This is a genomic window from Blastococcus sp. SYSU DS0617 (assembly GCF_054051075.1).
Genome location: NZ_JBJHAO010000018.1, coordinates 1 through 57,671 on the forward strand (window position 1 = coordinate 1; position 57,671 = coordinate 57,671).

General features: G+C 72.8%; 47 protein-coding genes (1 of these 47 running past the window's edge). 25 read left to right on the forward strand and 22 right to left on the reverse strand.

Annotated elements, in window-relative coordinates; translation table 11 throughout:
• From ACI793_RS16830 to ACI793_RS16865, 8 genes are all read right to left on the reverse strand, one after another.
• Positions 1 to 625, reverse strand: a 625-nt coding sequence (locus tag ACI793_RS16830) for a DNA polymerase domain-containing protein (RefSeq protein ID WP_456607522.1), incomplete at its 3' end; no start/stop codon positions are given.
• A 52-nt stretch (positions 626 to 677) separates the two neighbouring features.
• Positions 678 to 2,246, reverse strand: a complete 1,569-nt coding sequence (locus tag ACI793_RS16835; protein ID WP_456607523.1) for an alpha/beta hydrolase — start codon at positions 2,244 to 2,246, stop codon at positions 678 to 680.
• 70 nt (positions 2,247 to 2,316) lie between these two features.
• Complete coding sequence (locus ACI793_RS16840) at positions 2,317 to 3,390, reverse strand: ATP-dependent DNA ligase (protein ID WP_456607524.1); 1,074 nt, start codon at positions 3,388 to 3,390, stop codon at positions 2,317 to 2,319.
• Positions 3,391 to 3,456: 66 nt separating this feature from the next.
• On the reverse strand, positions 3,457 to 5,166 hold the full coding sequence (locus tag ACI793_RS16845; protein WP_456607525.1) for an AIPR family protein: 1,710 nt from the start codon (positions 5,164 to 5,166) through the stop codon (positions 3,457 to 3,459).
• A gap of 115 nt (positions 5,167 to 5,281) precedes the next feature.
• Positions 5,282 to 5,884 carry an NUDIX hydrolase gene (locus ACI793_RS16850; RefSeq protein ID WP_456607526.1) on the reverse strand — a complete coding sequence of 201 codons (603 nt, stop codon included), beginning with the start codon at positions 5,882 to 5,884 and terminating at the stop codon, positions 5,282 to 5,284.
• An 18-nt stretch (positions 5,885 to 5,902) separates the two neighbouring features.
• On the reverse strand, positions 5,903 to 6,658 hold the full coding sequence (locus ACI793_RS16855; protein ID WP_456607527.1) for a dihydrofolate reductase family protein: 756 nt from the start codon (positions 6,656 to 6,658) through the stop codon (positions 5,903 to 5,905).
• 2 nt (positions 6,659 to 6,660) lie between these two features.
• Positions 6,661 to 8,412: a malto-oligosyltrehalose trehalohydrolase gene (gene treZ / locus ACI793_RS16860; RefSeq protein WP_456607528.1), complete on the reverse strand. Its 1,752-nt coding sequence runs from the start codon at positions 8,410 to 8,412 to the stop codon at positions 6,661 to 6,663.
• Between the two features lie 101 nt (positions 8,413 to 8,513).
• Positions 8,514 to 9,473 carry an NAD(P)-dependent alcohol dehydrogenase gene (locus tag ACI793_RS16865; protein ID WP_456607529.1) on the reverse strand — a complete coding sequence of 320 codons (960 nt, stop codon included), beginning with the start codon at positions 9,471 to 9,473 and terminating at the stop codon, positions 8,514 to 8,516.
• 115 nt (positions 9,474 to 9,588) lie between these two features.
• On the opposite strand from ACI793_RS16865, the gene ACI793_RS16870 reads away from it, so the two are divergent.
• A complete protein-coding gene (locus ACI793_RS16870) occupies positions 9,589 to 10,185 on the forward strand; it encodes a DUF402 domain-containing protein (protein WP_456607530.1) in 597 nt (198 codons plus the stop codon).
• A gap of 80 nt (positions 10,186 to 10,265) precedes the next feature.
• Here the strand turns inward: ACI793_RS16870 and ACI793_RS16875 are convergent, their stop codons facing one another.
• The 3 genes from ACI793_RS16875 to glgX all read right to left on the reverse strand — a co-directional run bounded on the left by ACI793_RS16875 (position 10,266) and on the right by glgX (position 15,700).
• Complete coding sequence (locus tag ACI793_RS16875) at positions 10,266 to 11,138, reverse strand: MOSC domain-containing protein (RefSeq protein WP_456607531.1); 873 nt, start codon at positions 11,136 to 11,138, stop codon at positions 10,266 to 10,268.
• 105 nt (positions 11,139 to 11,243) lie between these two features.
• A complete protein-coding gene (gene treY, locus ACI793_RS16880) occupies positions 11,244 to 13,592 on the reverse strand; it encodes a malto-oligosyltrehalose synthase (protein ID WP_456607532.1) in 2,349 nt (782 codons plus the stop codon).
• Positions 13,589 to 15,700 (reverse strand): glycogen debranching protein GlgX, encoded by a 2,112-nt coding sequence (gene glgX / locus ACI793_RS16885; RefSeq protein ID WP_456607533.1) that lies wholly within the window; start codon positions 15,698 to 15,700, stop codon positions 13,589 to 13,591. Before glgX ends, treY begins: the two co-directional genes overlap by 4 nt.
• A 408-nt stretch (positions 15,701 to 16,108) precedes the next feature.
• Here glgX and uvrB point away from each other — a divergent pair, with 408 nt between their 5' ends.
• From uvrB to ACI793_RS16920, 7 genes are all read left to right on the forward strand, one after another.
• Complete coding sequence (gene uvrB / locus ACI793_RS16890; RefSeq protein ID WP_456607534.1) at positions 16,109 to 18,226, forward strand: excinuclease ABC subunit UvrB; 2,118 nt, start codon at positions 16,109 to 16,111, stop codon at positions 18,224 to 18,226.
• A gap of 16 nt (positions 18,227 to 18,242) precedes the next feature.
• Positions 18,243 to 19,736 carry an alpha/beta hydrolase domain-containing protein gene (locus ACI793_RS16895; RefSeq protein ID WP_456607535.1) on the forward strand — a complete coding sequence of 498 codons (1,494 nt, stop codon included), beginning with the start codon at positions 18,243 to 18,245 and terminating at the stop codon, positions 19,734 to 19,736.
• Positions 19,737 to 19,978: 242 nt separating this feature from the next.
• Complete coding sequence (locus tag ACI793_RS16900; RefSeq protein WP_456607536.1) at positions 19,979 to 21,118, forward strand: TerC family protein; 1,140 nt, start codon at positions 19,979 to 19,981, stop codon at positions 21,116 to 21,118.
• A gap of 103 nt (positions 21,119 to 21,221) precedes the next feature.
• Complete coding sequence (locus ACI793_RS16905) at positions 21,222 to 22,316, forward strand: TerC family protein (protein ID WP_456607537.1); 1,095 nt, start codon at positions 21,222 to 21,224, stop codon at positions 22,314 to 22,316.
• A 45-nt stretch (positions 22,317 to 22,361) separates the two neighbouring features.
• Positions 22,362 to 23,684, forward strand: coding sequence for an MFS transporter (locus ACI793_RS16910; protein WP_456607538.1), 1,323 nt, complete (start codon positions 22,362 to 22,364; stop codon positions 23,682 to 23,684).
• Between the two features lie 66 nt (positions 23,685 to 23,750).
• Positions 23,751 to 25,736, forward strand: a complete 1,986-nt coding sequence (locus tag ACI793_RS16915) for a S9 family peptidase (RefSeq protein WP_456607539.1) — start codon at positions 23,751 to 23,753, stop codon at positions 25,734 to 25,736.
• A 46-nt stretch (positions 25,737 to 25,782) separates the two neighbouring features.
• The gene (locus tag ACI793_RS16920; RefSeq protein WP_456607540.1) at positions 25,783 to 26,388 is read left to right on the forward strand and encodes a hypothetical protein; all 606 of its coding nucleotides are present in this window, start codon (positions 25,783 to 25,785) and stop codon (positions 26,386 to 26,388) included.
• Here ACI793_RS16920 and ACI793_RS16925 read toward each other — a convergent pair.
• A complete protein-coding gene (locus ACI793_RS16925) occupies positions 26,371 to 26,982 on the reverse strand; it encodes a sugar O-acetyltransferase (protein WP_456607541.1) in 612 nt (203 codons plus the stop codon). The two genes, ACI793_RS16920 and ACI793_RS16925, sit on opposite strands and share 18 nt — an antisense overlap.
• A 56-nt stretch (positions 26,983 to 27,038) precedes the next feature.
• Here ACI793_RS16925 and ACI793_RS16930 point away from each other — a divergent pair, with 56 nt between their 5' ends.
• Complete coding sequence (locus ACI793_RS16930) at positions 27,039 to 27,326, forward strand: hypothetical protein (RefSeq protein ID WP_456607542.1); 288 nt, start codon at positions 27,039 to 27,041, stop codon at positions 27,324 to 27,326.
• Positions 27,327 to 27,342: 16 nt separating this feature from the next.
• Here ACI793_RS16930 and ACI793_RS16935 read toward each other — a convergent pair whose 3' ends face one another.
• Entirely contained in the window at positions 27,343 to 27,516 is a 174-nt protein-coding gene (locus ACI793_RS16935; RefSeq protein WP_456607543.1) for a hypothetical protein, read from the reverse strand.
• 127 nt (positions 27,517 to 27,643) lie between these two features.
• On the opposite strand from ACI793_RS16935, the gene ACI793_RS16940 reads away from it, so the two are divergent.
• Complete coding sequence (locus tag ACI793_RS16940; RefSeq protein WP_456607544.1) at positions 27,644 to 27,931, forward strand: hypothetical protein; 288 nt, start codon at positions 27,644 to 27,646, stop codon at positions 27,929 to 27,931.
• Positions 27,932 to 27,997: 66 nt separating this feature from the next.
• On the opposite strand, the gene ACI793_RS16945 is transcribed toward ACI793_RS16940, so the two are convergent.
• The gene (locus ACI793_RS16945) at positions 27,998 to 28,648 is read right to left on the reverse strand and encodes an MBL fold metallo-hydrolase (protein WP_456607545.1); all 651 of its coding nucleotides are present in this window, start codon (positions 28,646 to 28,648) and stop codon (positions 27,998 to 28,000) included.
• Between the two features lie 49 nt (positions 28,649 to 28,697).
• Between ACI793_RS16945 and ACI793_RS16950 the strand changes: the two genes are divergently transcribed.
• Together ACI793_RS16950 and uvrA are read left to right on the forward strand one after the other, a co-directional pair.
• On the forward strand, positions 28,698 to 30,188 hold the full coding sequence (locus ACI793_RS16950; RefSeq protein WP_456607546.1) for an amidase: 1,491 nt from the start codon (positions 28,698 to 28,700) through the stop codon (positions 30,186 to 30,188).
• Between the two features lie 157 nt (positions 30,189 to 30,345).
• Entirely contained in the window at positions 30,346 to 33,237 is a 2,892-nt protein-coding gene (uvrA, locus tag ACI793_RS16955) for an excinuclease ABC subunit UvrA (RefSeq protein ID WP_456607547.1), read from the forward strand.
• Positions 33,238 to 33,272: 35 nt separating this feature from the next.
• Here the strand turns inward: uvrA and ACI793_RS16960 are convergent, their stop codons facing one another.
• Both ACI793_RS16960 and ACI793_RS16965 read right to left on the reverse strand, forming a co-directional pair.
• Positions 33,273 to 34,619: a reverse transcriptase family protein gene (locus ACI793_RS16960; protein ID WP_456607548.1), complete on the reverse strand. Its 1,347-nt coding sequence runs from the start codon at positions 34,617 to 34,619 to the stop codon at positions 33,273 to 33,275.
• A 232-nt stretch (positions 34,620 to 34,851) separates the two neighbouring features.
• Positions 34,852 to 35,391 (reverse strand): hypothetical protein, encoded by a 540-nt coding sequence (locus ACI793_RS16965; RefSeq protein ID WP_456607549.1) that lies wholly within the window; start codon positions 35,389 to 35,391, stop codon positions 34,852 to 34,854.
• A gap of 249 nt (positions 35,392 to 35,640) precedes the next feature.
• Between ACI793_RS16965 and ACI793_RS16970 the strand changes: the two genes are divergently transcribed.
• The 13 genes from ACI793_RS16970 to ACI793_RS17030 all read left to right on the forward strand — a co-directional run bounded on the left by ACI793_RS16970 (position 35,641) and on the right by ACI793_RS17030 (position 50,033).
• On the forward strand, positions 35,641 to 36,375 hold the full coding sequence (locus tag ACI793_RS16970; protein WP_456607550.1) for an SDR family NAD(P)-dependent oxidoreductase: 735 nt from the start codon (positions 35,641 to 35,643) through the stop codon (positions 36,373 to 36,375).
• 181 nt (positions 36,376 to 36,556) lie between these two features.
• Positions 36,557 to 36,865 (forward strand): hypothetical protein, encoded by a 309-nt coding sequence (locus tag ACI793_RS16975; RefSeq protein ID WP_456607551.1) that lies wholly within the window; start codon positions 36,557 to 36,559, stop codon positions 36,863 to 36,865.
• Positions 36,866 to 37,007: 142 nt separating this feature from the next.
• The gene (uvrC, locus tag ACI793_RS16980) at positions 37,008 to 39,050 is read left to right on the forward strand and encodes an excinuclease ABC subunit UvrC (RefSeq protein WP_456607552.1); all 2,043 of its coding nucleotides are present in this window, start codon (positions 37,008 to 37,010) and stop codon (positions 39,048 to 39,050) included.
• A gap of 150 nt (positions 39,051 to 39,200) precedes the next feature.
• Positions 39,201 to 40,157, forward strand: coding sequence for an RNase adapter RapZ (gene rapZ / locus ACI793_RS16985; RefSeq protein ID WP_456607553.1), 957 nt, complete (start codon positions 39,201 to 39,203; stop codon positions 40,155 to 40,157).
• Complete coding sequence (locus ACI793_RS16990) at positions 40,157 to 41,128, forward strand: gluconeogenesis factor YvcK family protein (RefSeq protein ID WP_456607554.1); 972 nt, start codon at positions 40,157 to 40,159, stop codon at positions 41,126 to 41,128. Before rapZ ends, ACI793_RS16990 begins: the two co-directional genes overlap by 1 nt.
• A gap of 122 nt (positions 41,129 to 41,250) precedes the next feature.
• Complete coding sequence (whiA, locus tag ACI793_RS16995) at positions 41,251 to 42,240, forward strand: DNA-binding protein WhiA (RefSeq protein WP_456607555.1); 990 nt, start codon at positions 41,251 to 41,253, stop codon at positions 42,238 to 42,240.
• 217 nt (positions 42,241 to 42,457) lie between these two features.
• Entirely contained in the window at positions 42,458 to 44,113 is a 1,656-nt protein-coding gene (locus ACI793_RS17000) for a histidine kinase N-terminal 7TM domain-containing diguanylate cyclase (RefSeq protein WP_456607556.1), read from the forward strand.
• Positions 44,114 to 44,232: 119 nt separating this feature from the next.
• Positions 44,233 to 45,237, forward strand: a complete 1,005-nt coding sequence (gene gap, locus ACI793_RS17005; protein ID WP_456607557.1) for a type I glyceraldehyde-3-phosphate dehydrogenase — start codon at positions 44,233 to 44,235, stop codon at positions 45,235 to 45,237.
• Between the two features lie 5 nt (positions 45,238 to 45,242).
• On the forward strand, positions 45,243 to 46,436 hold the full coding sequence (locus tag ACI793_RS17010) for a phosphoglycerate kinase (protein WP_456607558.1): 1,194 nt from the start codon (positions 45,243 to 45,245) through the stop codon (positions 46,434 to 46,436).
• Positions 46,437 to 46,450: 14 nt separating this feature from the next.
• Positions 46,451 to 47,281, forward strand: coding sequence for a triose-phosphate isomerase (gene tpiA / locus ACI793_RS17015; RefSeq protein WP_456607559.1), 831 nt, complete (start codon positions 46,451 to 46,453; stop codon positions 47,279 to 47,281).
• Positions 47,282 to 47,329: 48 nt separating this feature from the next.
• Entirely contained in the window at positions 47,330 to 49,120 is a 1,791-nt protein-coding gene (locus ACI793_RS17020) for an ABC transporter substrate-binding protein (RefSeq protein ID WP_456607560.1), read from the forward strand.
• A 215-nt stretch (positions 49,121 to 49,335) separates the two neighbouring features.
• Positions 49,336 to 49,572, forward strand: a complete 237-nt coding sequence (gene secG, locus ACI793_RS17025) for a preprotein translocase subunit SecG (RefSeq protein ID WP_456607561.1) — start codon at positions 49,336 to 49,338, stop codon at positions 49,570 to 49,572.
• 119 nt (positions 49,573 to 49,691) lie between these two features.
• Positions 49,692 to 50,033: an RNA polymerase-binding protein RbpA gene (locus ACI793_RS17030; RefSeq protein WP_456607562.1), complete on the forward strand. Its 342-nt coding sequence runs from the start codon at positions 49,692 to 49,694 to the stop codon at positions 50,031 to 50,033.
• A gap of 29 nt (positions 50,034 to 50,062) precedes the next feature.
• On the opposite strand, the gene pgl is transcribed toward ACI793_RS17030, so the two are convergent.
• The 6 genes from pgl to tkt all read right to left on the reverse strand — a co-directional run.
• A complete protein-coding gene (gene pgl, locus ACI793_RS17035; RefSeq protein ID WP_456607563.1) occupies positions 50,063 to 50,872 on the reverse strand; it encodes a 6-phosphogluconolactonase in 810 nt (269 codons plus the stop codon).
• Complete coding sequence (locus ACI793_RS17040) at positions 50,869 to 51,903, reverse strand: glucose-6-phosphate dehydrogenase assembly protein OpcA (protein ID WP_456607564.1); 1,035 nt, start codon at positions 51,901 to 51,903, stop codon at positions 50,869 to 50,871. The genes pgl and ACI793_RS17040 overlap by 4 nt, the downstream gene beginning before the upstream one ends.
• Positions 51,904 to 51,949: 46 nt before the next feature.
• Entirely contained in the window at positions 51,950 to 53,467 is a 1,518-nt protein-coding gene (gene zwf, locus ACI793_RS17045) for a glucose-6-phosphate dehydrogenase (RefSeq protein WP_456607565.1), read from the reverse strand.
• A gap of 91 nt (positions 53,468 to 53,558) precedes the next feature.
• Complete coding sequence (locus ACI793_RS17050; RefSeq protein WP_456607566.1) at positions 53,559 to 55,169, reverse strand: glucose-6-phosphate isomerase; 1,611 nt, start codon at positions 55,167 to 55,169, stop codon at positions 53,559 to 53,561.
• A gap of 73 nt (positions 55,170 to 55,242) precedes the next feature.
• On the reverse strand, positions 55,243 to 56,349 hold the full coding sequence (tal, locus tag ACI793_RS17055; RefSeq protein WP_456607567.1) for a transaldolase: 1,107 nt from the start codon (positions 56,347 to 56,349) through the stop codon (positions 55,243 to 55,245).
• Positions 56,350 to 56,405: 56 nt separating this feature from the next.
• Positions 56,406 to 57,671: the 3' portion of a transketolase gene (gene tkt / locus ACI793_RS17060; RefSeq protein WP_456607568.1), read on the reverse strand. It continues 969 nt past the right edge of the window; only the last 1,266 of its 2,235 coding nucleotides appear in the window; its start codon lies off the right edge, out of view; the stop codon is at positions 56,406 to 56,408.

Consider the following 57,671-nt stretch of genomic DNA (forward strand, 5'->3'; position numbering starts at 1 on the left):
CCGCCCGGCGCACGTCGGTGAAGGTCCACCGGGGCTGGATGGGCACGTAGATGTGCACGCCGCGGCCCCCGGAGGTCTTCGGCCAGCCCTCCATGCCGAACTCGTGCAGCAGCTCGCGCACGTGCGGGGCCACCCACACGGCGTCGGAGAAGTCGGTGCCCGGCTGCGGGTCGAGGTCGATGCGGATCTGGTTCGGCGACTCGACGTCTGCCTTGTCCACCGGCCAGGGGTGGAAGGTGAGCGTGCCGAGGTTGGCGCACCACGCGACGACGGCCACCGAGTCCGGCGCGATCTCGTCGGCGGTCCGCCCACTGGGGAAGGTGATGTGCGCCGTCGGCACCCACTCGGGGGCGTTCTTCGGCACCCGCTTCTGGTAGAACGCGTCGCCGTGGGTGTCCGCCCGCGTGGCCATCTTCGCGTCGGGGGAGTAGCCGCCCGGCCAGCGCTCCAGCGTCGTCGGCCGGTCCTTCAGTGCGAAGAGGATGCCCTCGCCGACGGCGATGAAGTACTCGACGACGTCGATCTTGCGGATGCCCTTCTCGGCGAAGTACGGCTTCTCCGGGTTGGAGACGCGCACCTCGTGCCCCGCGACGTCGAGGACCACCGCGTTCTTGCTGCTCGCCATCCGCGCGCCATCCCCCCTGGTCCGGAGCCTCTCCCCGGCCGGGCGCCGAGTGTCACGCAGGGCAGGTGAGGCCGTCCAGCGGAACCACCAGATCGATGAGGTAGGCGTTGACCGCGTCGTTGACGCACTGGTTCTTGGGATAGGCGGTGTGCCCCTGGCCCTGCCAGGTCAGCAGCACGCCGGCCGTCAGGTCCTCGGCGAGGTCCACGGCGCCGGCCAGCGGCGTCACCGGGTCACCCAGGGTGCCGACGACGACGATCGGCGCGCTGCCGTCGGCGTCGCGCTCGGGGAGCGGGGTGCGCTCGGCCTCCCACGGGGTGCAGGTGTAGAGCCCGGCGGCCGCGCCGGCCCCGAACAACGGGTACGTCGCGTCCCACTCGGCGGCCAGGGCCCGCACCTCGTCGGTGGCGACCTCCTCCTCGGTGTCCGCGCAGTTGATGGCGATGTTGGCGTCGAGGAGGTTGGAGTACGTGCCGTCCTCGAGCCGGCCCGAGAAGCTGTCGGCCAGCGAGAAGAGGCCGGCGGAGTCGCCGTTGCGGGCGGCGGCCAGGGACTGGGACAGCTGCGGCCACGTCCGGGTGTCGTAGAGGGCCGCCTGCACGGCGGTCAGGACGACGCCCGGCGTCGCCTGCCGCGTCTCGCCCTCCTCGCTGCTCGGGATGGGGCTCTGCGACGCCTGGAGCATCAGCTCCTCCACGAACACGCGCGGGTCCGGGCCGAGGGGGCAGCCGGCGATCAGCGAGGTGCAGTTCTGCGCGAACGCGTCGAAGCCGGTCTCGAAGCCGACCGCCCTCGCCTCGGCGTCGGCGATCAGGTCGCCGTCGGGGTCGACGGCGGCATCGAGCACCATGGCGCGGACCCGCTCGGGGAAGAGCTCGGCGTAGGTGGAGCCCAGGGTCGTGCCGTAGGAGTACCCGAGGTAGTTCAGCTGCTCCTCGCCGAGGGCCTCGCGCAGCAGGTCCATGTCGCGGGCGGTGTCGACGGTGTTGAACGCGCCCAGGGCGGCCGGGGACTCGTAGCGCTCGGCGCAGACCTCGGCCACTTCGCGGGCGAGCGAGAAGACGTCGTCCAGCTGCTCGTCGCTCGTGGGCTGGGGCTCGGCCGCGACCAGCCGGTCCTTGGTCTCGTCGGGGATGCACTCGACGGGGGAGGAGAGGGCGACGCCGCGGGGATCGAAGCCCACCAGATCGAACCGGCGCAGCACGTCCTCGGGGAGGGTGAGCGCCAGCCCGATCGCGGCGTCCACGCCGGAGCCACCGGGGCCGCCGGGGTTGACCAGCAGCGAACCGATGCGGTCGGTCTGGCCGGGGTGCACGGCCCGGACGAGCGTCAGCGGCAGGCGCTCACCGCCCGGCTCCTCGTAGCTGATCGGCACCTCGACCTGCCCGCACTCGAAGGACAGCCCGCGCTCGCTGCCGGGCCGGCCGGCGACCAGCGGCTGCAGCGGCTCGTTGCAGTCGGTCCACTCGATGGGTTCCGCGGTCGGCTCGGCCGGCGCGGTGCTCGTCGTCGGCGCGGCCTCCTCGTCGGAGGCCCCGTCGGAGGTGCACCCGGCCGCCAGGAGGGTCAGCGCGGCGAGCAGGCTGGGGACGACGGCACGCCGGCCGCGGTGCAGACGCATGATCACGAGCCTAGGAGGCCTCCGGCGCCCGTGCAGAGGATCATGGGCGGTAGAGGCGGGGATCACCCGGTCAGGGCGTCTCCAGCACTTCCGCTAGGTCGTAGCGCACCGGCACCTCGAGCTGGTCGTACGTGCAGCTGAGCGGCTCGCGGTCCGGCCGCCACCGCAGGAACTGCCCGGTGTGACGAAGTCGTCGGCCCTCGAGCTGGTCGTACTTGATCTCCACGACGAGCTCCGGGCGCAGCGGCACCCAGGAGAGGTCCTTCTTCGCGTTCCACCGGCTGACCGCTCCCGGCATGCGGTGCTCGCCGTCGGACTGCACCTGTGCGTTGGCCCAGTCCTGCCACGGGTGCCCGTCCAGCGCTTCGGCCCGGTAGGGCGCGAGCTCCTCGACCAGCTCCGCCCGGCGCTTCATCGGGAAGGACGCCGCGACGCCGATGTGCTGGAGAGCGCCGTCGTCGTAGAGCCCGAGCAGCAGCGAGCCGACGATCGGGCCGCTCTTGTGCCAGCGGAACCCGGCCACCACGCAGTCGGCGGTGCGCACGTGCTTGACCTTGGTCATCAGCCGCTGGTCCGGGCCGTAGGGCAGCTCGGCCTGCTTGGCGACGACGCCGTCGAGACCGGCGCCCTCGAAGGTGTCGAACCAGCGCTGCGCGGTGTCGGCGTCCTCGGTGATCGCGGTGAGGTAGACCGGTGGTCGGGTGCCGGCCAGCGCCTCCTGCAGCCGCTGCCGGCGCTCGGCGAAGGGCCGGTCGACCAGCGACTCGTCGCCCAGCGCGAGCAGGTCGAAGGCGACGAAGGATGCCGGCGTCTGCTCGGCCAGCAGCCGGACGCGGGACTCGGCCGGGTGGATCCGCTGGAGCAGCGCCTCGAAGTGCAGGCGGTCGCCGGCGGGGACGACGATCTCGCCGTCCACGACGCAGCGCTCGGGCAGGTGCGCCTTGACCGCCTCCACCACCTCGGGGAAGTAGCGGGTGAGCGGGCGCTCGTTGCGGCTGCCCAGCTCCACCTCGTCGCCGTCCCGGAAGACGATGCAGCGGAAGCCGTCCCACTTGGGCTCGTAGAACAGCCCCTCACCGGTGGGGAGCTTCGTCGCGGCCTTGGCGAGCATCGGCTTGACCGGCGGGTTCAGCGGCAGGTCCATGCCGGTCAGTCAAGCAGCACGGGCACGTTTCAGTTCGGCCGAGCGGCCCCCAGCGACGCCTGCCTTTCAGCGACGATCCCTCGTTGTCGCGAACAACCTGCGGCGCGCGCGGTCCAACAAGGCCTGCGTCACACGTTCGCTCTTCGCCAACTGATCCAGAAGCAGGACCCCGCGCTGGCGTGACTCAAGATCGTACTGACCTCGAACCTCGGTAAGGAGCTCGGTGAGGAGATCCCGGCTTATGGTTTGGTCCTCGAGCGACGCTAGGTCCTTCGTTGACGGCTGGGCCTTCCTAGTGGCCGCAATTCCAACAAGCATCGCTAGCTGGAAGCGGAAGTCATCGGCGCTTTCTACGCGAACGCTTCGCAGAAAGTCCTCGCATTGCCGTAGCAATTGAATCGCTGCCGCGTACATCTGCACCGGATACTCGGCGTGGAAGGCCAGGTCGTAAATCTCCGGTTCGAAAACACGGCTTGGCGTTGCCCTAGCGACGTGAGGCGCCTGCACCAGAATACTCACCAAGGCCTGGCCCATCCCGTCGATAGAGACAATTCGCTCCATCGGCTTACCCTGGTTGTAGTAGTGACGGCGCCGCCGCTCATAGTAGTAGTTGTGTCTGGTTAGGTAGTCCTCAATCTGACGCTGAACTTTATCCGTCGCACGCAGGGCGCTGGGGCCAAATGATGTCTGGCTATTTGTCGCGCGTATGATTCTTTCACGCACGGCGGCGTCATTTGCCTGAATGATCTTGACTAGGACTGATCGTCGGTCGTCTCCATCAAGGGCGAGCCGACTTCGCTTGTATATCTCGGTTGAAGTCTGTAGTCCATTGACAATCTGCGGCGCTTCCAACTGCAGCAGCTTATTTGCCAATTGTACTTGTGTGGCGACTATCGTTACACCGTTATTGAGCCACCAGAAATCGACATCAGGGTCTGTCGTCGCGAGCGTTTGTTCGATACTCTTGTTCACGATTGTCTCGCCCTCGTAATCGCGAACGTTGGCTTCGAACAGCGAGGTGTCGAGTTCGCCCTCCTTGGTTGTTATGAACTTTTGGTATGCGTCCAATTGAACGACACCTATATAACCGCCAGCAGTATCGGTAGAGATCGGGTTCTCGGCGAGTTGCAAGCTGCGCGTGGTCACGCGGGACTCGCGCGCTAAGTCGTACAGCCCAGGCGCATCGAGGAACACTGCGTGCACTGGGCACTGTCCGAATAGGCCAGCGCAGACCTTCTCCAACTCCGTAGCTTTGCCAACGGTGTTTGGATGTACCTGCGAGGCCTTCAGGCTCGAAAAGATCACATAGATCTGAAGTTCTGGCAGCTCCAGTTCGCGGTAGCACTTCAGAAAGCGTCGCGTTGTCTCGACAACGCGCGCGTTCGCAAAATCTAGTAGTGAGTTCTCGTCACGGTCGAATTGCAGGAGACGTGGCAAGTTGACGATAATCTTATCGATCGCGTCTTCGCCGAAACCCTTGGAATCCTTCACCTGCATCAGCACAAGCTCTAGGCGCGTTCGACGTCCGAGTGCTGGTAGGGGTGTGTCGTCACTGATGCAGATTCCGTTGGCGAAGATGTAGACAGCGTCTAGTCCGCAGTCCTTCTCGCCATCGACTATTCCCGCGATGAGTTCCTCAGGGCTGACCCCAGTGCTCTTGAGATACTGCTCCGCCGCCCAGTAGGTATTGTGATCATTGTCGGACAACTGGTTACGAGTCTGATCTCTGCTCTTGTCCAGAAGGCCCTGAAGAAGTACTACCGCGTTAGCGTTCACTGTGCCCCGTCGCCCCAAAGTGTGCCGTGAGTCACAGTTCTACACGCATCGGCGCCATACTTCAATCTGCGAGCGCAGCTGAAATGGGATCCCCATGAGGCTCAGTGACCACTAGTCAGCGCCAGGCGAAGACGGGCTGCTCGTAGTGCGCCACCCGCTGCACCTCGCCGCGGCAGGCGATCCGGACGAACTGGTGGACGACCGCGGCGGTGGGGGCGTGCACGAACCCGCCCAGGAGCGGCAGCCGGATGACCGGTCCGTCCGACTCGGGGATGGACTCGAACACCGGGTCGACGTCGAGGTCGGTCAGCGGCACCTCGAAGACCGCGGCCACCTCCGGCTCGGACCCCGCGAAGCCGTCCACCGGGCCGGCCCAGCAGACCACCGGCGTCATCACGTAGCCCGACCGCGTCACGTAGTCGTCGAGCAGGCCCAGCACGGACTCGCGAGCGAGGTCCAGGCCGATCTCCTCGTGCAGCTCGCGCAGGGCGCCCTCGACCGGGCCCTCACCCGGGTCGAGGCGACCGCCGGGCAGCGCCCACTGGCCGGCGTGCGCGCGCAGGCCCGCGGCGCGACGCGTGATCACGAGGGTCGGGACGCCGTCCTTCTCGGTCACGCAGAGCGCGACGGCCGCCTGCTTGAGGTCGGGCCGGTCCGCCGGCACCCGCGGGAAGCCGACGAGCCGCCCGACGACGGTGTCCCGGTCCAGCGCTGCCATGCCTGCTCCTCGCCGCCCCTACTGCGGGCCTCGGTCGTGGGCGTTCGTCACGCCGTAGCGGGTGAACAGCACGCCGTCCTCCTCCAGCACCTGACGCAGCTCCAGCCCGGCCGGCGCCGGCAGGGCGTCGGGCAGCAGCCGGTGCGCCGCACCGACCAGGGCGGGCGCGATCGTGAGGTCCAGCTCGTCGACGACCCCGGCGGTCAGCGCCGCGCGCAGCAGTTGCGGCCCACCCTCGCACGTCACCTGCTCCAGGCCCCGGTCGGCCAGCGCCGCCACGGCCGCCGGCAGGTCGACGTCGTCGTCGCCGCAGAGGAGGACCGTCGCGCCGGCGGAGGCCAGGGCGGCGCGCCGGTCGGCGTCCGCGGCACCGCAGGTGACGACCAGCGTGGAGGTGTCCGCGGCCAGCGCGGACGCCGGGTCCAGCGAGGCCCGGCGGGTGACGACGGCGATCGGCAGTTCCGCCGGCCGGCCGAGGGACGCGCGCAGCCGGCCGACGGGGGAGTCGGACTGCACCGGCCGGTACCCCTCGACGGTCGCGGTGCCGGCGCCGACCAGGACGACGTCGGCCAGCGCCCGCAGCGTCCGGAACACCCGCTTGTCCCCGGGCGAGCCGAGGCCGGCGCTGCGCCCGTCGACGCTCACCGCGCCGTCCAGCGAGGCGACGAAGTCCATCCGCAGCGATCGCCCGGCCGGGAGCCGGTAAGCCTCGACCAGCGCCGCGTCGTCGAGGTCTCCGTCGTCCCGTCCGGGGGAGGGCAGCAGGCGGCGCATCGTCAGCGGGTGCTGAGCACGGCCGCGCTCTCCGGTGGCAGGGTCACGGTGCTCCCGTCGACCGCGGGCAGTTCGGCGGTGGCGAAGAGGACCTCGTCGGCGGTCCGGTCCAGGTCGATCTCCCGCGGCTCGTCGGCGAGGTTGACCATCACCCGCAGCGACCCCCGGTGCACGACCAGCCAGCGGTCGGCGTCGTCCCAGTCGACCTCGACCGCGGTGAGATCGGGATCGAGCAGGTCGGGGTGCGCGCGGCGCAGCGCCAGCAGCGACCGGTGGACGGCGAGCAGCCGCTCGTGCGGTTCCCGCGAGAGCTCCGACCAGTCGAGCTTGGACCGGGTGAAGGTCTCCGGGTCCTGCGGGTCGGGCACGACGTCGGCGTCCCATCCGTGCTCGGCGAACTCACCGATCCGGCCCTCGGCCGTGGCCCGGCCCAGCTCCGGCTCGGGGTGGCTGGTGAAGAACTGCCACGGGGTGGTCGCGCCCCACTCCTCGCCCATGAAGAGCATCGGGGTGAAGGGGCTGGTGAGCACGAGGGTGGCGCCGATGGCCAGCTGGGCGGGGGAGAGGGTGGCCGAGATCCGGTCCCCGACGGCGCGGTTGCCGATCTGGTCGTGGTCCTGCAGGTAGGCCAGGAACTTCCAGCCGGGGAGCGTCGCGGTGTCGACCGGGCGGCCGTGGTGCCGGCGCCGGAAGCTGGACCAGGCGCCGTCGTGGAAGAAGGCGCCGGTGAGCACCTTCGCCAGTCCCGCGATCCCCGCCTCGGCGAAGTCGGCGTAGTAGCCCTGGCCCTCACCGGTCAGGGTCGAGTGCAGCGAGTGGTGGAAGTCGTCGCTCCACTGCGCGGTGAGCCCGATCCCGCCGGCGACCCGCGGGGTGACCATGCGCGGGTCGTTGAGGTCGCTCTCGGCGATCAGGGTGAGCGGGCGGCCGACGGCGACGGACAGCTTGTCCACCTCCTGCGCCATCTCCTCGAGCACGTGGGTGGCCCGCTCGTCGACCAGCGCGTGCACGGCGTCCAGACGCAGCCCGTCGACGTGCATGTCGCGCAGCCACATCAGCGCGTTGTCGATGACGTAGCGGCGCACCTCGTCGGAGTCCGGACCGTCCAGGTTGATCGAGTTGCCCCAGGTGTTGGCGCCCTCGGCGAAGACGGGGAAGAACTCGGGCAGGTAGTTCCCCGACGGGCCGAGGTGGTTGTAGACGACGTCCTGGATCACGCCCAGGCCCTGCTGGTGGCAGGCGTCGACGAAGCGCTGGTAGGCCGCCGGGCCGCCGTACTCCTCCTGCACCGCGTACCAGAGCACGCCGTCGTAGCCCCAGTTGTGCGTGCCGTTGAAGCCGTTCACCGGCAGCAGCTCGACGAAGTCCACGCCCAGGCGGACCAGGTGCCCGAGCCGGCCGATCGCGGCGTCGAGCGTCCCCTCCGGCGTGAAGGTGCCGACGTGCATCTCGTAGACGACGCCGCCGGCCAGCGGGCGCCCGGTCCAGGCGTCGTCGCCCCACTCGTGGGCGCCCGGCTCGAACCGCCGGGAGAGCCCGTGCACGCCCGCGGGCTGCCGCCGCGAGCGCGGATCGGGGCGGGGCGTGTCGTTGCCGTCGAGCAGGTAGCCGTAGTCGGACTCCGGCGATGCGCCGACCTCGGCGCGCCACCATCCGCCGTCGTCCCGGGTCATGTCGTGCACGGTGCCGTCGACCTGGACGCGCACCCGCTCCGGCAGCGGTGCCCAGACGGCGAACTCGACGGGTGCGGACATGCGGGGGCCTCCGGGGCGGTACGAGGGTGGGAGCGGCGTCGGGATCATGCCCGGCAGGCGGCGGGTCAACCCCGTCTCCCGATCAGGTCGGGGAGGGCGGGTCAGGGCACGACGTCCACGACGACGTTGCCGACCTTCTGCCCGGAGTCCACGTACCGGTACGCCTCGACGATCCGGTCCAGCGGGAAGTGCCGGTCGATCAGCGGACGGAACCGGCCGTCGGCCAGCAGCAGGGCGAGACGCCGGATCATCGCCTGGTCGTGCAGCGGGAAGGGGAACCGGACCCGGCGTCCGGGGGACAGCGGGGACAGCACCGACAGCGGGATGTTCTGGCCCTTCGGTCCGAGTTCGGAGGAGGTGTAGACGCCGCGTCGCGTCAGCCGGGAGCGGTACCGGCCGAACGAGCTCTTCCCGACCGCGTCGAAGACGGCGTCGTAGCGCGTGCCGTCGTCCGGGACGGCGTCCGCCGCCGCCTCGACCACGCGGTCCGCGCCCAGGCCGGCCACCCGGTCCGTCGCGGCGTTCGTCGCGGCGGTGACCGTGACGCCGCCGGCCTTCAGGAGCTGGACGGCGGCCGAGCCGATGCCGCCGCTCGCGCCCAGGACCAGCACGTGCCCCGCTCGCGTTCTGGCCACGCGGGCCATCGCCAGGGCGTAGTGGCCGCCCTCCGTCGCTGCGGCGGCTTCCGCGAAGCCGATCCCCTCGGGGACGACCGCCACCGATCCGCGCTCGGGCACCGCGAGGTGCTCGGCGTGCGCGCCGAAGCGCCCCTCGACGTAGCCGAACACGCGGTCCCCGACGGCGAAGGACGTGACCTCGGCTCCGGTCCGCTCCACCACTCCGGCGAACTCCGTTCCCAGGACCGCGGCGCGGGGAGCGGGGATGCCCGACGCGAAGCGGGTCACGAACGGGCTGCCGCTGCGGTACGCGCAGTCGGTGCGGTTCACCGTCGTCGCGTGCACCCGGACGAGCAGCTCGGCCGGGCCCGGTTCCGGCGTCGGCACCTCCTCGACGTGGACGACGTCGGGAGGTCCGTACCGGGTGCGCACCGCTGCCTTCATCCGCGGAAACCTACTGCTGCCCACGCGGCCGAGGGGACGATCGGTACGCGACCAGATCGCCGATCTGGGTGCAGCGACGCGGTCGGCAGACCCGAGCCGCGGATAGCCTCGCCGGATGGCGGATGCGGCGGCGCCGCGGCACTTCCGGGCCGGGAGCACCGTCCTGCGCCGGGAGGTGCTGCACGGGCTGCCGTGGATGGAGCACCCCGTCACCGTCGTGCGCGACGGGGAGGACTGCCTGGCGGTCCTGCTGGAGCCGGGGTCGCCCTTCACGTTCTTCCGCCACCCGTTCGGGGCGCACCCGTGGCACGCGCACCGGGTGTGGACGGGCAGCTCGGTGCTGCAGCTCCAGCGGGAGGGCGACGCGCACGCGGCGTGGAAGTTCTTCGACCTGCACGGCGTCGTCACGCACTGGTACGTCAACTTCCAGGAGCCGGTCGTCCGGCACGTCGCGCCCGGTGGGGGCGGCGCCTTCGAGACGGCCGATCTCGGCATCGACATCGTGTGCCCATCGGATGGCCACTCCTGGGAGTGGAAGGACGTCGACGACCCCGATCGCATGGTGGCCACCGGCCGGATCTCTGCAGCCGAGCGCGACAGCATCCGGGCGGAGGCCGCCGCCGTCGGCCGGCGGCTGGACGCGGGCGCGCGGTGGTGGGCGACCTGGGACGATTGGCATCCGGGGGACGCGCCTCCACCGCCGGGCGCATAGGGGAGCCCGTCTGCGACCAGATCGCCGATGTCGCTGCGTAGGGAGCCTCTGCGCGACCGGATCGCCGATCTCGCCGGGGGTCAGGCGAAGGTGACGGGGTCCCCGGTGCGCACCACGCCCTCGCCGGTGACGTCGGCGTAGACCCCCGCGCAGGCCCATGTTCCGAGCCCGGGGATCTCGCGGCGGTGGTGCCGGGCCACGGTGCGCAGGGTGCCGCGGTCCTCCGGCAGGTCGCCCTGGGCGAGGGTCGTCATGACGCAGCGCATCGTCAGCATCCGGACGCCCGCGCGGGCGGAGTCACCCAGGCAGACGCTGCGACCGACCCAGTCGTCCTCGGCGAAGCCCGGTTCGGTGCCACCGACGAGGACGTTGGGGCGGTACCGCAGGGCGTCGAAGTCGCTGCCGCCGCCCAGCTCGGTCAGCTGGTCCAGCGTCGCGCGGGTCAGCAGGTGCAGCGCGGCGAGGTCGAAGAAGGTGCCGGGCGGGGCCATCTGCCCGAGGTCGATGGCGCTGACCGGCTCCTCGCCCTCGAAGGAGTGCGTCGTCCCCTCGATGAACTCCGCCGGCGCCAGTCCCTCGATGGCCGGCCACTGCTCCTCGAAGCGGCTGCCCGCCGGTACCTCGCTGGTCAGCCGCACGGGGCGGCCGACGAGGTCGGACAGCGCCGCGTCGGTGCCCGCCGCGTCGCTGCTGAGCTCCGTCCCGTCGGGCATGGTGATCAGCACGGGGGGCGCGGCCGCCCCGGGAACGGGCTCGCCGGCGAAGCGGGCCGACAGGCCGAGCAGCGCGCCCCATTTCCGGGGGTGCTTGGCGCTGGCGACCGTGCCGTCGGCCCGGTCGACGAGCGCGTAGGCCCGGTCGCCCAGCAGGCCCCGGCCGGTCAGCGAGGCACGCTCCACCTGCTCGCCGAGCATGGACTTCACCGGGAATCGGTAGAGCGCGTCGATGTGCATGGCCGCATCTCACCATGTCCCGGCTCCCCGCTGAACAGGCCGGATCGGCGATCTCGCGCGCTGTCTCCGTGGGGAGCGCGCGAGATCGCCGATCTCGCCGGCGGGTCAGGCGCGGACGAGCAGGGCCACCGGCAGGCGGGCGAGCAGCGTGTCGGCGGCGATGCCGGCGACGTCGGACACGAAGCGCTCACCGGTGAGCAGGTCGCGCCACGCCCCGTTGGGCAGCTGCAGCGCCGTGTCGCCCCAGCCGGTCCGGGCCAGCCGGTCCGGCAGCCGGGTCGCGACCACGACGACGCCCTGCTGCTCGGCGCTGCCGCGGTCGTAGGCGATCACGGAGTCGGCGGCCGACCCGGTCACCTCGACCGGGGCGTAGCCGCTGAACAGCTCCGGGCTGTCCCGCCGCGCCCGGAGCACGCGCGAGGTCACCAGCAGCTTGGCCGCACCGGTCCCGTCGAGGGCCGGCACCGTGCCGCGGTCGAGGTCGGCCAGCAGCCGGCGCCGCAGCGCGTAGTCGACCGGTCGTCGGTTGTCCGGGTCCACCAGGGAGAAGTCGTACAGCTCCGTGCCCTGGTAGACGTCCGGGACGCCGGGCATCGTCAGCTGCAGCAGCTTCTGCGTCAGCGAGTTCGACCAGCCCAGCGGCGCGATGCGGGCGACGAACGCCTCGATCTCCGCCGTCGTCGTGGGGTCGTCGAAGGCGGCGTCGACCAGCGCGTGCAGCTGCTCCTCGAACTCCTGCGACGGGTCGGTCCAGGTGGTCGAGGTGCCGGCCTCGCGGGCGGCCTTCTCCACGTACGCGTGCGCTCGCTCCCGGGACAGCGGCCACGCACCGATCAGGTTCTGCCACACCAGGTGGGCCAGCGACCGGTCGGCCAGCGGGTGGCGGGCCAGCCAGCCGCGGACGAGCTGCGACCACTCCGAGGGGAGCTCGGCGAGCACGGCCAGGCGGGCCCGCACGTCCTCGCTGCGCTTGGTGTCGTGCGTGGACAGGGTGGTCATCGCCTGCGGCTTGACCGCCAGCCGGTGCGCCTGGGCGGCGTGGAACTCGGCGACCGTGCCGCCGAACTGCGCGGGGTCGCCGCCGACCTCGTTGAGCGCCACGAAGCGGGACCAGCGGTAGTAGGCGCTGTCCTCGACCCCCTTGGCCATCACCGGGCCGCTCGTCTGCTCGAAGCGGGTCGCCGCCTCCGAGCCGGCCGAGGAGAGCACCGAGTGCAGGGCGTCGACCGCCCGGACGAGGTCGGGGCGGCGGGTCCGGACGGCGGTCACCGCGTGGTCCAGGTGCCCCCGGCCGTCGGGGAGGTAGCTGCGGTAGACGCCGAACGTCGCGAGCAGTTCGGCCAAGGCCTCGGTCTGCTGCTGGGCGTCGATGCCGGGCAGCTCGCCGATGACGCGGACCAACCGGGCCACCTCCGAGCCGAGCATGCCGTCGGTGACCTCGCGCTTGCACATCCGGACGAGCTCGGCGTAGTCGACCGCGCGGCCGGCCAGCTCGGTGTCCAGCGCGGTGAACGCCGGCTCCCCGGCCGGGTCGACGAGCACGCGGTCGACCTCGGTGAGCGCGTCGTAGCCCGTCGTCCCCGCCGTCGCCCAGCCCTCGGGCAGCTCCTCGCCGGGCTCCAGGATCTTCTCCACGACCGTCCAGCGGCCGTCCGAGGCCTCGGCCAGCCGGGCCAGGTAGCCCTTCGGGTCGGCGAGCCCGTCCGGGTGGTCGATCCGCAGGCCGTCGACGGCGCCGTCGTGGACCAGCCGCAGGACCAGCTCGTGGGTGGCGTCGAAGACCGCCGGGTCCTCCACCCGCAGGCCGGCCAGCGTGTTGATCGCGAAGAACCGCCGGTAGTTCAGGTCGGAGTCGGCGCGCCGCCAGTCGACGAGCTCGTAGTGCTGGCGGGCGTGCACCTCCTGAGGGGTGCCCTGCTCCGTGCCCGGCGCGATCGGGAAGCGGTTGTCGTAGTAGCGGAGCTCGCCGTCCACCACTTCCAGCTTCTCGACGTCGTCGCCGGATCCCAGGACCGGGATGCGGACCCTGCCGCCGCCGAACTCCCAGTCGATGTCGAAGTGCCCCGCGTAGGCGCTGTCCCGCCCGTGCTGGAGGACGTCCCACCACCAGGGCGCGGCCGAGGGGTCGTCGACGCCCATGTGGTTGGGCACGAGGTCGAGCACGAGCCCCAGGCCGTGCGCGTGGAGCGCGGCGACGAACCGGTCGAAGCCGGCCCGTCCGCCGCGCGCCTCGTCGATGTGCGCGTGGTCGACGGTGTCGTAGCCGTGGGTGCTGCCCTCGGCCGAGCGCAGCAGCGGCGAGGAGTAGGCGTGCGTGACGCCGAGGTCGGCCAGGTAGCCCGCCACCTCCGCGGCGTCGTCCAGACCGAACCCGGCGTGCACCTGCAGCCGGTAGGTCGCGGCAGGGACGCCCCGGCGACGCTCGCCGCCGGGGCCCTGGTCCGACGCGGTCACTCGGCGGGTCCGGTGAGCACGACGATCGAGCGGCCCTGGACCGTCACGGTCTCGCCCGGCTTGACCTCCACCGGCTCGACCTCGTGCATCTCCGCGGTGTCGAGGACCGTCGTCCAGGCGCGGGAGTAGTCGTCGCTGGGCAGCGTGTACTCGATCGCCTCGGCGGAGGCGTTGAACGCCAGGTAGAAGTGGTCGTCCTTGACGTACTCGCCGCGTTCGTCGGTCTCGCGGATGCCGACGCCGTTGAGGTAGACCGCCATCGACTTGGCGTAGGCGGCATCCCAGTCCTCGTCCGCCATCTGCTCGCCGGCCGGGGTGAGCCAGGCGATGTCGGGCACCGGGTCACCCAGCCCCCGGCGGACCGGCCGGCCGTGGAAGAACCGGCGCCGGCGGAACGTGGGGTGGTCGCAACGCAGCTTGGTGACCTTCTTGGTGAACTCGAGCAGGCCCTCGTCGACGTTCTCCCAGTCGATCCAGGTGAGCTCGGAGTCCTGGCAATAGCCGTTGTTGTTGCCGCCCTGGGAGCGGCCGAGCTCGTCGCCGTGCAGCAGCATCGGCACGCCCTGGCTCAGCATCATCGTGGTGATGAAGTTGCGCCGCTGCTGGGCGCGGAGCTGCAGGATCTCCGGGTCGTCGGTCGGGCCCTCGACACCGTGGTTCCAGCTGCGGTTGTGGCTCTCGCCGTCGTTGTTGCCCTCGCCGTTGGCCTCGTTGTGCTTCTCGTTGTAGGAGACCAGGTCGTTGAGCGTGAAGCCGTCGTGCGCGGTGACGAAGTTGATGCTGGCCATCGGCCGCCGGCCCGAGTGCTGGTACAGGTCCGACGAGCCGGAGATCCGGTCGGCGAACTCGCCCATCGTGCCGCCCTCGCCGCGCCAGAAGTCGCGGACGGTGTCGCGGTACTTGCCGTTCCACTCGGTCCACAGCGCCGGGAAGTTGCCCACCTGGTAGCCGCCCTCGCCGACGTCCCACGGCTCGGCGATCAGCTTCACCTGGCTGACGACCGGGTCCTGGTGGACGAGGTCGAAGAAGGTGGCCAGCCGGTCGACGGCGTGCAGCTCGCGGGCCAGGGCGGAGGCGAGGTCGAAGCGGAAGCCGTCGACGTGCATCTCGGTCACCCAGTAGCGCAGCGAGTCCATAATCAGCTGCAGGGACTGCGGCGTCCGGACGTTGAGCGTGTTCCCGGTGCCGGTGTAGTCCATGTAGAACTGCTCGTCGCCCTCGACGAGCTTGTAGTACGTGCGGTTGTCGATGCCGCGGAAGGACAGCGTCGGGCCCATGTGGTTGCCCTCGGCGGTGTGGTTGTAGACGACGTCGAGGATGACCTCGATGCCGGCCTCGTGCAGAGCCCGCACCATCGCCTTGAACTCCTGGACCTGCTGCCCCGAGGAGGTGTCGCTGGCGTACTCGTTGTGCGGCGCGAAGAAGCCGATCGAGTTGTAGCCCCAGTAGTTGCGCAGGCCCTTCTGCTGCAGGGTGTCGTCCTGCACGAACTGGTGCACCGGCAGCAGCTCGATCGCCGTGATGCCCAGGTCGGTGAGGTGCTCGATCGTGGCCGGGTGCGCGACGCCGGCGTAGGTGCCCCGGAGCTCCTCGGGGATGCGCGGGTTGGTCATCGTCAGGCCCTTCACGTGGGCCTCGTAGATGACCGTCTTGTTGTAGGGCGTCCTCGGCGGGCGGTCCACGCCCCAGTCGAAGTAGGGGCTGACGACGACGGACTTCGGCATGTGGGCGGCCGAGTCGTCGTCGTTGCGCTCCTTGGTCTCGAAGTCGTAGCCGAACACCGACTGGTCCCAGTCGATCTGGCCGTCGATCGCCTTCGCGTACGGGTCGAGCAGCAGTTTGTTGGGGTTGCAGCGCAGCCCCTGGGCGGGGTCGTGCGGGCCGTGGACCCGGAAGCCGTACTTCTGCCCGGCGTGCACCCCGGGGAGGAACGCGTGCCAGACGTAGCCGTCCATCTCGGGGAGCCGGATGCGCTCCTCGTTGCCCTCGTCGTCGAAGAGGCAGAGCTCGACCTTCTCGGCCACCTCGCTGAAGATCGCGAAGTTGGTGCCGGTGCCGTCGTACGTGGCCCCGAGGGGATAGGCACTGCCGGGCCATACCTGGGTCATGGACTGGTTCCTCCTGCTGCTTGCCCCGCACAGGGGGCTGGGCCTCTCTCCGTGGGGAGGAGGAGGCCGGGACGGGGCGACCGTATGGCGGTGCCCCCGGAAGTGGCCCCGCACACCTGGGAACGGTGTGACCCTGGCGGCCCCCGGAAGGCACGACGGCGCCCCCGCAGCCGAGCCGCGGGGGCGCCGTGCGCGGAGCGGCGGACCGACCTCGCCCGGAGGATCCGGGTGGCGCTGGCCCGGGGGCGCTCCTGCGAGGCAGGACGCTAGGACGACGTCGCCCGCTGCCGCAAGTACCTGCGACGGGACCGTTGCGTCCGGTTCCTACGGGGCTCCCGCCGGCCCGCGCGCGACGTCGCGGCTCCGCGACCCGGCGTTCTGTCGTACCCCCGTCGTACCGTCGTCCCCGTGCGCACGACCACCGACATCAGGCCCACGCAGGGCCGCTTCCGCGTCGTCAGCGAGTTCGAGCCCGCGGGCGACCAGCCGGCCGCCATCAAGGCCCTCGCCGAGCGGGTCAACTCCGGCGCGCAGGACACGGTGCTCCTCGGGGCCACCGGCACCGGCAAGTCGGCGACCACCGCCTGGCTGATCGAGCAGGTGCAGCGCCCGACGCTGGTGATGGCCCCGAACAAGACGCTCGCGGCCCAGCTGGCCAACGAGTTCCGGGAACTGCTGCCCGACGCCGCCGTCGAGTACTTCGTCTCGTACTACGACTACTACCAGCCCGAGGCGTACGTCCCCCAGACGGACACCTACATCGAGAAGGACTCCTCGATCAACGAGGAGGTCGAGCGGCTCCGGCACTCGGCGACCAACAGCCTGCTCACCCGGCGCGACGTCGTGGTGGTCTCCACCGTCTCCTGCATCTACGGCCTGGGAACGCCCCAGGAGTACGTCGAGCGCGCGCTGAAGATCAAGCTGGGGGAGGAGCGCGACCGCGACGAGCTGCTGCGCACCCTGGTCACCGAGCAGTACACCCGCAACGACCTCTCCTTCACCCGCGGCACGTTCCGGGTGCGGGGCGACACGATCGAGGTCTTCCCGGTGTACGAGGAGCTGGCCGTCCGCATCGAGATGTTCGGCGACGAGGTGGAGCGGCTCTACTACCTGCACCCGCTGACCGGCGAGGTCGTCCGCGAGGTCGAGGAGCTGTTCGTCTTCCCGGCCAGCCACTACGTCGCCGGGCCCGACCGCATGGAGCGGGCCATCCGCGGCATCGAGGCCGAGCTGGAGACCCGGCTGGCGGAGCTGGAGCGCCAGGGCAAGCTGCTGGAGGCCCAGCGGCTGCGCATGCGCACGACCTACGACATCGAGATGATGCGCCAGGTCGGCTTCTGCTCCGGCATCGAGAACTACTCCCGGCACATCGACGGCCGGGCACCCGGCAGCGCCGGCGCGTGTCTCATCGACTACTTCCCGGACGACTTCCTGCTCGTCGTCGACGAGTCCCACGTGACCGTGCCGCAGATCGGCGGCATGTACGAGGGCGACATGAGCCGCAAGCGCACGCTCGTGGACCACGGTTTCCGGCTCCCCTCGGCGATGGACAACCGCCCGCTCAAGTGGGAGGAGTTCACCGACCGGATCCACCAGTCCGTCTACCTGTCGGCGACGCCCGGCGACTACGAGCTGGGCAAGGTCCAGGGCGACGTGGTCGAGCAGGTCATCCGGCCGACCGGCCTGATCGACCCCGAGGTCGTGGTCAAGCCGACCAAGGGCCAGATCGACGACCTGGTGCACGAGATCCGCCTCCGGACGGAGAAGGACGAGCGCATCCTCGTCACCACGCTGACCAAGAAGATGTCCGAGGACCTCACCGACTACCTGCTCGAGCTGGGCATCAAGGTGCGGTACCTGCACTCCGAGGTCGACACCCTGCGCCGGGTCGAGCTGCTGCGCGAGCTCCGGCAGGGCGAGTACGACGTGCTGGTCGGCATCAACCTGCTGCGCGAGGGGCTGGACTTGCCCGAGGTGTCCCTGGTGGCGATCCTCGACGCCGACAAGGAGGGGTTCCTCCGGTCCGGCAAGTCCCTCATCCAGACGATCGGCCGCGCGGCGCGCAACGTCTCCGGCCAGGTGCACATGTACGCCGACAAGATCACCCCGTCCATGGCGCAGGCCATCGACGAGACCAACCGCCGGCGCGAGAAGCAGATCGCCTACAACACCGCGCACGGCGTGGACCCCCAGCCGCTGCGCAAGAAGATCGTCGACATCCTCGACGGCATCTACAAGGCGGCCGAGGACGCCGAGGCGGCCACCGAGCTGCTGGGTGGGTCCGGGCGGCAGCAGTCGCGCGGGAAGTCGCCGGTCCCCGGCCTGTCCTCGAAGGCCAAGGCCAAGGCCGGGTCGATCGACGTGCAGGGTCTGCCCCGGGCCGAGCTGGCCGACATGATCCAGACCATGAACGAGCAGATGCTCGCCGCTGCGCGGGAGCTGCAGTTCGAGGTCGCGGCGCGGCTGCGCGACGAGCTGACCGAGCTCAAGAAGGAACTCCGCCAGTTCGACGCCGCGCACGCCTGACCGGGAGCCTGTCCGCATGACTCGCACGCCCGGCTCCCACGCGCCCGGAGGCGTCCCGGACGGGCAGCCGGCGGAGCCGCTCCGGTCGGCGGTGACCCGCGTCGACGCCACGACGAGCACGGTGCGGCTGGGCGACCGGACGTGGCAGCGCACCAGCGGAACGCTGCACGGCGTCATCGACCCACGTGAGCGGGTGGCCGGCCTGGCCGGGCTTCCCGCCGACGAGCACGGCCGGCACTCCTACCGCGTGGAGTTCGAGGTCCTCGCGCCCGGCGGCGCCGGCGACCTGGTGCTCGTCGACATGGAGAACCGGGGGCGCCCGGCGACGCTGCTCGCGCTGGAGCAGCTGTCCCTCGCCACCGCCGACAGCACCCCGACGGGCGCGGTGTACCCGCCGGGCCGGGGCGTCGGTTTCCTCGCCGAGCAGGACCTCGGCTACGCCCGCGTGCAGTGGGAGGCAGGCATCGCCGCCGGCGTGCCGGCCTCCGCGCAGGGGGTGGGGGAGGTGGTCGTCCGCGACTTCGGCCGGCTGCTGACCGGCGCGGCGGAGGAGCCGGACACCGGCGGCGCCGGCTCGCTGCCGCGGTTCGGCGCCGCGATGCTCACCGGGATCAGCCAGAGCGCCTGGTTCGTGACCACGTTCGTCGCCGAGGGCTTCAACGTCGACCCGCGGTCGGGTGACCGGGTCTACGCCGCCGCGCTGGCCGTCTCCGGCACGGGCAACTGGCTGGCGATCAACCAGCTGGCGGGGGAGGAGGAGCAGCGGCCCTACCTCCTCGAGCACGGCGTGCCGCTGGCCTACGAGCAGGTGCTCATCCGCGGCGACGCCGACCCGCTGTACGTCGACGTCGCCACCTACACCGACTACTACCGGCTGCGGGCGAGCGTCACCGCGCATGCGGACCGGGCCGCCGGCGTCCACCGGTACGACTGGCCGGCTCCGCACGCCGGGCCGGGCTATCCCGATGCGCTGGTGTTCGGCGCGCTCGGCTGCAACGGCGGCGTCGAGGTGCCGCGGAACCCGATCGCCTACGACCCCTACCTCCGCACGCTCGTCGCCCGCCTCGCCGACGTCGTCCGGAGCCCCGCGGCCGCCGGCGCGCCGGGGCTGCCCGCCTCCGCGGTGTTCGACCTGGTCGCCCCCGTGCCGGCCGCGGACGTGAACGCGCTGCCCGGCGTGGAGCTGCTCGTCCCCGCGGTCGACGACGACACCGCGCAGCCGCTGGGTGGCGTGCGGTTCCCCGATGCCGTGGTCCCGCTGGGCCGGCCCGTGCCCGTGGCACTCGGTCCCGTGGGCACGTCCTCCATCACCGACGTGTGCGGCAACTGGGGCGGGTGGCAGCCGTTCACCGCCGAGGAGCTGCACGAGCGCTACGGCGACGTCGACGGTTACCTGGCCCGGTACGCCGCCGCGCTCGACGAGCAGATCGACGCCGGATACCTCCGTGCCGCGGAGCGCGGGCGGATGCTCCGGCGGGCCCGTGCGGCCTTCGTCGCGACGGGGGCCTGACCGCCTCGCCCGCGGCCGTCGGAAGGCGGTGGCTGCCCGATCCGGGAACTCGGCGGGTGTCCGGCGCGTTCTGCCCGCGGTGGCTACGCTCGTCGAGCGAGCCCTTGGAGGGGAGTATCCCCGCGCGGCGAGGTCGTCAGTACGGGGTCCCGTGACCCCCGGCCCGCCGGCCGTCACCCAGGTGATGGTGGGAGAGACCTCCGGTAGCTGTCTTCACCAGTACTCCGGAGGTTTCTGCGTTCATGGATGTTCCTTTCTGGGTGTGGGCTGTCACGGTCGGCGCGATCGTGGGCATGCTCGTCTTCGACTTCTACGGCCACGTGCGCACCCCGCACGCGCCGACGCTGCGTGAGTCGGCCACGTGGTCGGCCATCTACGTGGGGATCGCGGTCGCCTTCGGGCTGCTGATCCTGGTGTTCTACGGGGGCACCTTCGGCGGCGAGTACTTCGCCGGTTACATCACCGAGAAGAGCCTGTCGGTCGACAACCTCTTCGTCTTCGTGCTGATCATGGCGAGCTTCGCCGTCCCGCGGGCCCTCCAGCAGAAGGTGCTGCTGTTCGGCATCGCCTTCGCCCTCGTCCTGCGCACGATCTTCATCTTCATCGGCGCGGCGGCCATCGAGAACTTCAGCTGGGTCTTCTACATCTTCGGCGGGTTCCTGATCTACACCGCATGGGCGCAGGCGCGCAGCGGCGGGCACGACGACGAGGAGGAGTTCAAGGAGAACTTCTTCCTGCGGCTCACGCGCAAGGCCGTCCCGACGACGGACGAGTACCACAGCGACCGGATGCTGACCAAGCTCAACGGCAAGCGGTACATCACCCCGCTGGCCATCGCCCTCGTAGCCATCGGCAGCGCCGACATCTTGTTCGCCGTCGACTCCATCCCCGCGATCTTCGGTCTGACGCAGGAGACGTACCTGGTGTTCACGGCCAACGCGTTCGCGCTGCTGGGCCTGCGCCAGCTGTTCTTCCTCATCGACGGTCTGCTCGACCGGCTGGTCTACCTGGCCTACGGGCTGGCGGTCATCCTCGGCTTCATCGGCGTCAAGCTGCTGATCCACGCGCTGCACACCAACGAGCTGCCGTTCCTCAACGGCGGCGAGCACATCACGGCGATCCCGGAGATCCCGACCTGGCTGTCCCTGACCGTCATCCTGGTGACCCTGCTCATCACCACGCTCGCCAGCCTGGCCAAGAACAAGCGGGACCGGGAGCTGGGCCTCGTCAGCCCGACGGGGGCCGCCGACCCCGGTGCGGACGCCGCTGGACGGCACGTGTCCGGGCCCGGCGAGCGCGAGCCCGGCGTCGGCCGCGCCGAGGGGCCGCCGCAGCCGACGTCGGCGCCGGTCACGCCGGCGGACCGGTCGACCGAGAACTGATCGTCGGCAGACGGCGGTGCGGCTCGTCCAGTGACGAGTGTCACCGCCGTCTGCCTCCCGGTCGCCGGGCGGGTGGGCGGACCACTCCGTAGCGTTCCCGCCCGTGGAAATCCCCGTCTGGTTCGAGGTCGCGACGTTCGTGGGCCTCACGGTCCTCCTGCTCGGAGACCTCGCGATCGTCGCCCGCCGCCCGCACGAGCCCTCCGTCCGCGAGGCGAGCCTGTGGGTGAGCTTCTACGTGGGGCTGGCGCTGGTCTTCGGCGTCGTGCTGCTCGCCTTCACGAACGGGACCTACGCGACGGAGTTCTACGCCGGCTGGCTGACCGAGTACTCGCTCTCGGTGGACAACCTCTTCGTCTTCGTGATCATCATGGCCCGCTTCCAGGTGCCCCGGCACCTGCAGCAGGAAGCCCTGATGGTCGGCATCATCATCGCGCTCGTCCTGCGCGGCGTGTTCATCCTGCTGGGCGCCGCGGTGATCGAGCGCTTCACCTGGGTGTTCTACATCTTCGGCGCCTTCCTCGTGTACACGGCGATCAACCTGGTCCGGCACCGTGGCGAGGACGAGGACTACGAGGAGAACGCCTTCATCGGCCGCATGCGCAAGGTGCTGCCGATGACGGAGGACTTCCGGGGCGCCAAGGTGCGGGTCACCGAGAACGGCACGAAGCTCTGGACGCCGATGATCATCGTCTTCCTGGCACTGGGGACGACGGACCTGCTCTTCGCGCTGGACAGCATCCCGGCGATCTTCGGGCTCACCCAGGAGGCGTTCATCGTCTTCACCGCGAACGTGTTCGCGCTGATGGGCCTGCGGCAGCTGTACTTCCTGCTCGGCGGCCTGCTCAAGCGGCTGGTCTACCTGTCGATCGGCCTGGCCGTGATTCTCGCCTTCATCGGCGTGAAGCTGGTCATGGAGGCCCTGCACACCAACGAGCTGCCGTTCATCAACGGCGGCGAGCACATCGACGCGGTGCCGGAGATCCCGATCTGGCTGTCGCTCTCGATCATCCTGGGCGTGCTGCTGGTCGCCACGATCGCCAGCCTGCTCCGGACGCGCGGGCAGCTGGCCACCCCGGGCGCTCCCGACCTCGACGCCGCCACCGCGCAGGCGGTGCCCACCGGCGGGCCGGAGTCCGCGGCGGCCGCCGAGAGGCTGCTCGCCGACCAGCAGGACGAGGACGCCGTCCGCCGGTGACCGCCGGCGGAACAGACGCCGGCCGGGCAGGGTTGACCGGTTCTCGTGGGTGAGCGGACGGACGCGGGCCGGGTGGCCGCGCTCGTCGGGCTGCTCTTCGGCCTCGCCGGGATGGGCAGCGCGGCCGTGGCCGTCACCCTCCCGGCGATCGCGGCCGACCTCGACCTCACCACCGGTGGCGTCTCCTGGGTCATCAGCCTCTACGCGCTGATGCTCGCGGTGGCCACGGCCGTCTACGGCCGCGCCGCCGACCTCGCGGGCATCCGCCTGCCGCTGCTCATCGGCATCGGCCTGATGGCCGGCAGCGCGGTCCTCGGCTGCCTCGCGCCGAGCATCGAGGTGCTGCTCGCCGCCCGGGTGCTGCAGGGCATGGGCGCGGCCGCGGTGCCGGTGCTCGGCATGGCCATCGTCAGCGCGCGCTACGACGGCGCCGTCCGGACCACCGCGCTCGGCCATGTCGCGGGCACGGCGGCCGCCGTGAGCGCGCTCGGGCCCCTGGCCGGCGGCCTGGTCGCCGACCTGATCGGCTGGCGGGCGGTCGTGGCGCTCCCCGCCCTCGGGCTCCTGGTCGTCCCCGCGCTGTGGCGGGCCCTGCCGACCCAGGGCACCGGCGCCCGGCTCGACCTCCTGGGCGCCGTCCTCGTGGCCGGGACGGCGGCGGGGCTGGTGCTGCTCGTGCAGTCGCCGGCCTCAGGCGTCGTCGTGGCGACAGCGGGTGCCCTGCTGCTGGTCCTCGGTGTCCCCGCGGTCGCGGCCTGGGTGCGCCGCCGGCCGGAGGGCTTCCTGCCGCGCCGCGTCATCCGCGAACCCGTCGTCGTCCGCAGCGCGCTGGCCGCCTCGGCGGTGCCGGCGGCCTGGTTCGCGCTGCTGATCGCCGTCCCCGCCGTCCTCGCGCTGCGCGGGTGGACGCCGCTCGAGGTCGGGCTGGCGCTGGTGCCCAGCGCCGTCACCGGTTTCCTCGCGCCGCGACTGGCCGGGCCCCTGCTCGCGCGCCTCGGGCCGGCCCGCTCGCTCGTCGTCTCCGACGTCACCGCCGCGGTGGCCCTGGCCGTCGCCGCCCTGGGTGCGGCGCGCGGGTCGGCCGCGATCCTGGTGACGGCGGTCGTGCTCGTGACGCTGGCGTTCGGCCTCGGGCAGCCGGCCCTCATGGCCGCTGTGGGCGACGCCGTCCCGGCCGACGTCCGGGGCGTGGCACTCGGCATCGCCACGCTCGTCTTCCTCGTCGGCGGCGGTGTGGGCTCCGCCGTCGTCGGGGGAGTGGGTGAGGTCCTGGGCGTGGATCGCAGCCTGCTGCTGCTCGCGGCGCTGCCGCTGCTCGGCAGCCTGGCCCTGGTGAGCACGATCCGCGCGGCGCGGATCCCGTCCTGAGCCGCCCGGCGTCCGCGGGGAGGGCACGGCCGGGCGCGCGGCCCGCACGGACTAGCGTCGAGGCTCATGCGCCCTGACGACCTCGCGCTGCTGCGCACCCCGGGCGTGCCCACCGTCTCGCCGGACGGCCGGATGGCGGTCGTCGCGGTGGAGCGGCTCGATCTCGAGGCCGACGAGTACCGCGGCCAGCTCTGGGCGGTCCCCACCGACGGCTCGGCACCGGCCCGGCCGATCAGCGCCGGTCACCGGGACAGTGCCCCGGTGTTCTCCCCGGACGGCCGATGGCTGGCCTACCTGGGCGCGGAGCGGGGCGGGAAGCCGCAGATCTGGCTGCTGGCCACCGCCGGGGGCGAGCCGCGCAGGCTCACCGAGCACGCCCTGGGGGCCGGGCGGCCGGTCTGGTCGCCGGACTCCCGGCGGCTGGCCTACGTCGCCCGCGTCCCCGAGCACGACCGGTACGGCACGGCCGAGGGGATCGGACCCGAGGCCGAGCCGCCGCGGCTGATCACGACGCTGCAGTACCGCGAGGACGGCGTCGGGTTCGTGGCCGACCGGCGGCGTCAGGTCTTCGTCCTGGACCTGCCGTCCTCGCTGCACGACGACGCTGCCCCGCTGCCCGAGCCGGTGCAGCTCACCTCCGGGGACGCCGACTGCGCCGACGCCACCTGGCGCGCCGACGGCGACGCGCTCGCGTTCGTCTCCGCCCGGCACCCGCGCGCCGACCGCGACCTGGTGCGCGACGTGTACGAGATCGGCGTCGACGGCAGCGGCCTGCGCCGGGTGACGGCCACGAGCGGCGACTGCGCCGGTCCGGTGTACGCCCCCGACGGCACGCTGGTCGTGACCGCCGTCCCCGACCTGGGACCCGAGGGCGTCGACTTCGTCGCCCGGCAGGCGGTGCCGTGCCGCGTCGGTCCGGACGGCGCCCTGCACCCGCTGCTGGACGCCGAGCACGACCACCGGGGCGACGAGACCCCCGGGACCGTGCTGGCCGGCGACGCCGTCCTCGTCGGGATCCAGCGGCGCGGAGCGGTCGAGCTGCTGCGCGTCCCGCTGGACGGCGCGGCGCCGGAGGTGCTCGTCGACGGCCGGTTCACCGTGCGCGGCATCGCGGCCGGGGCCGGCGTCGTCGTCGCCACCGTGGCCCACGACCGCTCGGCCGGCGAGCTGATCGCGCTCACCGGGGGAGAGCGTCGGCTGCTCACCGCGTTCGGCCGTCCGCTGGGCGCCACCGGACGGGTGCACCGGATGCGCGAGCGCACCGCCACGGCGCCCGACGGCTATCCGGTGCACGGCTGGGTGACCGCACCCGCCGGGCCGGGGCCGCACCCGGTGCTGCTGATGGTGCACGGCGGTCCGTTCGCCCAGTACGGCTGGACGCTGTTCGACGAGACCCAGGTGCTCGTCTCGGCGGGGTACGCCGTGGTGCAGTGCAATCCGCGCGGGTCGTCCGGCTACGGGGCGGCGCACGGGCGCGCCATCCGCGGTGCTCTGGGCACGGTGGACGCCGACGACGTGCTCGCGTTCCTCGACGCGGCGCTCGCCGATCCGGCGCTGGACGCCGAGCGGGTGGGGATCCTGGGCGGCTCGTACGGCGGCTACCTGACCACCCTGCTGATCGGTCGCACGAGCCGGTTCGCCGCGGCGATCAGCGAGCGGGCGTTCCTCGACCCGGTCAGCTTCGTCGGCTCGTCGGACATCGGCTGGGTCTTCCCCGACCAGTACGTCGGCACCGACCCCACCCGGATCGCCGCGCAGAGCGCGCTCGCCGGGGCCGGCGCGATCACGACGCCGACGCTGGTGATCCACTCCGAGGAGGACTGGCGCTGCCCGGTCGAGCAGGGCGCCCGTCTCTACGTGGAACTGAAGCGGCGCGGGGTCCCCTCGGAGCTGCTGCTCTTCCCGGGCGAGGGGCACGAGCTGTCCCGGTCCGGCCGGCCGAAGCACCGCCTGGCGCGCTTCGAGCACGTGCTGCGGTGGTGGGCCCGCTGGCTCCCCATCGATGCGGAGGCCGAGCACCCGGACGGGTGGCCGGCTCGCCCCGACCACTGACGTCGGCCAGGATGCCCGTCGGGGGAAGGAAGGAGGCCGCGCGCCCGTGGCTCAGATCCCCGCCGAGGACCAGGAGTCGGCCGCCCGGCGCTGGTACCGCTCCCTGCCCCGCACCACGAAGCGCGTCGTGGCGGCCGGCCTGGTCGCCGGCTGGCTGGCGCTCTGGTACGTCAGCATGTACGCGCTGGACGGCTGGCTGGACGACGAGGGTCCGGACTGGACCGCCCCCGTGCCCGGGATGGTCGGCGGCCTGGCGGGGATCGGCGGAGTGCTCTGGTGGCAGCGCCGGCGCATGGGCAGCTTCCGGCGCATGGGCGAGTACGAGCGGGCGCTGAAGCGTGGCCGACTGTCCGACGACGCCGATCCCGCCGAGTGGGGCCCGCTGCTCCAGCGTGCCCAGCGGTTCCAACGCGGGGCCCGGCCCCTCGCCGTGGGCGTCACCGCCCTCTCGGCGGTGGTCGTCGTCGTCCTGATGCTGTGGGTCGGCCTCGGGTGGGGCATCGCTTCCGCTGCGGCGGGAGTGGGAGCCGTCGCGGTCGCCGTCGTGGAGGTCAGCAGCCGGCGGCAGACGGCGCGCATCGACCGGCTCGCCGCCCAGCTTCCGGCCGACCACGCACAGCGGGCCGGCCCCCGCTCAGCCGACGGGAGCTGACCCGCCCGGTACGTCGAGGGTCCGCACCACCCGGGCCGGATTGCCGACGGCGACGACGCCCGCAGGCAGGTCCTTCGTGACGACCGCGCCGGCACCCACCACGGTGTTCGCCCCGATGGTGACGCCGGGCAGCACGATCGCACCGCCGCCGAGCCAGACGTTGTCGCCGATGGTGATGGGCGCAGCCGCCTCCCACTTCTGCCGGCGGGCCTCGGGCTCGACCGGGTGGGTCGGGGTCAGCAGCTGGACGTTCGGCCCGAACTGCACGTCGTCACCGATGGTGATCCGCCCGACGTCGAGGGCGACCAGGCCGAAGTTCGCGAAGCAGCGGGCGCCGACAGTGATGTTGGAGCCGTAGTCGACGTGCAGCGGGGGACGGAGCTCGGTGCCCTCGCCGATCGAGCCCAGCAGCTGCTCGAGCAGCTTCCGGCGCGGCGGCGCCTGACGGACCGTCGTCGCGTTGTAGGCGGCGACGAGGTCCTGCGCACGGGAGCTCAGCTCGGCGAGCTCCGGATCGTCGGCGAGGTAGGGGTCGCCGGCCGCCATCCGCTCGCGCATCGAGCGGGTGTCCCCCTCGTTCCCGCCGGGAGTCATGGCGACCAGGCTAGGTGCACGGGCGCGGTGCGGGCGCCGCCCCTCTACGGTGAGGCATGGCGCTCATCTATCCGGTCCTGGCGGATGCTTCCGAACCCGACGAGGAGGCGCTGCCCGACTTCGCCGAGCTCGCCGCGGACCTCTCCGACCAGTGGCTGGTCGAGGTGACCGTCGGCGAGGACGGCGACGAGGGCTGCTTCGGCCCGCTCACGGCCCGGGCCGCCTGGGACCTCGCGGTGGGCGTGGACCAGCGTCGTCCCGAGTGGAACGTGTCGATCCTGCCGCTGTACCTGCCGGGCACCCCCGACGAGCTGGCGGCCGCCTTCGACGACGACGACGCCTGACGGCCGGCGCGACGGCTCACCAGCCGCGGGCGCGCCACTCCGGGAGGGACGGCCGCTCGGCGCCCAGCGTCGTGTCGCCGCCGTGCCCGGGGTAGACCCACGTCTCGTCCGGCAGGGCACCGAACAGCCGCTCCTCGACGTCGTCGATCAGGCTGGTGAACCGGGCTGCGTCCTGCTGCGTGTTGCCCACGCCGCCCGGGAACAGTCGAACGCCGGTGAAGAGGTCGCCCTGAGCGGCCCATTGAGGGCGGCCTGCGCTGTGCCCCGGTCGGCGTCGCGCGGGACCCCAGAGCCTCGAAAAAGGTGCAGCACATGGGATGCTGACGATCATGGTGCCTGTGGACCCGACGGTTGACCTGCGCAGGTTCGACGTCTTCCCGTTTCCCTTGGCAACGGGGGTCCACTGGACAGACAAGGGCTTCGAGATCGACTTGATGGTCGTCACCGACGTGCATGACTCCGGGTATTCGTCGATGCCGATAGCGTCACACACCGTTGCATACAGCAGCGGACGTCCTCCGGAGACTCCAGCGGAGTTGGAGGCTGCCTTGCGCGAGGCTTGGGTTGCCTTCGCCAGGAGACTTGCCCGAGCGCTTGGCGAGTAGGAGGGGGGACCCCGGCTGAACGTCGGGGCTAGGCCCCCCGCGCCCAGAAGCCGCCTTCAGGGCGACTTACCAGCCGCGCTCGCGCCACTCGGACAGGTGCGGCCGTTCCGCGCCGAGCGTGCTGTCCTTCCCGTGACCCGGGTAGAACCACGTCGCGTCGTCAAGGCGCCCGAAGATCCGCTCCTCCAGGTCGTCGATCAGCGAGTTGAAGTCCTTCGGACTTGTTGTCCGCCCTGCGCCACCGGGGAAGAGGCTGTCCCCGGTGAAGACGTGCGTGCCGCCGCCGCGCCAGACCAGGGCGATGCTGCCGGGCGTGTGGCCACGCAGGTGCACGACCTCGAGCACCTGGTCGCCGACGGCGACCGTGTCGCCGTGCTCCACCGGCCGCTCCACCGGCACGGGCAGGTCCGCCGCGTCGGCCGGGTGCGCGACGGTGACCGCTCCGGTGGCGGCGACGACCTCGGGCAGCGCGCGGTGGTGGTCCCAGTGCCCGTGCGTGGTGACGACGGTGCGCAGCGGGGCGTCGCCGACCAGCGCCAGCAGCGCCTCGGGCTCGGCCGCGGCATCGATCAGCAGCGCCTCGCCGGTGGCCGTGCAGGTGAGCAGGTAGGCGTTGTTCGCCATCTCGCTGACGGCCAGCTTGCGGATGGTCAGCCCGGGCAGTTCCCGGACGTCGGGCGCTCCACCGACCTCGACGTCCCCGGTGTACGAGCTCATCTCCGGCCTCCGTTCGAAAAGTGTCGGCGTGCGCCGCTACGGTCCTGGCATGGACGCTAGCGGAGGTCCCGGGCTGCCCCCGATCGTTCTGCGGGCCGGGAACGGGTCGACGGGACGGCCGGTGCCCTGGGCCGGTGAGCTCGACGGGCCGAGCGACCCCTCGCTGGTCGGTCTGCCGGCCGCCGAGATCGCCGCCCGCGTGCGCACGGGGGAGATCACCGCCGTCGACGTGGTGCGGGCGCACCTCGACCACATCGAGGCCGTCGACGCCCGGGTCGGCGCCTTCCGCGTCGTCCGGCGGGACGCCGCACTGGCCGAGGCCGCCGCCGTCGACGCCAGCCTGACCCGCTTCGCGCTCCCGCTGGCCGGGGTGCCCGTCGCGATCAAGGACAACGTCGCCGTCGCGGGGGAGACGTGCACCGACGGGTCGCCGGCCCGCCACAGCGAGCCCGAGCGCAGGGACCACGCGGTGGTGAGCCGGCTGCGCAGGGCGGGCGCCGTCGTCGTCGGCATCACCCGCGCGCCGGAGCTGTGCCTCTACGCCGCCACCGACGGCCCGGGTGCGGTGACCCGCAACCCGTGGGACACCGCGCTCTCCCCGGCGGGGAGCTCCGGTGGCAGCGCCGCGGCCGTCTCCGCGGGCATGGTCCCGATCGCCCACGGCAACGACGGCATGGGGTCGCTGCGGCTGCCGGCCGCGGCGTGCGGCCTGGTCACCCTGAAGCCCGGCCGTGGCGTGGTCCCCGGCGGCATCGGTGCCGACGACTGGTCGGGCATGGCGGTCAACGGCGCGCTCGCGACCACCGTGGCCGACCTGGCGCTCGCGCACGCCGTCCTGGCGGGGGAGACGCCGGCAGTCCCCGAGGCCCCGGAGCGGCCGCTGCGCATCGCGGTGAGCACCCGCTCGCCGGTGCCCGGCGTGAGCGCGGACGCCGCCACGCGGGCGGCGGTCGACGCCGTCGTGGCCGAGCTCGAGGCCGCCGGCCACACGGTGCTGCGGCGCAACCCCCCGATCACCCCGGGCGCCGCGGCCGGGGCGCTCGTCCGCTGGATGGCCGGCGCCGAGGACGACGCCGCGTTCCTGGGCATCGACCGCTCCGAGCTGCAGCCGCGCAGCCGCACCCATGCCCGGCTGGGCCGGCTGGTCCGCCGTCTGGGTCTGGTGCGGCCGCGCACCCAGGAGCGGTTCCGCGCGCGGATGGTGGAGTTCTTCGACGACGTCGACCTGCTGCTCACCCCGGTCACCACCGGGCCACCGCTGCCCGCCCGCCTCTGGCACGAGCGCTCGTTCCTCGCCAACATCTCGGCCAACGCCCGCTGGGCGCCCTGGACGGCGGCGTGGAACCTCGCCGGTCTCCCCGCCGCCGTGCTGCCGGGTGCCGGCCGCCCCGCCGGGCCCCCCGCCGCCGTCCAGTTCGTCGGCCCCCCGGGTGCGGAGGGGCGACTACTCTGGCTGGCCGGAGAGCTGGAGCGCCGGCTCCCGTGGCGCCGGTACGCGCCCGTCTTCGACCCCACCGCGCCGGCGACCACCGGCACCTGAGAGCGGCCCCCGAGCACGGCGGACGGGCGCAGCTCACACCGCGCGGCGGACGACCACGACGGGTGCGGGCGTTGCACCCAGCAGTCCGGCGGCGTCCCCGGCACGGCCGCGGCAGCACCAGCACCAGCGACATCCACCAGCGACCGACAGGGATCACATGGACCGGCTCGTCGTCCGCGGCGCCCGAGAGCACAACCTCAAGGACGTCCACCTCGACCTCCCCCGTGACGCGCTCATCGTGTTCACGGGCCTCTCCGGCTCCGGGAAGTCGAGCCTCGCCTTCGACACGATCTTCGCCGAGGGCCAGCGCCGGTACGTGGAGTCGCTGTCGGCCTACGCCCGCCAGTTCCTCGGCCAGATGGACAAGCCCGACGTCGACTTCATCGAGGGCCTGTCCCCGGCGGTGTCGATCGACCAGAAGTCGACCAACCGCAACCCGCGGTCGACCGTCGGCACGATCACCGAGGTCTACGACTACCTGCGCCTGCTCTACGCCCGCGCCGGCCAGCCGCACTGCCCCAACTGCGGCAAGCCGATCTCCCGGCAGACGCCGCAGCAGATCGTGGACCAGGTGCTCGCCATGGAGGAGGGCACCCGCTTCCAGGTGCTGGCCCCCGTCGTCCGGGCCCGCAAGGGCGAGTACGTCGACCTGTTCAGCTCCCTGCAGACGCAGGGCTTCTCGCGCGTCCGCGTCGACGGCACGGTGCACCCGCTGACCGAGCCACCGAAGCTCAAGAAGCAGGAGAAGCACTCGATCGAGGTCATCGTCGACCGGCTCACCGTCAAGGAGAGCTCCAAGCGTCGGCTGACCGACTCGGTGGAGACCGCGCTGGGGCTGGCCGGCGGTCTCGTCGTCCTGGAGTTCGTCGACCTGCCCGACGACGACCCGGAGCGGGAGCGGACCTTCTCCGAGCACCTCGCCTGCGTCGACGACGGGCTGTCGTTCGAGGCGCTGGAGCCGCGCTCGTTTTCCTTCAACTCGCCGTTCGGCGCCTGCGGTGAGTGCACCGGCATCGGCACCCGCAAGGAGGTCGACCCCGAGCTCGTCGTCCCCGATCCGGAGAAGAGCCTCAGCCAGGGGGCGATCGCGCCGTGGTCGAGCTCGATGAGCAACGAGTACTTCACCCGGCTGCTCACCGGCCTGTCCCAGCAGATCGGCTTCTCCATGGACGAGCCGTGGGAGCGGCTGCCGGCCAAGGTGCAGAAGGCGATCCTGCACGGCTCGCCCGACCAGGTGCACGTCCGCTACAAGAACCGCTACGGCCGCGAGCGCAGCTACTACGCCGCCTTCGAGGGCGTGCTGCCCTTCCTCGAGCGCCGGCACGACGACACCGACAGCGACTACATGCGGGACAAGTACGAGGGCTACATGCGCGACGTCCCGTGCCCCGTCTGCCACGGGACGCGGCTCAAGCCCGAGATCCTCGCGGTGAAGCTCAACGACCGGTCGATCGCCGAGGTCACCAACCTCTCCATCGGCGAGGCCTCGCAGTGGCTGGGCGTCCTGGAGCTGGGGGAGCGGGAGAAGGCGATCGCCGACCGCGTGCTCCGCGAGATCCAGGCGCGGCTGTCGTTCCTGGTCGACGTCGGCCTGGACTACCTGTCCCTGGACCGCCCCGCGGCGACGCTCGCGGGTGGCGAGGCCCAGCGCATCCGGCTGGCCACCCAGATCGGGTCGGGCCTGGTCGGCGTGCTGTACGTGCTCGACGAGCCGTCCATCGGCCTGCACCAGCGCGACAACACCCGGCTCATCGAGACGCTGGTGCGGCTGCGCGACATGGGCAACACGCTGATCGTCGTCGAGCACGACGAGGACACCATCAAGGTGGCCGACTGGGTGGTCGACATCGGCCCGGGCGCCGGCGAGCACGGCGGCGAGGTCGTGGTCAGCGGCACCGTCGCCGACCTCCTGGCCAGCGAGCGGTCGCTCACGGGTCAGTACCTCTCGGGCCGGAAGTCGATCGTGATCCCGGAGAAGCGCCGGGAGCTGACGCCGGGCCGCGAGCTGGTGGTCAAGGGTGCCCGCGAGAACAACCTGCGCGGCATCGACGTGACGTTCCCGCTGGGCGTGCTGGTGGCCGTCACCGGTGTGTCCGGCTCGGGCAAGTCCACCCTGGTCAACGACATCCTCTACACGACCCTGGCCAACCAGTTGAACCGTGCGCGCATGGTCGCCGGGCGGCACCGCACCATCACCGGGCTGGACCAGCTCGACAAGGTCGTGCACGTCGACCAGTCGCCGATCGGCCGCACCCCTCGGTCGAACCCGGCCACCTACACCGGTGTGTGGGACCAGGTACGCAAGCTGTTCGCGCAGACGACCGAGGCGAAGATGCGCGGGTACCTCCCGGGGCGCTTCTCCTTCAACGTCAAGGGCGGGCGCTGCGAGGCGTGCTCCGGCGACGGCACGCTGAAGATCGAGATGAACTTCCTGCCGGACGTCTACGTGCCCTGCGAGGTGTGCAAGGGGGCCCGGTTCAACCGGGAGACCCTCGAGGTGCACTACAAGGGCAAGACGGTCGCCGAGGTCCTCGACATGCCGATCGAGGAGGCCGCCGACTTCTTCGCCGCCATCCCGGCGATCGCGCGGTACCTGCGCACGCTCACCGAGGTCGGGCTGGGATACGTCCGCCTGGGGCAGCCGGCGACGACGCTGTCCGGTGGCGAGGCGCAGCGGGTGAAGCTCGCCAGCGAGCTGCAGAAGCGGTCCAACGGGCGCAGCATCTACGTCCTCGACGAGCCGACCACCGGCCTGCACTTCGAGGACATCCGCAAGCTGCTGGTGGTGCTGCAGGGCCTGGTGGACAAGGGCAACTCGGTCATCGTCATCGAGCACAACCTCGACGTGATCAAGAGCGCCGACTGGCTGATCGACATGGGGCCCGAGGGCGGGTTCCGCGGCGGCACGGTCGTCGCCGAGGGGTCGCCGGAGCTCGTGGCCACCGTGCCCGAGAGCCACACCGGCCGGTACCTCGCCAAGATCCTCGACCCGGAGGTCGTCGCCGCTGCCGGTGCGCCGAAGAAGAGGACCCGCAAGAAGGCCAGCTGATCGGTCGAGGGGTGGGCGGTCCCCGCCCCTCGACGTCAGGCCGGCGGCGCAGGGGCCGGCTCGGGGGACCAGTCGATCCGCGCGGCCTGGCCCCGGAGACGTGCCCCGAACGCGGGGTCGATCGAGGCGGCCCACGCCACCCGTCCGAGCACGTGGTCCCGGAACGTCGCGGGATCGCGGTCCCGCACCTGGGTGGTCCAGCCCCGGGTCGCGCAGTTGTGCAGCAGCGCCCTGAGCGCGTCGCGCTCCGTCCTCGGCAGGGTCGGACGGACGTTCACCACCGTGCCCAGCACCGCCTGCCGCCCGGCCGACGACGTCGATCGGGTCTTCGGACGGTTCAGCCGGAAACCCTCCTCGACGATGATCTCCGCGGCCAGCTGCTCGAAGCGGCCGCGGTCGATCCCCGCATCGCCGCTGAAGGTCAGGTCGTCGACGTACCGGGTGTAGGCAGCTCCGAAAGAGGCCGCCAGCCCGGCGAGCCGGCGGTCGAGCCGGAAGCAGACCAGGTTCGCCAGCGCCGGTGACGTCGGGGCGCCCTGCGGGAGGTGCGGTACGGCCAGCCGCCGGCCCAGCCGCTGGTGGCGCTCGACGTCGTCGGGCACCGGCACCCGCTGCCAGACCGCCAGCGGGACCACGGTGGTCACCAGGCCCGTCACCGTGTGCGCCACCGGCTCGGGGAGGCCGCCCACCGACCTCAGCACCCCGTGCACCCGCTCGGCGGCGATGCTCGCGAAGAACGCCTCCAGGTCCAGCTGCAGCACCCGCGCGGCCCCAGCATGCGGGGTCACCGCCGTCCGCACCGAGCGCCCGGGCACGCATCCGTGCGCGGCCCCGTGCACGGTCAGCGGTCCGATCACGTGCCGGAGCAGTCGTCGCTGCGCCTCCTTCAACCGCGGCTTGGGCGCCGCGAGCAGCCGGCCTCCGACCGTCGTCCACCGGTAGTGCCGCAACGGCTGGTCCACCGTGCGTTCCAGCCGGTGGGTGTCGGCGAACCACGCCAGCTCACCGGCGTCGAGGTCGAGCAGCCCGGCCAGCGCTGCCAGGTCCGGGAGGGCGGCGACCCCGTACGGATGCCGGACGAGCGCGGTGGGCGTCGGCTGCCACCGGACGATCCGTGGCCGTGGCACGCCGGTCCACGCCCGCGTCCAGCCTGCCGTCGTTCGGACGAAGGCGGTCAGCTCCCGCGGCCGGTCCACCGGGGGGTCCCGATAGGCCGCGAGCACCTCGCCGACCAGCGTGCCGACCCACCGGGGGGCGCGGGCGAGCCCGAGGGCGACGGCGGTGCGACGGACCATCTCCGGTCGTCGCCACCGGCCGGCCAGTAGCGCGGTCGCGATGCCCGCTGCGGTGCCGGCCGTCCGGCGCTCGGTCGGTGCCGTCACGGGTGGGATGCGCGCCGGGGCAGCCAGCCAGCCCCTGGACGAGGCGCCATCAGGTGCGCGGAGCGCACGGCCTGGCGGGTGACGAGATGCTCGGGAACGATGCGATCCCCGGGGTTTCCCCGGGAGAACCGGTCTCCACCGGTCGTCCTGCCTGCCCCGACGCGCACCCGGCCACCGTAGGGGGTGGCGGCGTGCCGAGCACGGCTCCTGCACATCCCGGCCGGCCCCCGGGTCAGCCGGCCAGGTGCGGCCGGACCGGTGGCCGGTGGTCCACCACCTCGACGAGCGTCCCGCCGGCCGGGTCCGGGACCCGGCCGGCGGCCAGGTCGGCCGTCACCGAGGCGAGCACCCGCGCCGCCGCCTCGGCCCCGGTCGCGTGCCACCGGGCCCACCGCCGGAACCGCCCCCGGGCGACCAGTTCGACCTCCCACGTCCCCGACCTCGGCGTGCCGAGGCGGGCCAGTGCGCTGCGGACCAGTGCCGGGCCCGCCTCCGTGACCACCCAGAAGGTGGTGCCCGGTCGGTACCAATGGCGCCGGAACTCCGCCAGTTCCGCGTCGACGGGGTCGCTGATCGGTGCGGCGGGCTCCCGCACGTCGGTGAGCGCCGACGCCGTCAGCGGCCCCGGATACCGCCCCAGCGCCGCGTCCAGCCGCCGGCGCAACCGGTCGGCATCCGGGCCCGGGTGCGGAGGCGCCGTCCCGGCTCCGCGGACGTGCCGCGCGCGCACCCTCCACCCGGCACCCCACTGGTCGGTGACCGTCCGCCGCACCGCAGATCTCCGTCGTCGTCGTCGAGGACGCGAGCATGCCGCGATGCGGCCGGCGGTGGATCCGTTGTCCACAGGCCTGTGGGCCTCGGCCCTCGCGACGACCGGGGCGCCCGGCGTCCCGTCCCGCCCAGCAGCAGGTATCCGGGAGTCCGAGGCTGGGGGCTCCGTCGGGTCGGCTGCGGTGTTGACGTCGTCGCAGACTCGAGTCGGACCTCGCACGCGACCGACCACCTCTCGCAGGGAGCCCCCTTGGACCTCACCGGCAACGTCGTCATCGTCACCGGATCCAGCAGCGGCATCGGCGAAGCCGTCGCCCGCAGGCTGTCGACCGCGGGCGCCCGCATCGTCGTCAACTCCGCCTCCTCCGTCGACGCCGGCGAACGGTTGGCCGGCGAGCTGGCGGACGCCTGCTACCTGCAGGGGGACATCTCCGAGCCGGGCACGGCACGTGCACTGGTCGAGGCGGCCCGGGACCGCTGGGGACGGCTCGACGGGCTGGTCAACAACGCCGCGGTCACGGCCGACGTCGCGCTCGCGGACATCGACGGCGTCACGGTCGACCACTGGAACCGCGTGCTCGGCGTCAACGTCGTCGGGACCTTCCTCGTGTCGCAGGCCGCGCTCCCGTTGCTGCGTGCCGCCGACGACGGGTGGATCATCAACATCACCTCGATCGCCGGCATCCGCCAGACGGGCAGCTCGCTGCCGTACGCCGTGTCGAAGGCGGCCGTCGACCACCTCACGACGATCCTCGCGAAGCACGCCGGCGGCGGAGTCCGGGTCAACGCGGTGGCACCCGGCCTCGTGGCGACGCCGTGGACCGAGACCTGGGACCAGGTCAAGGAGGGCGTCTCGGCGATGGCTCCGTTGAAGCGGGTGGCCACGCCCGACGACATCGCGGATGCCTGCGTCGGGCTCATCGGCGCCCGCTACGCCACCGGCCAGACCCTGCTCGTCGACGGCGGGCTCGGCCTCGTGCTCTGACCGCGCGCGGCAGAGGGGCTCAGGGCGTGAACCGGTAGCCCGTGCCGGGTCGGGACGACGAGGCCCGGGAGCTGGGCGCGGACGGCTGACGTCGGCCGGCTTGTGATCGAGGTCACGCGGCACTACTCTGCTTGTGACAGACGTCACTGAGGGCTGCACTGCGGCCCGCGAGGAGGCCGCGATGAGCGCACTCACGCCCGACTGCGACCCCGACATGAGCCACTGCGGACAGCCGTGGCAGGGGAAGAGTGGCCCCGGGGCGACCGTCCTCTCCGTCGCCGTGCTGGTCACCATCCTCGGCGTCTCGCTGGCCGTCGTGGCCACGCGCGCCGTCTCCGACGCGTTCGACTTCGCCGCGGTGCCCATCGCGGTGATCGCGGCCGTGTCACTGGTCCGCCGGGTCGCCCGCTCGGCCGCTCCCCGGGCGAAGGCCCTCGCCGCCAGGGTGCCGACGACCGTCGCCGTGCGCCGCTCGCAGCCCGTCGGCTGACCGCTCGGACCCACCCCGTTCCCGCCGGCACCGGGGCACGCAGGACGTGCCCCGCTCCCGCTTGTCCGGATCCGCTGTGACGGTTGTGACGCCCGTGCCCCGGCCCGGGCGGCCTGTCACCCTCTCGACCTAATCTGGACCCATGGCCGACCCCTCGACGTACCGCCCGGCGGTCGGCTCGATCCCCGAGAGCCCCGGGGTCTACAAGTTCCGCGACCCGAACGGCCGCGTCATCTACGTCGGCAAGGCCAAGAGCCTGCGGCAGCGGCTGAACAGCTACTTCGCCGACGTCGCCGGCCTCCATCCCCGGACGCGGCAGATGGTCACCACCGCGGCCGCCGTGGAGTGGACCGTCGTCGGCACCGAGGTCGAGGCCCTCCAGCTCGAGTACAACTGGATCAAGGAGTTCGACCCCCGGTTCAACGTCCGCTACCGCGACGACAAGAGCTACCCGTCGCTGGCCGTGACGCTGAACGAGGAGTTCCCGCGGCTGCAGGTCATGCGCGGGCCCAAGAAGAAGGGCGTCCGCTACTTCGGGCCCTACGCCCACGCCTGGGCCATCCGCGAGACCCTCGACACCCTCACCCGGGTCTTCCCCGCCCGCACCTGCTCCACCGGCGTCTTCAAGCGGGCCGGCCAGATCGGCCGGCCCTGCCTGCTCGGGTACATCGGCAAGTGCGCCGCGCCCTGCGTCGGCCGGGTCAGCGCCGACGAGCACCGCGCCATCGTCGACGACTTCTGCGACTTCATGGCCGGCCGCACCGAGTCGATGATGAAGCGGCTCGAGCGGGAGATGGCGGCCGCGTCGGAGGACCTGGAGTTCGAGAAGGCCGCGCGGCTCCGCGACGACCTGGGGGCGTTGCGGCGGGCGATGGAGAAGCAGGCCGTCGTCCTCGGTGACGGCACGGACGCCGACGTCGTCGCCTTCGCCCAGGACGAGCTGGAGGCGGCGGTCCAGGTCTTCCACGTCCGGGGCGGGCGGGTGCGCGGCCAGCGGGGCTGGATCGTCGACAAGGTCGAGGCGGTCACCACCGGGGAACTGGTCGAGCAGTTCCTGCTGCAGGTCTACGGCGGCGTCGACGAGCAGACCGGCGTCGGCGAGGCCGGGGAGGCCGTCCCGCGGGAGGTGCTCGTGCCCGAGCTCCCCGACGACGCGGATGTGTACATCGAGCTGCTCGAGGAGCTCCGGGGCGGCAAGGTGTCGCTGCGGGTTCCGCAACGCGGTGACAAGCGCAGCCTGCTCGAGACCGTCGAGCGCAACGCGAAGGAGGCGTTCGCCCGGCACCGGGTGAAGCGCGCCAGCGACCTCACCGCCCGGTCCCTCGCGCTCAGCGAGCTGCAGGAGGCTCTGGAGCTGCCCGACGCCCCGCTGCGCATCGAGTGCATCGACATCAGCCACGTCCAGGGCACCAACGTGGTGGCCAGCATGGTGGTCTTCGAGGACGGCCTGGCCAAGAAGTCCGACTACCGCCGCTTCTCCGTCACGAACGGAACCGACGACACCGCGGCGATGGCCGAGGTCGTGCGCCGCCGCTTCGCCCGGCACCTCAAGGACGAGCAGGACCGGCGGGACGAGCAGGGGGTCGCCGCGGAGGAGGGGCGGCCGCGCCGCTTCGCCTACCCGCCGAACCTGCTCGTCGTCGACGGTGGCGCCCCGCAGGTCGCCGCCGCGGCCCGCTCGCTGGACGAGCTCGGCGTCGTCGACGTCGCGGTCTGCGGCCTGGCCAAGCGCATGGAGGAGGTCTGGCTCCCCGGCGACAGCGACCCGGTGATCCTGCCCCGCACCTCCGAGGCGCTCTACCTGCTGCAGCGGGTGCGGGACGAGGCGCACCGGTTCGCGATCACGTACCACCGGCAGAAGCGGTCCACCACGATGCTGGTCTCCCTGCTGGATGACGTCCCCGGACTCGGGGAGTCGCGACGGAAGGCGCTCATGAAGGAGTTCGGTTCGCTCAAGCGGCTGCGTGCCGCCACCGTGGAGGAGCTCATGGCCGTGCCGGGCATCGGGCGGCGCACCGCCGAGGCGGTGCAGGCGGCGATCGCCGAGCCGGCCGACCCGACCGGTGCGGCCGCCGACGCCGACCCGGCGCTGGAGACCACCACGGCGCCCCAGGGCCCGGCCGTCCGGGGCAGGCCGCGGGCCGGGTCCGGACGCACCGCCGAGGTCGGCCGGGTGGCGTCGTGAGCGAGCGTGCGAGCGAACGAATGTGCACAGCAGCGCCGGTCACGCGGCCGACGAGCGCCGGCGAGGAGGACTCGTGAGCGAGCTTGCGAGCGAACGAATGTGCACAGCAGCGCCGGTCACGCGGCCGACGAGCGCCAGCGAGGAGGACGCGTGAGCGACCCGCTGACCAGCGCACCGGGGGCGGGTCTGCCCGGACCTGATCCCGTCGACGCGGGCGTCCCGGGGCTGGACGGGTCGAGCACCGAGACGGCACCCCTGGAGGTCGTCGTCGTCACCGGGCTGTCCGGCGCCGGCAAGAACAGCGCCGGGCGGGTGCTCGAGGACCTCGGCTGGTTCGTCGTCGAGAACCTGCCCCCCGCCCTGCTGCTGCCGATGGTGGAGCTGGGCGCCCGCGGTGACCTGCGGCGGTTCGCCGCCGTCGTCGACGTGCGCAGCCGGGCCTTCTCCAGCGACCTGCAGGAGGCCATCCGGGTCCTCTCCGAGGCCGGCCACCGGCCGCGGGTGCTCTACGTGCACGCCCGCGACGAGGTGCTCGTGCAGCGCTACGAGTCGAACCGGCGCGAGCACCCGCTGCAGGGCAACGGCACCCTGGTCGACGGGATCACCGCCGAGCGGAACCTGCTCACGGGCATCGCCGGCGAGGCCGACCTGTGGGTCGACACCAGCGAGCTCAACGTCCACCAGTTGCGCGCCACCCTGGAGAACGCCTTCGCCCGGGAGGGGCGGACCCCGCCGCTGACCGCGACGGTGATGAGCTTCGGGTTCAAGTACGGCGTCCCGCTGGACGCCGACCTCGTCGTGGACGCGCGCTTCCTGCCCAATCCGCACTGGGTCCCGGAGCTGCGCGCCTCCACCGGCCGGGATCCCGGGGTCCGGGACTACGTACTCGGCCAGGAGGACGCCGCCGAGTTCCTCGACCGCTACACCGAGGTGCTGCGGTTGCTCGTGCCCGGCTACCGCCGCGAGGGCAAGCGCTATCTGACGCTCGCCGTCGGCTGCACCGGCGGCAAGCACCGCAGCGTCGCGATCACCGAGGAGTTCGCGCGGCGGCTGAGCGCCGACGGGATCGCCGCCGTGGCCCGGCACCGCGACCTGGGCCGCGAGTAGTGGGCGCGAGCACGGAGCGGGGCGCGCGGGCGCCCCGGGTCGTCGCGTTCGGCGGGGGGCACGGGCTGGCGGCCGCGCTGGCGGCGTGGCGCGAGCTCACGCCGGACGTCACCGCCGTGGTCACCGTCGCGGACGACGGCGGCTCCTCCGGCCGTATCCGCCGGGAGCTGCCCGTCCTGCCGCCGGGCGACCTGCGCATGGCCCTCACCGCGCTGGCCGGGGCGGGGGAGCGGGAGCGGGGGCTGGCCGCGCTGCTGCAGCACCGGCTCGGCGGCACCGGGGGCCTGGCCGGCCACTCCGTGGGCAACCTGCTGCTCACCGGTCTCGTGGAGCTGCACGGCGGGGACACGGTGCAGGCGCTGGACGAGCTCGCCGGCCTGCTCGGCGCCCGGGGGCGTGTGCTCCCGATGGCCGACGTCCCGCTGGATCTCGTCGCCCGGGTGGAGCCCGTCGACCGGGAGGACCGCACGCAGGTGCGCACCATCCGCGGGCAGGTGGCCATCGCCACCACCCCGGGGCGGGTGCGGCAGATCCGGCTGTCACCGCCCGACCCGCCGGTCAACCCGGCCGTGCTCGAGGCGATCGCCGCGGCGGACGTGATCTCGCTGGGCCCCGGCTCCTGGTACACCTCGGTGCTGCCGCACCTGCTGGTGCCCCAGCTGCGGACGGCGCTGGCCGCTGCGGCGGCGAAGGTGGTGGTGGTGCTGAACCTGGAACCGCAGCCCGGGGAGACCGACGGGTTCTCCCCGGAGGAGCATGTGGCGGTGCTGCAGGCCCATCTGGGCGGAGTGCCATTGCACAGCGTGATCGCGGATGCTGACTCGGTTGTTGACCGCCGTGGTCTCCTGTCTGCGGTGCGCTCGTGCGGCGCCGAGCTCGTCCTGGCGCCGGTCGCTGAACTCGACGGTGCGCCACGGCACGATCCCGTGCGCCTGTCGGCCGCCCTGGCCTCCGTGGTCGGGCGGCGCTGAACGGGTAGAGGGCTCAGGCCGGGTACCGGAACGTACGGACCCGGCCGGTACGAGGGGGAAGAGGGGACGCCACACATGGCGACGACCCGGACGACGACAGGTAGCCCCGTAGCTACGTGGGGGTGGACGACGTGGCGATGACGGCCATGGTGAAGGACGAGCTCTCGAGGGTCGAGTGCACGAAGACCTCCGAGCGCAAGGCGGAGGTCACCGCGCTGCTGCGTTTCTCGGGCGGGCTGCACATCGTCGGCGGCCGGGTGGTCATCGAGGCCGAGCTGGACACCGGCTCCGTCGCCCGACGGCTCCGGCGGGACATCAGCGAGGTCTACGGCTACACGAGCGGGGTGAGTGTGCTGGCCGGGGGGAACATCCGCCGCGGCGTGCGCTACCTCGTGCGCATCGCCAAGCACGGTGAGGGCCTGGCCCGGCAGACCGGGCTGGTCGACCAGCGCGGCCGCCCGGTGCGCGGCCTGCCGCCCGCGGTGGTCTCGGGCAGCATCAACGACGCCGAGGCCGCGTGGCGGGGCGCGTTCCTCGCCCACGGGTCGCTGACCGAGCCCGGCCGGTCCTCGTCGCTCGAGGTGACCTGCCCGGGGCCCGAGGCGGCCATGGCGCTCGTCGGCGCCGCTCGCCGGCTCGGGATCGCCGCCAAGGCCCGCGAGGTCCGCGGCGCCGACCGCGTCGTGGTCCGGGACGGTGACGCCATCAGCGCGCTGCTCACCCGCATGGGCGCCCACGACGCGGTCATGGCGTGGGAGGAGCGGCGGATGCGCCGCGAGGTCCGGGCCACGGCCAACCGGCTGGCCAACTTCGACGACGCGAACCTGCGCCGCTCGGCGCGCGCGGCCGTCGCGGCCAGCGCACGCGTCGAGCGCGCCATGGAGATCCTCGCCAACGACGCCCCCGAGCACCTGCTCGTCGCCGGGCGGCTGCGGCTGGAGTTCGGTCAGGCCTCGCTGGAGGAGCTCGGTCAGCGGGCCGATCCGCCGATGACGAAGGACGCCGTCGCCGGACGCATACGGCGGCTGCTGGCGATGGCCGACAAGCGGGCCAAGGATCTGGGCATCCCGGACACGGAATCCGTCGTCACCGACGACATGCTCACGCAATAGGCACTGCGGGCCGACGGTGGCGACGGATGCTCACGTACGCATGGGCCCCGTCGTCACCGACGACATGCTCACGCGGTAGCGGACGGGGCCGCCGTCCGCCACGGGCGGCGGCCGTAACTCCTTCCTCCGGGTGAGACGCGGCTACAGGAGAACGACGCAGTCTCCGATGTCTCGGGAGTGGCGGGCGACCGAGCCCGCCCTCGACCGAGGAGCCGGGATGACGCCACAGCAGTGGGCGCTCCTGTTCGCCTGCGCGGCCGTGGTCGCGGTCGTGACCGCCTCCCTGGCCTGGCAGCGGCGCGACCGCACGCCGGCCGCCACCGCGCTCGCCGTGGCCATGACCGGTGTGGCGGTCTGGTCGGGCGCCAGCGGGCTCCTCCACTCGACCGATCACGTGCGCGACGTCTACCCCGCGCTGCTGTTGGCCTCCGTCGGCGTCGTCGTCGTCGGCATCTACGGGCTCGCCTGCGCCGTCGTCGACCCCTCCTGGCGCCCGGACCGCCGCACGGTCCTGCTGCTCGCGGTCGAACCCGTCGTCGTGGTCGTCCTGGCCGCGCTGCCGGCGACCCGGGATCTCGTCATGTCCAGTCAGGAGCCGGCCGGTCGCATCACCGAGCAGCAGGTCGCCCTGGGGCCGGTCTTCGCGCTCCACACGCTCTACTCCTATGCCCTGGTCGGTGTGGCCTACCTGCGCCTGTTCCGCCGGTGGCGGACCGCCACCGGGGTCTTCCGCCGCCAGATCGGCGTGCTGCTCGCCGCCGCCGCCATCCCGACGGTCGGCAACGTCGCCACGATCGCCATGCAGCTCGACGGGCGAGGCGCCGACATCACGCCGCTCTTCTTCCTCGTCACCGGGCTCATCGACTGCTGGGCTGTCCTGCGGCTGGGGTTCCTGCGGCTCGTGCCGGTGGCGCGGGAGCAGGTCGTGGACACCGTTCCCGACGCCGTCCTGGTCCTCGACCGGGACCAGGTGCTGCTCGACGCCAACCCCGCCGGCCGTCGGCTGCTGCGCCAGCTCCGGCCGGACCTCGGCGAGGCCGACATGATCGGCCGGCCGGTGCCGGAGTTCGTCGACCCGCGCGCGATCGCCGTGGTCGCCCGCGCCGACCTGCGGGACGGGCACCGCGTCGCCGAGGTCGCACCCGGTCTCTGGCTGGACGTCCAGGACACCCCCATCGGTGACCCCCGCGGCCGGTCCCTCGGCCGGATCGTGGTGATCCGCGACGTCAGCGAGCAGCAGGCGCGTCAGGCGGCCGTGGAGGCGCTCAACCAGCAGCTGGCCGAGCAGGTCCGGGAGATCGACCGGCTGCGCGCGGAGCTGGCCGAGGAGGCCGTGCGCGACCCGTTGACCGGGCTGCACAACCGCCGCCACCTCGACCGGGTGCTCGCGGACGACGGCGTCGGTGCGGGCCTCGACCGCCCGGCGGTCATCGCGCTCGACATCGACCACTTCAAGCGGGTCAACGACCGCTTCGGACACGCGGCCGGGGACGCCGTCCTCACGGCCGTGGCCCGGCTCCTGCAGGCCGCCGTCCGCGGCGCGGACACGGCGGTCCGGCTGGGCGGCGAGGAGTTCCTCGTCGTCCTCCCGGGCGCGGACCGGGAGCAGGCGCTCCGGCGGGCGGAGCAGATGCGCCGCGACGTCGCGGCCGCCGTGCACGAGGTGGGTGGGGAGCAGATCCGGGTCACCATCAGCGCCGGGGTCGCCGTGGGTCCCGATGACGGCGCCTCGGCCGCAGCGCTGCTCGAGGCCGCCGACCAGGCCCTCTACAGCGCCAAGGCGGCCGGCCGGGACCGCGTCGTGGCCGCCGGAGCCGGCGCCCGGGACGCGGCCGCCGCGGACGAGGCGCCGGAGCCGGTCGCCGCGGGGTGACCCCCGGAACACCCGAGCGGGTGACCGGCAGCCGCGGAGCAGCACGGCCGCTAGGGTTCTGGGGAACGAGGCCGCGCGGTGCGCGGTCCGACGGCGCGAACTCGACGTGGAGGTCTGCAGTGACGGTCCGGGTAGGCATCAACGGATTCGGCCGGATCGGCCGCAACTTCTGGCGGGCCGCCGCGGCCAGCGGCCAGGACATCGAGATCGTGGCCGTCAACGACCTCACCAGCAACGAGGCCCTGGCCCACCTGCTCAAGTACGACAGCATCCTGGGCCGGCTGCCGCAGGACGTCGTCGCCGACGGCGACGGCATCACCATCGGCGGCACCAAGATGAAGGTGCTGTCGGAGCGCGACCCGGCCAACCTGCCGTGGGCCGACCTGGGTGTCGACGTCGTCGTCGAGTCCACCGGGTTCTTCACCAAGGCCGCCGACGCCCGCAAGCACGTCGACGCCGGTGGCGCCAAGAAGGTCATCATCTCCGCGCCGGCCACCGACGACGACATCACGATCGTCATGGGCGTCAACGACGAGCTGTACGACGGCTCGCAGACCGTCATCAGCAACGCGTCCTGCACCACCAACTGCCTGGCCCCGCTGGCCAAGGTCCTCAACGACGCCTTCGGCATCGAGCGCGGTCTGATGACCACGATCCACGCCTACACCGCCGACCAGAACCTGCAGGACGGTCCGCACAAGGACCTCCGCCGGGCGCGTGCCGCGGCCCTGAACATGGTGCCGACCTCCACCGGTGCCGCGAAGGCGATCGGCCTGGTGCTGCCCGAGCTCAAGGGCAAGCTCGACGGCTACGCCATCCGCGTCCCGGTCCCGACCGGTTCGGCGACCGACCTCACCGTGCAGCTCAAGCGCGAGGCGACGGCCGACGAGATCGACGCCGCCTACCGCGAGGCCGCCGCCGGTCCGCTCGGCAAGTACCTCACCTACACCTCCGACGAGATCGTCTCCTCCGACATCGTCACGGACCCGTCGTCCTGCATCTACGACGCCAAGCTGACCAAGGTCTTCGGACCCATGGCCAAGGTGCTGGGCTGGTACGACAACGAGTGGGGCTACTCCAACCGGCTCGTCGACCTCACCGCCCTGGTCGGTTCGAAGCTCTGACAACGATGCGCTCCCTCGACGACCTCCTCGCCGAAGGCGTCTCCGGTCGGCGCGTGCTCCTGCGCGCCGACCTGAACGTCCCGCTCGACAAGCAGACCGGCACGATCACCGACGACGGCCGGATCCGCGCCAGCCTGCCCACGCTGCAGGCGCTGCGCGACGCCGGTGCCCGGGTGGTCGTGGCCGCGCACCTCGGCCGGCCCAAGGGCACCCCGGACCCGCAGTTCTCCCTGGCGCCGGTCGCCGCGCGCCTGGGCGAGCTGCTCGGGACGACGGTGCCGCTGTCCGCCGACGTCGCCGGTGACGACGCCCGTGCGAAGGCCGGCGCCCTCGGCGACGGCGACGTCCTCCTGCTGGAGAACGTGCGCTTCGAGGCTGCCGAGACCAGCAAGGACGACGCCGAGCGGGGCGAGCTGGCCGACCGGTTCGCCGCGCTCGCCGACGTCTACGTCGACGACGCCTTCGGCGCGGTCCACCGGAAGCACGCCTCGGTGTTCGACGTCGCCCGACGGGTGCCCCGCTACGCCGGGCGCCTGGTCGCCCGCGAGCTCGAGGTGCTCACCCGGCTGACCACCGACCCGGAGCGGCCCTACGTGGTCGTGCTGGGCGGGTCCAAGGTCAGCGACAAGCTCGCCGTCATCGAGGCGCTGCTGCCCAAGGTGGACCGACTGCTGGTCGGCGGCGGGATGTGCTTCACGTTCCTCGCCGCCCAGGGCCACGGGGTCGGGTCGTCGCTGCTGGAGGCCGACCAGGTCGACACCTGCCGCCGGCTGCTCGCGGCCGCCGGTGATCGGATCGTCCTGCCGGTCGACGTCGTCGCCGCGACCGCGTTCAGCGCCGACGCCGAGACCAGCGTCGTGCCCGTGACCGAGATCCCCGAGGACCGCATGGGCCTGGACGTCGGCCCGCGCACCGTCGAGGTCTTCGGGACCGAGCTGGGTGCGGCGCGCACCGTCTTCTGGAACGGGCCCATGGGGGTGTTCGAGCTGGCGCCGTTCCAGGCCGGCACCCGGGGCGTGGCCCAGGCCGTCGCCGCCGTGGACGGCCTGTCGGTCGTCGGCGGTGGGGACTCCGCCGCGGCGGTCCGGCAGCTGGGCCTGGACGAGGCCGCCTACGGCCACATCAGCACCGGCGGCGGCGCGTCGCTGGAGTACCTCGAGGGCCGGGAACTGCCGGGTCTCGCGGTGCTCACCGACTGAGCGGGGAACGACGCATGGCACGCACGCAGCAGCCCGCGGTCCGGACGGGCCGCCGGCCGCTCATCGCCGGCAACTGGAAGATGCACCTGACGCACCTGGAGGCCATCGGCCTGGTGCAGAAGATCGTCTTCTCGCTCAAGCCGACCGAGCTCGACGCCGCCGAGGTGGTCGTGGTGCCGCCGTTCACCGCGCTGCGCAGCGTGCAGACGCTGGTGGCCGGCGACAAGCTGAGCATCGGGTACGGCGCGCAGGACGTCTCGGCGCAGGACTCCGGGGCCTACACGGGCGAGGTCAGCGGCGTGATGCTCAGCGCGCTGGCCTGCACCTACGCCGTCGTCGGGCACTCGGAGCGGCGCGCGTACCACGCGGAGACCGACGAGGTCGTCGCCACCAAGGTGCGCAGCAGCCTCCGGCACGGGCTCGTGCCGATCCTGTGCGTGGGGGAGGGGCTTGAGGTCCGCAAGGCCGGCGAGCACGTCGCCCACTGCACCGCCCAGCTCGACGCCGCGCTGGAGGGCCTGACCACCGAGCAGGTCGCCGGGAGCCCCGGGGCAGGTGGCGGCATCGTCGTCGCCTACGAGCCGGTGTGGGCGATCGGCACCGGGGAGGTGGCCACCCCGGAGGACGCCCAGGAGGTCTGCGGCGCACTCCGGGCGCGGCTCGCCGAGCGGTTCGGGCCCGAGACGGCCGCTGCGGTCCGTATCCTCTACGGCGGGTCGGTGAAGGCCGCGAACACGGCCGGGATCCTGGCCGGGCCGGACGTCGACGGTGCGCTCGTCGGCGGTGCCAGCCTGGATGCAGACGAGTTCGCACAGATCTGTCGGACCGCCGCCGAGGTCAGCTGACCGCTGCTGATCGCCGCCGGCCGTACTACCGGGGGCGAACAGCACGTCGTGAACGAGACGCTCGAACGGCTCGGCCGGCGCCTGCCGGCATGGGCGCAGGGGCGCCAGGCGCGGCTGGTCCTCGCGGTGGCGGCGCTGGTCGTCGTGGTCCTGGTCCTCGCGGTCAGCTGCCTGGGCGGCGCCGGTGGCCGGGCCGACGTGCCGGTCGTCGAGGGGGAGCCGGACGCGGGCGTCACCGGCGTCCGCGCGCCCTCGGACGCCACCGGCGGCACCCTGCGGGTGGTCGCGCCGGAGATCGACAGCCTGGATCCGCAGCGCTCCTACCTGCCGGGCGTGTGGAACCTGATGCGGCTCTACACCCGGACGCTGGTCACCTACTCGTCGGAGCCCGGGCGCACCGGTGAGCTCGTCCCGGACCTCGCCACGGACCTGGGGACGTTGTCGGAGGACGGGCTGAGCTGGACCTACACCCTGCGCGAGGGGGTGCGGTTCGAGAACGGCCGGCCCATCACCGCGCAGGACGTCAAGTACGGGATCCAGCGGTCCTTCGACGCCCGGACGGTCGTCGGCGGCCCCACCTACGTCGTCGACCTCTTCGACGACCCGGCCAACCGCTACCCCGGGCCGTACTCGGCGGAGGAGGACGACCCGGAGCTCACCGCCGTGGAGACGCCGGACGAGCGCACGATCGTCTTCCGGCTGCGCGCGCCGGAGCCCGACCTGCCCTACGTGCTGGCGTTGCCCTCCAGCAGCCCCGTCCCCGTCGAGGCGGACACCCGCGGGGACTACGGGATCGACCCGGTCTCCTCGGGGCCGTACGCGATCACCTCCGTCGACGCCGCCGTGGGCATCCAGCTGGACCGCAACCCCGAGTGGGACCCGGCGACCGACGACGTCCGGACGGCACTGCCCGACCGCGTGCTCGTGCGCACCGGCCTGTCGGGTGTCGAGCGGGACCAGGCGCTGCTGGCCGGGTCGGCCGACGTCGACATCTCCGGGTCGGGAGCGCAGGCGCCCACGAGCGCCCGGCTGGAGGGCGAGGACGGCGAAGGCCTGCGCGACCGCGTCGACGACGTCACCACCGGCGCGCTCCGGCTGCTGGCGCTGCCCACGGACGTCGCCCCGTTCGGGAACGCGTCCTGCCGGGCCGCGGTCGCGGCGGCGGTCGACCGCCGTCCGGTGCAGGACGCCCTCGGCGGCGCGGGGAACGCCGTGCGCACCTCCCGGCTGTGGACGCGCACCCTCGGGGACGGGCCCGAGGACGCCGACCCCGCTCCCGACCTCGACGCCGCCCGCCAGCACCTGGAGGAGTGCGGGAAGCCGGACGGCTTTCCCACGGTGCTCGCCGTGCCGGACGGGCGGGCCGGGGTGGAGATCGCCGAGGTGGTGGCCGAGCAGCTGGCCGCCGTCGGCATCGAGGTGGAGGTTCGCCCGCTGGACGCGGCGAGCTTCTACGCCACCGAGGTCGGCAACCCGGACAGCGTCGCCGCCAACGAGTACGGGATCGTGCTGGCCACCTCGACCCCCGACTTCCCGACCGCGGGCTCGCTCCTCGCGCCGCTGGCCGACGGCCGCGGCATCCGTGCGGTGGGCAACACCAACTACGCGCGGCTGGACGACCCCGACATCAACGGGCTGATCGACACCGCCCGCACCGCCGGCACCGGCGACGCGGCGCGCGAGGCGTGGCGGGCGGTGGCCGCCGCGGTGGAGGAGACCGCCGCCTACGTGCCGCTCGCCGAGACCCGGATCCAGCTGCTCGCCGGACAACGGCTGCGCAACGGTGTGGTGATGCGGCCCTACAGCGGCTACGACCTCGCCACGGCCGGCGTGCGCTGACAGCCCCGGGAGCATCGCAGCGAGCGCCGGTGAGCGAGGAGCGGACCGGGGCGCGGAGGCGCACGACGGGAGGGCGCTGACAGCCCCGGGAGCATCGCGGCGAGCGAGGAGCGGACCGGGGCGCGGACGCGCACCGGGCAGGATCGCGGTGTGGTGTCGGTTAGGCTCGGGGACGAGATCCGGCGCTCGGCGCCGGTCGTGAGGCTGGAGAGGTCATGATCGAGGTTGTCCTGAACGTGCTGCTGGTCCTGACCAGCACGCTGCTCGTGGTGCTGATCCTGCTGCACCGGGGCAAGGGTGGCGGCCTCTCCTCGATGTTCGGTGGCGCCGCCTCCGCCTCGCTGTCCGGCTCGTCCGTGGTGGAGAAGAACCTCAACCGGCTGACGATCTTCACGGCGCTGATCTGGGCCGTCTGCATCGTCGGACTGGGCATCCTCGTCAAGGTCGGCTGACCCCCGGGCGCCCCGGCAGATCGCGTGCGAATCGTGACCGGAGACGGCCCCTCCACGATCTAGACTTCGCGGGCTGTGGTGATCTGCCACACGTCTGGGTCGGACTTCAGGGAGTGCTCGTGGCTGGTGGCAACGCGATCCGGGGTAGCAGGGTCGGGGCAGGTCCGATCGGTGAGGCGGAGCGCGGCGAGTCCGCGCCGCGGCTGAGGCTGCCGTTCTGGTGCGCCAACGGGCACGAGACACGGATCGCCTTCGCCCGCGACGCCGACGTGCCGGAGCTGTGGGACTGCCCCCGCTGCGGGCTCCCCGCCGGACAGGACCAGCGCAACCCGCCCCCCGCCCCGCGCAACGAGCCGTACAAGACGCACCTGGCCTACGTGCGGGAGCGCCGCACCGACGCCGACGGCGACGCCCTTCTCGAGGAGGCGCTCACCCGGCTCCGGGCCCGCCGCGGGATGTAGCGCGCAGGCGCTTGCCCGCGCGACCGGGCTCAGCGCGGTGGCAGCTCGCCCGCGGCGGCGCGGTCGAGCAGCCACCGCGTCGCCCGGACGCCGTGCACCCCGGCCGCGGGCAGGTCCACCGGGTCCGCGCCGGACAGGGCCTCGGTCACCGCACGCGCCTTGCCCTCGCCGGACACCACCAGCCAGACCTCCTCCGCCGCGTTGATGGCGGCGAAGCCGAGGCTGATGCGGGTCGGCGGCGGCTTGGGGCAGTCGCGCACCGCGACCACCGGACGCTCGTCGCGGACCGCAGGGGAGTCCGGGAAGATCGACGCCACGTGACCCTCGGGGCCGATCCCGAGCAGCAGCACGTCGAAGCGCGGCACCTGCCCGTCGTCGCCCGCCGCCGTCGCCAGTTGGTCCGCGTACCAGGCGGCGGCGTCCTCGGGTTCGGCGAAGTCCCCGTCCGACGGCGGCATGGGGTGCACCCGGGCGGGGGCGGCGCCGACCGCGTCGAGCAGCGCCTGGCGCGCTGCCTTCTCGTTGCGCTCGTCGTCGTCGGCGGGCACGAACCGCTCGTCGCCCCACCAGACGTCCACCGCCGCCCAGTCGACGGTCTCGCGCACGGGTTCCGCGGCCAGCCGGGCGACGTGCTCCAGCACGGCGGTGCCGATCCCGCCGCCGGTCAGCACCACCGACGCCGTCCCGTGCACCACCTGGGCGGCAGCCAGGCGGGCGACCAGGGCCTCGGCCACGGCCCGTGCGAGCCGGTCGGCATCGGCCTCGATGACGACGTCGGGCGTGGGGCGCGGGTCGTCGGGGAGCTCTGCGGCCACGTCGTCGCCGGGGGAGAGGCTCACGACGTGCTCCGTGCCGCGGGTGCGTCGGACGGCTCGCCGTCCTCCGTGGGGTCGAACCACACGTGCTCGCGTTCCGGGGAGCGCTCGGTCAGTCCGCTCACCCCGGTCGCCGCCTCGAGTGCGTCGCTGTAGGGCTCGTCGGGGTCCAGCCGCCGCAGCTCCTCGCTGAGCAGGTCGCCCAGCGCGCGGGCGGGCAGGGCCACCGTGCCGTCGGGACGGTTGGGCTGGGTGATGACCGCGCCGCTGCGGTGGTCGGCGGTGACCCGCACCTCCTCGCCCTGGTCCAGCTGCAGGACCACCGACTCGACCCCGCTCGGTCCCGCGTGGCGGGAGCCGTCGGTGACCTCGATGCTGCTGCCGCACCGGGAGGTGATCCAGCCCGCCAGCAGCTGAGCGGTCGCGTTGTGCGGATCGCCTTCGATCCGGCCCCCGCTGATCCGCACCGCGTCCCCGCGGCGGCCGGCGACGGAGTCGAGCGTGGAGGCGAGGATCGCCCGCCACGCGGTGCTCCGCGTCCAGGTGAGGTCCGTGTCGCCGGGGACGTAGTCCTCGGCCCGGATCCGCAGCGCCTCGCGGGGGTCGTCGGCCAGCGAGCTGTCGGTGATGCGGCGGTCGGCGAAGACGGCCAGCGCGTCGGTGGCGAGCCGCTCCGGGGGCGGGCCGTGCCACCAGGCGACGACGGGGGCGTCGGCGGCCAGCAGCGGCAGGACGACGGACTCCGAGTGCAGTGCCAGCCGGCCGTACATGCGCAGCACGACCGCCTCGCCCGGCCCGAGCCGCCCGCCGATCTGCACCTCGGCGTCCAGGCGGGGCACCGGTGCCTCGATCTGCCGGCGCACCGCGATGAGCACGCGGCAGGGGTGCATCTCGGCGGCGTAGGTGGCGGCCTCCTCGGCCTCGGCGACCCGGGACTCGTCCGCCACCACGACCAGGGTCAGCGCGACGCCGGACAGGACGGCGCCGCCGGTCCGCCGCTGGGCGGCCAGTTCCTTCACCACGGCCGAGCCGGTGGTGTCCCACAGCGTCGTCATGGCGTCTCCTCGGGTCGGGCCGGACCGGCGGCGCCGGCTGCGGGGCTCATGGCCGCCGCCACTGACGGTTCTCGGCGGCCAGCATCTCGTCGGCCGCCCGGGGCCCCCACTCGCCGGCGCGGTACGGGAAGGGTTCCGAGCCCGCCCAGAACTCCTCGAGCGGGTCGATCACCGCCCAGGAGGCCTCCACCTCGGCGTTGCGCGGGAACAGCGTGGCGTCGCCGAGGAGGACGTCGAGCAGCAGCCGCTCGTAGGCCTCGGGCGAGGACTCGGTGAACTGCTCGCCGTAGAGGAAGTCCATCGAGACGTCGCGGACCTCCATGACGCTGCCGGGCACCTTCGAGCCGAACTTGAGGGTGATGCCCTCGTCCGGCTGCACCCGCACGACGAGCTGGTTGTTGCCCAGCTCCTCGGTGTCGGTGTCGGCGAAGGGCAGGTGCGGAGCCCGCTTGAACACCAGCGCGATCTCGGTCACCCGGCGGGGGAGGCGCTTGCCGGTGCGCAGGTAGAAGGGCACCCCGGCCCAGCGGCGGGTCTCGACGCCGAGCCGGACGGCGGCGTAGGTCTCGGTGGTCGACGCGGGGTCGACGCCCTCCTCCTGCCGGTAGCCGTTGGCCCGCTCGCCGGCCAGCCAGCCGGGCTCGTACTGGCCGCGCACGGCGAAGGTCTCCAGGTCGTCGGGGAGCGAGATGGCGCGCAGCACCTTGAGCTTCTCGATCCGGATCTGCTCGGCGGAGAACTCGACCGGCTCCTCCATGGCCGTGAGCGCCAGCAGCTGCAGCAGGTGGTTCTGCAGCACGTCGCGGGCGGCGCCGGTCTCCTCGTAGAACCCGGCGCGCCCGCCGATGCCGACGTCCTCGGCCATGGTGATCTGCACGGAGTCGACGTGGTGGCCGTTCCAGACCGGCTCGAAGAGGCTGTTGGCGAACCGCAGCGCCATCAGGTTCTGGACGGTCTCCTTGCCCAGGTAGTGGTCGATGCGGAAGACGTCGTCGGCGCCGAACACCGAGTCGACGAGCTGGTTGAGCTCGCGGCTGGACGCCAGGTCGGTGCCGAAGGGCTTCTCGACGACCACCCGCCGCCAGCGCTCGGGTGTGCTGTCGGCCATGCCGGTGCGCTGCATCTGCTTGAGCACGGTGGGGAACATCGCCGGCGGGATGGAGAGGTAGAAGGCGGCGTTGCCCCCGATGCCGTGGCTGCCCTCGAGGTCGGTGAGCGCGCCGGCCAGTTCGTCGAAGGCATCGTCGTCGTCGAACGAGCCCTGGACGAAGTGCACGCTGGCCGCCAGCCGCTCCCACACCTCCTCGCGCCACGGCGTCCGCGCGTTCTTGCGTGCCGCGTCCCGGGCGAGCTCGGCGAACTCCGTGTCGCCCCAGTCGCGCCGGGCGAAGCCCAGCAGCGCGAAGTTGGTGGGCAGCAGCCCTCGGTTGGCCAGGTCGTACACGGCCGGCAGCAGCTTCTTGCGGGCGAGGTCGCCGGTGATGCCGAAGACCACGAGGGCGCAGGGCTCCGGCACCCGGGGCAGGCGCCGGTCCCTCGGGTCGCGCAGCGGGTTGGCGATCATCGGGGGCCGCGAATCGGGGGGAGAGCCATGGTCCGTCCTCGGGATCGGCGGGGGGCGTGGCCGGGCGGCGTGCCGGCAGCTGCTGGGCGCCTCAGGCGAGGGCCGCGAGGAGCTGGCCGATGCCGGCGGCCCGATCGGTCAGGTGCAGGTGCAGCAGGGGCCGCTTCCGGTCGGCGAGGGCCTTGCGGTCACCGCCGGCCTGCGCCGCCTGCAGCCCGCCGAACGTGTAGGGCTGGTCGGGGATGGAGAGGTCGTCGGCGACGGCCCCGGTGATCTGCAGGAACGCGCCGGTCTGCGGGCCGCCCTTGTGGTACTGACCGGTCGAGTGCAGGAAGCGCGGGCCCCAGCCGAAGGTGACGGCGCGGTCGGTCCGGGCGGCCAGCGCGGCGCGCAGGTCGGCGGCGCTCGCGTCGGCGAACCGGTCCAGGTAGGCCATGACGGCCAGGTAGCCCCGCTCCGGGACGGCGGACAGCACGGCGTCCAGGGCCAGCGAGACGCCGTCCAGGGAACTCAGGTCCACGCCGTCCAGCACGCCGCTGCTGCCGCGCACCTCGATGGCGCCGATCGTGGCGGCGGGCTGCTCGTCCGGGAGGCCCGAGTCGAGGATCGCCCGGGTGTTCTCCTTGCTCTCGGTCACGTTGGGCTGGTCGAAGGGGTTGATGCCCAGCAGCCGGCCGGCCACCGCGGTGGCGTACTCCCACCCGAGGAACTGGGCGCCCAGCGGTCCGCGGACCGTCAGCGACGGCGACGTCGCCGGGGTGTCGGCGCCGGCCACGGCCAGCAGGGTGTCCGGGCCGCTGCTGCCCGGTGCGGTCGCCGACTCCAGGACGACGGGCAGGATGCCGCGCCCCTCCTTGCCGGTGGACTCGGCGACGAGCTGCTCGGCCCAGTCGCCGAAGCCCTGGATCGCGGTGCCGGTGCCCGGCTCGGCGTCGGCCAGGGCCAGCTTGTCCCGCCCCTGCACGGCGGCGGCGCCCAGCACGGCACCTAGCTCGAAGGCGGGGTTGCCGCCCTCGGCCAGGTGCTCGGCCAGCTCCTCCGCCTCGTCGAGCAGTGCCCCGACGTCGGCGCCGGCCAGCGCCGAGGGGACCAGGCCGAACGCGGACAGCGCGCTGTAGCGCCCACCGACCGTCGGGTCGGCGAGGAAGACGGCACGGGCGCCCATGGCGGCGGCCGTCTCAGCGAGCGGGGACCCCGGGTCGGTGACGACGACGAAGCGTGCCCCGACCTGCGCGGCGTCCAGGCCCGCCGCGGCGAAGGCGGACTCGAAGATGCGCCGGTGGCTGTCGGTCTCGACGGTGCCGCCGGACTTCGAGCTGACCACCACGACGGTGCGCTCGAGCTCGGTCACGGCCGCGGCGACCTGGCCGGGGTCGGTGGTGTCCAGGACGACGAGCGGCACGCCGGCGGTCCGGCAGATGACCTCGGGCGCGAGCGAGGAGCCGCCCATGCCGCAGAGCACGACGCGGTCGAGCCCCTCGGACTGCAGCTGGGCGCGCAGCTCGGCCAGCTGCTCGACCAGGGACCGGGAGGAGCTGGGCAGGTCCAGCCAGCCCAGCCGGATGGCCGCCTCGCTCTCGGCGTCCGGCCCCCAGAGCGTCGCGTCCTTGCGCGCCAGTCGTGCGGCGACGTCGTCGGCGGCGAGCCGGCTTTGCAGGTCGTCGGGGACCTCGAGTCCCCGGACGCTGACCTCCAGGTTCACGCTCCCTCCTCGCCGGCGCTGGTCGGCGGCGTCCGCCGGGTTGCGGTGTCCACGAGTGAACTCGCGAGCTCGCTCACTTCTTGTCCTCCAGCTGGGTGCGGACCGACTCGGTGAGCTCGTCCCAGGAGTCCACGAACTTCTGGATGCCCTCGACCTCGAGCACCCGGAAGACGTCGTCGAGGTCCACGCCGGCGTCCCGCACGGACTGCATGACCGCCGCGGCGTCCTCGTAGGACTTCTGGACCGGCGTGCCCGGGCTGCCGTGGTCGGCGTAGGCCATGAGGGTCTTCTCCGGCATGGTGTTCACCGTGCCGGGTGCGATGAGCTCGCTGATGTAGAGGGTGTCCGGCAGCTCGGGGTTCTTCACGCCGGTCGAGGCCCACAGCGGCCGCTGCGGGCGGGCGCCCTTCGCCTCGAGGGCCTTCCACCGGTCGGAGGAGAAGACCTCCTCGTAGGCCTGGTAGGCCAGCTGGGCGTTGGCCACGCCCGCCTTGCTCTTCAGGCCGGCATCCGCGCCGGCCTTCTCCAGGCGCTTGTCGATCTCGGTGTCCACGCGGGACACGAAGAACGACGCGACCGAGGCGATGCCCGACAGGTCGGCCTCGGGGTCCTGCGCCAGCCGCTCCTCCAGGCCGGACAGGTAGGCGTCCATGACCTTGCGGTAGCGGTCGGGGCTGAAGATCAAGGTGACGTTGACGCTGATGCCCCGGGCGATCGACGTCTGGATGGCGGGCAGGCCCGCCTCGGTCGCGGGGATCTTGATGAACAGGTTCGGCCGGTCGACCAGCCACCACAGGTGGGCGGCCTCCGCAGCGGTGGCGTCGGTGTCGTTCGCCAGCCCCGGCGCGACCTCCAGGGAGACCCGCCCGTCCCCGGGCTGCTCCGCGGCCACCGGAGCCAGCAGGTCGCAGGCGTCCCGGACGTCGGCGGCGGTGATGGTGCGCAGCGCCTCCTCGACGCTCACCCGCCGGATGGCCATCGCGTGCAGCTGGTCGTCGTAGGAGTCCGACCCGCTGATCGCGGCGGCGAAAATCGTCGGATTGGTGGTGACGCCGACGACGGAGTGCTCGTCGACCAGCGACTGCAGGTTGCCGCTGCGGATGCGGTCGCGCGACAGGTCGTCGAGCCAGACTGCGACCCCGGCCGAGCTGAGCTCGGCCATCTTCTCGTTCCGTGCCATGACAGGTCCCTTCCGGGCTGGTCGTTGCGGCTGGAGGACGGCGGTCGGCCCGAGGTTCAGCGATCGCCGGTGGGGGAGTGCAGGACACCGGAGGCATCGGGCCCGAGCGGCCCGACGGGATCGCCGGAGGCGGCCGCGATGCTCTCGCGGGCCGCGGCGACGACCGCCTCGGCGGTGAAGCCGAACTTCTCGTAGAGCACCCCGTAGGGCGCGCTGGCGCCGTAGTGGTCGATGCCGACGATCCGGCCGGCGTCGCCCACGAACTCCCGCCACCCCTGCGGGATGCCGGCCTCGACGCTCACACGGGCGCGCACCGACCGCGGGAGGACCTCCTCGCGGTAGGCCCGGTCCTGGGCGGCGAACCACTCGACGCACGGCACGGAGACGACCCGGGTCGGGATGCCGTCGGCCTCGAGCTGCTCGCGGGCCGCGACGGCGATCTGCACCTCGGACCCGGTGCCCAGGAGGATCAGCTCCGGAGTGCCGGAGGAGGCCTCGGCGAGCACGTAGGCGCCACGGGCGGTGCCCTCCGCCGAGGCGAACCGCTCCCGGTCGAGGACGGGCAGGTTCTGCCGGGACAGCGCCAGCCCGGCCGGCCGGTCGTTGTGCTCCAGGATCGTCCGCCAGGCGACGGCGACCTCGTTGGCGTCGGCCGGGCGGACGACGTCCAGGCCCGGGATGGCCCGCAGCGCGGCGAGGTGCTCGATCGGCTGGTGCGTCGGGCCGTCCTCGCCCAGGCCGATCGAGTCGTGGGTCCAGACGTAGGTGACCGGCAGCTGCATGAGCGCCGCCAGCCGGACCGCGCCGCGCATGTAGTCGGAGAAGGTGAGGAAGGTGCCGCCGTAGACGCGGGTGCCGCCGTGCAGCGCGATCCCGTTCATGATCGCGCCCATGGCGTGCTCGCGGACGCCGAAGTGCAGGTTGCGGCCGTAGGGGCCGCCGGACCACGACTTGGTCTGGCGGTCGGCCGGGAGGAACGAGGGCTCGCCCTTGACCGCGGTGTTGTTGCTCTCCGCGAGGTCGGCCGAGCCGCCCCACAGCTCCGGCAGTGCCGGGTAGAGCGCCGCGAGCACCTCGCCGGAGGCCTTGCGCGTGGCCACGCCCTTCTCGTCGGCGGGCCAGCTGGGCAGCTGCCCGGCCCAGCCGTCGGGCAGCGTGCGGGTGCTCATGCGCTCCAGGAGCGCGGCGCCCGCGGGGTTGTCCTGCTGCCAGGCGGTGAAGCGCTCCTGCCACTCGGCGTGCGCGGACCGGCCGCGGTCGACGACCTTCCGCGCGTGCTCGAGCACCTCGGGGGCGACGCCGAAGGACGTCGACGGGTCGAG

Bases quoted from the DNA above. Each gene is read 5' to 3' on its own strand.
- glgX (WP_456607533.1), bottom strand. From the start codon at position 15,700: ATGACCCAGGTATGGCCCGGCAGTGCCTATCCCCTCGGGGCCACGTAC.
- ACI793_RS17010 (WP_456607558.1), top strand. From the start codon at position 45,243: ATGCGCTCCCTCGACGACCTCCTCGCCGAAGGCGTCTCCGGTCGGCGC.
- ACI793_RS16865 (WP_456607529.1), bottom strand. From the start codon at position 9,473: ATGAAGGCAGCGGTGCGCACCCGGTACGGACCTCCCGACGTCGTCCAC.
- uvrA (WP_456607547.1), top strand. From the start codon at position 30,346: ATGGACCGGCTCGTCGTCCGCGGCGCCCGAGAGCACAACCTCAAGGAC.
- ACI793_RS16925 (WP_456607541.1), bottom strand. From the start codon at position 26,982: ATGACTCCCGGCGGGAACGAGGGGGACACCCGCTCGATGCGCGAGCGG.
- ACI793_RS16850 (WP_456607526.1), bottom strand. From the start codon at position 5,884: ATGGCAGCGCTGGACCGGGACACCGTCGTCGGGCGGCTCGTCGGCTTC.
- ACI793_RS17040 (WP_456607564.1), bottom strand. From the start codon at position 51,903: ATGACGACGCTGTGGGACACCACCGGCTCGGCCGTGGTGAAGGAACTG.
- zwf (WP_456607565.1), bottom strand. From the start codon at position 53,467: ATGATCGCCAACCCGCTGCGCGACCCGAGGGACCGGCGCCTGCCCCGG.
- ACI793_RS16900 (WP_456607536.1), top strand. From the start codon at position 19,979: ATGGATGTTCCTTTCTGGGTGTGGGCTGTCACGGTCGGCGCGATCGTG.
- ACI793_RS16975 (WP_456607551.1), top strand. From the start codon at position 36,557: ATGAGCGCACTCACGCCCGACTGCGACCCCGACATGAGCCACTGCGGA.
- ACI793_RS16895 (WP_456607535.1), top strand. From the start codon at position 18,243: ATGACTCGCACGCCCGGCTCCCACGCGCCCGGAGGCGTCCCGGACGGG.
- secG (WP_456607561.1), top strand. From the start codon at position 49,336: ATGATCGAGGTTGTCCTGAACGTGCTGCTGGTCCTGACCAGCACGCTG.
- ACI793_RS16945 (WP_456607545.1), bottom strand. From the start codon at position 28,648: ATGAGCTCGTACACCGGGGACGTCGAGGTCGGTGGAGCGCCCGACGTC.
- ACI793_RS16870 (WP_456607530.1), top strand. From the start codon at position 9,589: ATGGCGGATGCGGCGGCGCCGCGGCACTTCCGGGCCGGGAGCACCGTC.
- ACI793_RS16930 (WP_456607542.1), top strand. From the start codon at position 27,039: ATGGCGCTCATCTATCCGGTCCTGGCGGATGCTTCCGAACCCGACGAG.
- ACI793_RS16940 (WP_456607544.1), top strand. From the start codon at position 27,644: ATGCTGACGATCATGGTGCCTGTGGACCCGACGGTTGACCTGCGCAGG.
- ACI793_RS16915 (WP_456607539.1), top strand. From the start codon at position 23,751: ATGCGCCCTGACGACCTCGCGCTGCTGCGCACCCCGGGCGTGCCCACC.
- ACI793_RS16950 (WP_456607546.1), top strand. From the start codon at position 28,698: ATGGACGCTAGCGGAGGTCCCGGGCTGCCCCCGATCGTTCTGCGGGCC.
- treZ (WP_456607528.1), bottom strand. From the start codon at position 8,412: ATGTCCGCACCCGTCGAGTTCGCCGTCTGGGCACCGCTGCCGGAGCGG.
- ACI793_RS16875 (WP_456607531.1), bottom strand. From the start codon at position 11,138: ATGCACATCGACGCGCTCTACCGATTCCCGGTGAAGTCCATGCTCGGC.
- ACI793_RS17000 (WP_456607556.1), top strand. From the start codon at position 42,458: ATGACGCCACAGCAGTGGGCGCTCCTGTTCGCCTGCGCGGCCGTGGTC.
- ACI793_RS16835 (WP_456607523.1), bottom strand. From the start codon at position 2,246: ATGCGTCTGCACCGCGGCCGGCGTGCCGTCGTCCCCAGCCTGCTCGCC.
- ACI793_RS16855 (WP_456607527.1), bottom strand. From the start codon at position 6,658: ATGCGCCGCCTGCTGCCCTCCCCCGGACGGGACGACGGAGACCTCGAC.
- tpiA (WP_456607559.1), top strand. From the start codon at position 46,451: ATGGCACGCACGCAGCAGCCCGCGGTCCGGACGGGCCGCCGGCCGCTC.
- uvrC (WP_456607552.1), top strand. From the start codon at position 37,008: ATGGCCGACCCCTCGACGTACCGCCCGGCGGTCGGCTCGATCCCCGAG.
- ACI793_RS16840 (WP_456607524.1), bottom strand. From the start codon at position 3,390: ATGGACCTGCCGCTGAACCCGCCGGTCAAGCCGATGCTCGCCAAGGCC.
- tal (WP_456607567.1), bottom strand. From the start codon at position 56,349: ATGGCACGGAACGAGAAGATGGCCGAGCTCAGCTCGGCCGGGGTCGCA.